This is a genomic window from Nostoc sp. CCY 9925 (assembly GCF_963920935.1).
GTDB lineage: Bacteria > Cyanobacteriota > Cyanobacteriia > Cyanobacteriales > Nostocaceae > Nostoc.
Genome location: NZ_CAWUDO010000019.1, coordinates 57672 through 105595, shown reverse-complemented (window position 1 = coordinate 105595; position 47924 = coordinate 57672). Strand labels below are relative to the sequence as shown.

At 40.9% G+C, this 47924-nt stretch carries 47 protein-coding genes, 1 tRNA gene, 1 pseudogene and 1 other annotated feature (1 of these 50 only partly in view); of the genes and pseudogenes, 22 read left to right on the top strand and 27 right to left on the bottom strand.

Translation table 11 applies throughout. The annotated features are described in order from the left end of the window. Positions 1–36: 36 nt before the first annotated feature. Positions 37–561: a diguanylate cyclase domain-containing protein gene (locus ACM0OY_RS12975; protein ID WP_414569257.1), complete on the bottom strand. Its 525-nt coding sequence runs from the start codon at positions 559–561 to the stop codon at positions 37–39. Between the two features lie 228 nt (positions 562–789). Next, positions 790–960 (bottom strand): hypothetical protein, encoded by a 171-nt coding sequence (locus ACM0OY_RS12970; protein ID WP_414569256.1) that lies wholly within the window; start codon positions 958–960, stop codon positions 790–792. Between the two features lie 12 nt (positions 961–972). Between ACM0OY_RS12970 and ACM0OY_RS12965 the strand changes: the two genes are divergently transcribed. The 3 genes from ACM0OY_RS12965 to ACM0OY_RS12955 all read left to right on the top strand — a co-directional run bounded on the left by ACM0OY_RS12965 (position 973) and on the right by ACM0OY_RS12955 (position 3945). After that, positions 973–2958, top strand: coding sequence for an amylo-alpha-1,6-glucosidase (locus ACM0OY_RS12965; protein ID WP_414569255.1), 1986 nt, complete (start codon positions 973–975; stop codon positions 2956–2958). A gap of 364 nt (positions 2959–3322) precedes the next feature. Continuing rightward, positions 3323–3616: a type II toxin-antitoxin system RelE/ParE family toxin gene (locus ACM0OY_RS12960; RefSeq protein WP_414569254.1), complete on the top strand. Its 294-nt coding sequence runs from the start codon at positions 3323–3325 to the stop codon at positions 3614–3616. A gap of 14 nt (positions 3617–3630) precedes the next feature. Next, on the top strand, positions 3631–3945 hold the full coding sequence (locus ACM0OY_RS12955) for a HigA family addiction module antitoxin (protein ID WP_414569253.1): 315 nt from the start codon (positions 3631–3633) through the stop codon (positions 3943–3945). 72 nt (positions 3946–4017) lie between these two features. Here the strand turns inward: ACM0OY_RS12955 and ACM0OY_RS12950 are convergent, their stop codons facing one another. Next, entirely contained in the window at positions 4018–4950 is a 933-nt protein-coding gene (locus tag ACM0OY_RS12950; protein ID WP_414569252.1) for a hypothetical protein, read from the bottom strand. Between the two features lie 185 nt (positions 4951–5135). On the opposite strand from ACM0OY_RS12950, the gene ACM0OY_RS12945 reads away from it, so the two are divergent. Then, positions 5136–5471 (top strand): hypothetical protein, encoded by a 336-nt coding sequence (locus tag ACM0OY_RS12945; protein ID WP_414569251.1) that lies wholly within the window; start codon positions 5136–5138, stop codon positions 5469–5471. Positions 5472–5604: 133 nt separating this feature from the next. On the opposite strand, the gene ACM0OY_RS12940 is transcribed toward ACM0OY_RS12945, so the two are convergent. The 10 genes and pseudogenes from ACM0OY_RS12940 to rplS form a co-directional block, all read right to left on the bottom strand. After that, positions 5605–5940 carry a XisI protein gene (locus ACM0OY_RS12940; RefSeq protein WP_414569250.1) on the bottom strand — a complete coding sequence of 112 codons (336 nt, stop codon included), beginning with the start codon at positions 5938–5940 and terminating at the stop codon, positions 5605–5607. Continuing rightward, a pseudogene (locus ACM0OY_RS12935) lies at positions 5928–6327 on the bottom strand (XisH family protein). The gene ACM0OY_RS12940 and the pseudogene ACM0OY_RS12935 overlap by 13 nt, the downstream one beginning before the upstream one ends. Before the next feature lie 146 nt (positions 6328–6473). Next, positions 6474–6866, bottom strand: coding sequence for a 50S ribosomal protein L7/L12 (rplL, locus tag ACM0OY_RS12930; protein ID WP_414569249.1), 393 nt, complete (start codon positions 6864–6866; stop codon positions 6474–6476). 65 nt (positions 6867–6931) lie between these two features. Beyond that, positions 6932–7483, bottom strand: a complete 552-nt coding sequence (rplJ, locus tag ACM0OY_RS12925) for a 50S ribosomal protein L10 (RefSeq protein ID WP_414569248.1) — start codon at positions 7481–7483, stop codon at positions 6932–6934. 62 nt (positions 7484–7545) lie between these two features. Next, positions 7546–7713 (bottom strand) — a sequence feature (ribosomal protein L10 leader region). 99 nt (positions 7714–7812) lie between these two features. After that, entirely contained in the window at positions 7813–8529 is a 717-nt protein-coding gene (rplA, locus tag ACM0OY_RS12920) for a 50S ribosomal protein L1 (RefSeq protein WP_414569247.1), read from the bottom strand. Positions 8530–8672: 143 nt separating this feature from the next. Continuing rightward, positions 8673–9098, bottom strand: a complete 426-nt coding sequence (gene rplK / locus ACM0OY_RS12915) for a 50S ribosomal protein L11 (RefSeq protein WP_073640554.1) — start codon at positions 9096–9098, stop codon at positions 8673–8675. Positions 9099–9104: 6 nt separating this feature from the next. Beyond that, a complete protein-coding gene (nusG, locus tag ACM0OY_RS12910) occupies positions 9105–9746 on the bottom strand; it encodes a transcription termination/antitermination protein NusG (protein ID WP_414569246.1) in 642 nt (213 codons plus the stop codon). Continuing rightward, the gene (secE, locus tag ACM0OY_RS12905; protein WP_069071556.1) at positions 9746–9967 is read right to left on the bottom strand and encodes a preprotein translocase subunit SecE; all 222 of its coding nucleotides are present in this window, start codon (positions 9965–9967) and stop codon (positions 9746–9748) included. Before secE ends, nusG begins: the two co-directional genes overlap by 1 nt. Positions 9968–10254: 287 nt before the next feature. Then, positions 10255–10327 (bottom strand) — tRNA-Trp (locus tag ACM0OY_RS12900). Positions 10328–10481: 154 nt separating this feature from the next. After that, positions 10482–10844 carry a 50S ribosomal protein L19 gene (gene rplS, locus ACM0OY_RS12895; RefSeq protein WP_414569245.1) on the bottom strand — a complete coding sequence of 121 codons (363 nt, stop codon included), beginning with the start codon at positions 10842–10844 and terminating at the stop codon, positions 10482–10484. 151 nt (positions 10845–10995) lie between these two features. On the opposite strand from rplS, the gene ACM0OY_RS12890 reads away from it, so the two are divergent. Then, entirely contained in the window at positions 10996–11940 is a 945-nt protein-coding gene (locus ACM0OY_RS12890) for a glycosyltransferase family 2 protein (protein WP_414569244.1), read from the top strand. Positions 11941–12279: 339 nt separating this feature from the next. After that, positions 12280–13332: a glycosyltransferase family 4 protein gene (locus ACM0OY_RS12885; RefSeq protein WP_414569243.1), complete on the top strand. Its 1053-nt coding sequence runs from the start codon at positions 12280–12282 to the stop codon at positions 13330–13332. Here ACM0OY_RS12885 and ACM0OY_RS12880 read toward each other — a convergent pair. The 3 genes from ACM0OY_RS12880 to ACM0OY_RS12870 form a co-directional block, all read right to left on the bottom strand. Beyond that, positions 13329–13991 (bottom strand): hypothetical protein, encoded by a 663-nt coding sequence (locus ACM0OY_RS12880; RefSeq protein WP_414569242.1) that lies wholly within the window; start codon positions 13989–13991, stop codon positions 13329–13331. The genes ACM0OY_RS12885 and ACM0OY_RS12880 overlap by 4 nt on opposite strands. A 494-nt stretch (positions 13992–14485) precedes the next feature. Further along, a complete protein-coding gene (locus tag ACM0OY_RS12875; protein WP_414569241.1) occupies positions 14486–17758 on the bottom strand; it encodes an efflux RND transporter permease subunit in 3273 nt (1090 codons plus the stop codon). 75 nt (positions 17759–17833) lie between these two features. Beyond that, positions 17834–19327 carry an efflux RND transporter periplasmic adaptor subunit gene (locus ACM0OY_RS12870; protein WP_414569240.1) on the bottom strand — a complete coding sequence of 498 codons (1494 nt, stop codon included), beginning with the start codon at positions 19325–19327 and terminating at the stop codon, positions 17834–17836. 943 nt (positions 19328–20270) lie between these two features. Between ACM0OY_RS12870 and ACM0OY_RS12865 the strand changes: the two genes are divergently transcribed. After that, on the top strand, positions 20271–20579 hold the full coding sequence (locus ACM0OY_RS12865; RefSeq protein WP_414569239.1) for an RNA recognition motif domain-containing protein: 309 nt from the start codon (positions 20271–20273) through the stop codon (positions 20577–20579). Positions 20580–20599: 20 nt separating this feature from the next. Here the strand turns inward: ACM0OY_RS12865 and ACM0OY_RS12860 are convergent, their stop codons facing one another. Beyond that, complete coding sequence (locus tag ACM0OY_RS12860) at positions 20600–20797, bottom strand: hypothetical protein (protein WP_414569238.1); 198 nt, start codon at positions 20795–20797, stop codon at positions 20600–20602. Positions 20798–20931: 134 nt separating this feature from the next. Between ACM0OY_RS12860 and ACM0OY_RS12855 the strand changes: the two genes are divergently transcribed. Beyond that, positions 20932–21579, top strand: coding sequence for a TetR/AcrR family transcriptional regulator (locus ACM0OY_RS12855; protein ID WP_414569237.1), 648 nt, complete (start codon positions 20932–20934; stop codon positions 21577–21579). A 6-nt stretch (positions 21580–21585) separates the two neighbouring features. Here the strand turns inward: ACM0OY_RS12855 and ACM0OY_RS12850 are convergent, their stop codons facing one another. Both ACM0OY_RS12850 and ACM0OY_RS12845 read right to left on the bottom strand, forming a co-directional pair. Further along, positions 21586–21801, bottom strand: coding sequence for a DUF2839 domain-containing protein (locus tag ACM0OY_RS12850; protein ID WP_414569236.1), 216 nt, complete (start codon positions 21799–21801; stop codon positions 21586–21588). Positions 21802–22022: 221 nt separating this feature from the next. Continuing rightward, a complete protein-coding gene (locus tag ACM0OY_RS12845) occupies positions 22023–23588 on the bottom strand; it encodes a helicase C-terminal domain-containing protein (RefSeq protein ID WP_414569235.1) in 1566 nt (521 codons plus the stop codon). A 368-nt stretch (positions 23589–23956) separates the two neighbouring features. On the opposite strand from ACM0OY_RS12845, the gene ACM0OY_RS12840 reads away from it, so the two are divergent. Further along, positions 23957–24925: a M48 family metallopeptidase gene (locus ACM0OY_RS12840; RefSeq protein WP_414569259.1), complete on the top strand. Its 969-nt coding sequence runs from the start codon at positions 23957–23959 to the stop codon at positions 24923–24925. Positions 24926–25117: 192 nt separating this feature from the next. Next, positions 25118–25543, top strand: a complete 426-nt coding sequence (locus ACM0OY_RS12835; protein WP_414569234.1) for a hypothetical protein — start codon at positions 25118–25120, stop codon at positions 25541–25543. 40 nt (positions 25544–25583) lie between these two features. Here ACM0OY_RS12835 and ACM0OY_RS12830 read toward each other — a convergent pair whose 3' ends face one another. After that, the gene (locus ACM0OY_RS12830; RefSeq protein WP_414569233.1) at positions 25584–25724 is read right to left on the bottom strand and encodes a hypothetical protein; all 141 of its coding nucleotides are present in this window, start codon (positions 25722–25724) and stop codon (positions 25584–25586) included. A 2-nt stretch (positions 25725–25726) separates the two neighbouring features. Further along, positions 25727–26137, bottom strand: a complete 411-nt coding sequence (locus ACM0OY_RS12825) for a Uma2 family endonuclease (protein WP_414569232.1) — start codon at positions 26135–26137, stop codon at positions 25727–25729. 107 nt (positions 26138–26244) lie between these two features. Between ACM0OY_RS12825 and lysS the strand changes: the two genes are divergently transcribed. From lysS to ACM0OY_RS12790, 7 genes are all read left to right on the top strand, one after another. Continuing rightward, positions 26245–27930, top strand: a complete 1686-nt coding sequence (gene lysS / locus ACM0OY_RS12820; RefSeq protein ID WP_414569231.1) for a lysine--tRNA ligase — start codon at positions 26245–26247, stop codon at positions 27928–27930. A 173-nt stretch (positions 27931–28103) separates the two neighbouring features. Continuing rightward, on the top strand, positions 28104–28517 hold the full coding sequence (locus tag ACM0OY_RS12815) for a type II toxin-antitoxin system RelE/ParE family toxin (RefSeq protein WP_414569230.1): 414 nt from the start codon (positions 28104–28106) through the stop codon (positions 28515–28517). Continuing rightward, the gene (locus ACM0OY_RS12810; protein WP_414569229.1) at positions 28501–29211 is read left to right on the top strand and encodes a helix-turn-helix domain-containing protein; all 711 of its coding nucleotides are present in this window, start codon (positions 28501–28503) and stop codon (positions 29209–29211) included. Before ACM0OY_RS12815 ends, ACM0OY_RS12810 begins: the two co-directional genes overlap by 17 nt. A gap of 135 nt (positions 29212–29346) precedes the next feature. After that, positions 29347–30042: a hypothetical protein gene (locus ACM0OY_RS12805; RefSeq protein WP_414569228.1), complete on the top strand. Its 696-nt coding sequence runs from the start codon at positions 29347–29349 to the stop codon at positions 30040–30042. 64 nt (positions 30043–30106) lie between these two features. Further along, positions 30107–30577, top strand: a complete 471-nt coding sequence (locus ACM0OY_RS12800) for a hypothetical protein (RefSeq protein WP_414569227.1) — start codon at positions 30107–30109, stop codon at positions 30575–30577. Between the two features lie 69 nt (positions 30578–30646). Beyond that, positions 30647–31042: a hypothetical protein gene (locus tag ACM0OY_RS12795; RefSeq protein ID WP_414569226.1), complete on the top strand. Its 396-nt coding sequence runs from the start codon at positions 30647–30649 to the stop codon at positions 31040–31042. A 5-nt stretch (positions 31043–31047) separates the two neighbouring features. Beyond that, entirely contained in the window at positions 31048–33426 is a 2379-nt protein-coding gene (locus tag ACM0OY_RS12790) for a CHAT domain-containing protein (RefSeq protein WP_414569225.1), read from the top strand. A gap of 27 nt (positions 33427–33453) precedes the next feature. Here ACM0OY_RS12790 and ACM0OY_RS12785 read toward each other — a convergent pair whose 3' ends face one another. Beyond that, complete coding sequence (locus ACM0OY_RS12785; RefSeq protein ID WP_414569258.1) at positions 33454–33909, bottom strand: DUF29 domain-containing protein; 456 nt, start codon at positions 33907–33909, stop codon at positions 33454–33456. 117 nt (positions 33910–34026) lie between these two features. Next, a complete protein-coding gene (locus tag ACM0OY_RS12780; protein WP_414569224.1) occupies positions 34027–34623 on the bottom strand; it encodes a glyoxalase-like domain protein in 597 nt (198 codons plus the stop codon). 197 nt (positions 34624–34820) lie between these two features. On the opposite strand from ACM0OY_RS12780, the gene ACM0OY_RS12775 reads away from it, so the two are divergent. Together ACM0OY_RS12775 and ACM0OY_RS12770 are read left to right on the top strand one after the other, a co-directional pair. Continuing rightward, positions 34821–35444 carry a sigma-70 family RNA polymerase sigma factor gene (locus tag ACM0OY_RS12775; protein WP_414569223.1) on the top strand — a complete coding sequence of 208 codons (624 nt, stop codon included), beginning with the start codon at positions 34821–34823 and terminating at the stop codon, positions 35442–35444. 102 nt (positions 35445–35546) lie between these two features. Beyond that, entirely contained in the window at positions 35547–36626 is a 1080-nt protein-coding gene (locus tag ACM0OY_RS12770; protein WP_414569222.1) for a tetratricopeptide repeat protein, read from the top strand. Between the two features lie 179 nt (positions 36627–36805). Here ACM0OY_RS12770 and ACM0OY_RS12765 read toward each other — a convergent pair whose 3' ends face one another. Together ACM0OY_RS12765 and ACM0OY_RS12760 are read right to left on the bottom strand one after the other, a co-directional pair. Continuing rightward, complete coding sequence (locus ACM0OY_RS12765) at positions 36806–37534, bottom strand: hypothetical protein (protein WP_414569221.1); 729 nt, start codon at positions 37532–37534, stop codon at positions 36806–36808. Between the two features lie 559 nt (positions 37535–38093). Next, positions 38094–39578, bottom strand: a complete 1485-nt coding sequence (locus tag ACM0OY_RS12760) for a sensor histidine kinase (RefSeq protein ID WP_414569220.1) — start codon at positions 39576–39578, stop codon at positions 38094–38096. A 382-nt stretch (positions 39579–39960) separates the two neighbouring features. On the opposite strand from ACM0OY_RS12760, the gene ACM0OY_RS12755 reads away from it, so the two are divergent. Next, the gene (locus ACM0OY_RS12755; RefSeq protein WP_414569219.1) at positions 39961–42846 is read left to right on the top strand and encodes a hypothetical protein; all 2886 of its coding nucleotides are present in this window, start codon (positions 39961–39963) and stop codon (positions 42844–42846) included. Between the two features lie 348 nt (positions 42847–43194). Here ACM0OY_RS12755 and ACM0OY_RS12750 read toward each other — a convergent pair whose 3' ends face one another. Both ACM0OY_RS12750 and ACM0OY_RS12745 read right to left on the bottom strand, forming a co-directional pair. Next, positions 43195–43638 (bottom strand): hypothetical protein, encoded by a 444-nt coding sequence (locus ACM0OY_RS12750; protein WP_414569218.1) that lies wholly within the window; start codon positions 43636–43638, stop codon positions 43195–43197. Between the two features lie 640 nt (positions 43639–44278). Next, a complete protein-coding gene (locus tag ACM0OY_RS12745) occupies positions 44279–44689 on the bottom strand; it encodes a hypothetical protein (protein ID WP_414569217.1) in 411 nt (136 codons plus the stop codon). 620 nt (positions 44690–45309) lie between these two features. Between ACM0OY_RS12745 and ppk1 the strand changes: the two genes are divergently transcribed. Further along, the gene (gene ppk1, locus ACM0OY_RS12740) at positions 45310–47490 is read left to right on the top strand and encodes a polyphosphate kinase 1 (protein ID WP_414569216.1); all 2181 of its coding nucleotides are present in this window, start codon (positions 45310–45312) and stop codon (positions 47488–47490) included. A 283-nt stretch (positions 47491–47773) separates the two neighbouring features. Then, on the top strand, positions 47774–47924 hold the beginning of the coding sequence (locus ACM0OY_RS12735) for a response regulator transcription factor (protein WP_414569215.1). It continues 269 nt past the right edge of the window; only the first 151 of its 420 coding nucleotides appear in the window; the start codon lies at positions 47774–47776; the stop codon falls past the right edge of the window.

Genomic DNA, 47924 nt, shown 5'->3' with positions numbered 1-47924 from the left:
TGAGTATTTTAACTGATTGACAAAATACGCTTTATCTTAACCTATCACCAATGGGCCATGACTATCGTTAATAAACTTGAAACCGTCAATATCCATGTAAATTAAACATACAGATTCTCCATCTTCCTTGGATGTCAAAAGCTCGATGGCATAATCATTAAACCTGCGAAAATTAGCAGTCCCCGTTAACTTATCAAGATTAAATGAATGCTTTTGCTTGCTATGCCACACACTCCGCTGCAAACGCAGACTTATTTGCCAATCAATTGCATCACGTTTACAGGTTTCATCTCCTGCTTCTAACCAACAAAGAGCAGTAGATTCTTGCTCAATAGTATCTATCAAAACTACTGTCGGTAAACGAATAGTATTGTATATATAGTTAACTTCCTCCAGATTCTCAAAAGTCTTGACATCAAGTACAACAACGTCAAAATCTTTCTCAAATAAAGCTGAACTATCAACTCGAATCCACTCAAAATTGAGGGATAAATTTTTTGGTTGGGGGAAATCACTTGGACTGCACCAAGCAACTCGTGTCGCTTTCACTTGTTCATTCATTAATTCCAACTTTACCAAGCAATAATTGTGGGATAACTATCTGAAATACTAATTATGTTTTTATCAGTAACTTAAAGTTTAACAACCAAATTCAGCGATGACTATTACCTGTTATGGCAACGCTATCAGTTGTTTCTGTCATAAAATTGGGCGTTGCTGATTTCATATATGAAAACAATTGTGCATAATATCAAAAGACATTGCATTGCAACGTCTCTACATGTAGATTCATATTTGTTCTTCTGCCGACTGTTTAGCATACCTCGGCTTCTCTACGAGACGCACTCGCGTTCGCTCGGCACAAGTAGTCCAAACACTGCCTTCTTCAATAATTCTTAATGTCCATCTCACCACACTATATGATTGATAATTGATAATCCAAATATCGATCGCCAGCAAGAGTGTTGAGTTATGTGTATTGAATTTGGGCGGGAAATCTGCGGTAATCTCGATATAGCAGAGTCACGGGAATGGTTAGTTACTAACGGCATTGGTGGTTACGCCTCTGGAACGGTGGCAGGTTTATTGACCCGCCGCTATCACGGTTTACTAGTAGCAGCCTTGCAACCGCCTCTGGGTCGCACCTTACTGTTGGCAAAGCTAGATGAAACAGTGTTGTATGGCGATCGCTTTTATTCTCTAAACAGCAATCGTTGGGCAGATGGTAGCGTCAGTCCCCATGGTTATCAACATATTGAAAATTTTTCTTTGGAAGGAACAGTTCCCCTCTGGCGTTTTGCTGTTGCTGATGCTTTGTTAGAAAAACGCATCTGGATGCAACAAGCAGCAAATACAACTTATGTTCAATATACTCTGCGTCGCGCCACTCAACCGCTGAAGTTGACGCTTAAGGCGATCGTCAACTACCGCGATTATCACAGCGACACCCATAATTACAATAATTGGCAGATGTCTATCGAACAAGTGGAACAGGGAATTTGCATAACTGCTTATCCTGATGCCGTACCAATATATCTGCTAACTGACCATGCCAGCGCCTCCCCTGTCCACAATTGGTACTATAACTTTGACTTAGCAATTGAACGCTATCGGGGATTAAGCGATAAAGAAGACCACCTCCACGCCGCCACCTTTGAAGTTACACTCAATTTAGGAGAATCCCTGACGTTTGTTGCCAGCACTCACAAGCAAGCAGAGTTGAACGGTGAAGCAGCACTCAAACACCGTCACACCTTAGAACAGAAATTAATCGGACTCTGGAAAGCTAACCGACCTCTGAATGCTGCCGATTTTCCTGCTTGGGTAAATCATTTAGTTTTGGCTGCTGACCAGTTTATTGTTGACCGTTCAGTGGCAGAAGACCCTTATGGCAAAACTATCATCGCTGGTTATCCCTGGTTTAGTGACTGGGGACGCGATACTATGATTAGCCTACCAGGTTTGACCCTCGCCACCGGCCGCCCAGAGGTGGCACGGTCAATTCTTCGCACCTTTGCTAGGCACGTAGACCAGGGAATGTTGCCCAATCGTTTCCCTGACGCGGGTGAAACACCAGAATACAACACAGTGGATGCAACTCTCTGGTATTTTGAAGCCATTCGAGCTTATTACAACGCCACTGAAGATAATGATTTGTTGATGGAACTATTCCCCGTATTGGCAGACATCATCAACTGGCACTGTCGCGGCACACGCTACAACATCCGCCTCGATGCCACTGATGGTTTACTGTATGCAGGAGACCAAGGTGTGCAACTCACTTGGATGGATGCGAAAGTGGGAGATTGGGTAGTAACGCCTCGCATTGGTAAACCAATTGAAGTCAATGCTCTGTGGTATAATGCTTTGCGGACAATGGCTAAATTTGCCCGTCTAATTGGCAAGCCCCACCAAGAGTATGAAGCGATCGCAGACCGCGCCCAAATCAGATTTTCTCGCTTTTGGAATCAAGAAACAGGCTATTGCTACGATGTCCTCGATACTCCCGATGGAGACGACGCATCTGGGCGTCCTAACCAGATTTTTGCCGTTTCCTTACCCGAAAGTCCGCTGACACCAGCCCAACAAAAAGCAGTAGTAGACATTTGTGGGCAGATGCTACTAACTTCACATGGATTGCGATCGCTTGCCCCCAATCATCCCCAATACCAAGTAAAATACGGAGGTAACCAGTATCAACGTGACAGCGGTTACCACCAAGGAACCGTCTGGGGTTGGTTGTTGGGGCCATTTGTTCTAGCACACTTGCGCGTCTACAAAAATGCTAAGCAGGCGCGTCAATTTCTCCAACCAATGGCTAATCATCTCACAGCACACGGCATTGGCAGTCTCAGCGAAATTTTTGATGGCGATCCCCCCATGACTCCACGCGGATGTATTGCCCAAGCGTGGACAGTTGCAGAGGTGTTGCGTGCTTGGCAGGCAACGCAGAGTTGATAGGGTGAATCAAGTATAAAAAATCGCTTTTTATTTGATTTTCACAAGAAAGAATAAAGGCGTCAGTCGTCAAAATTCAGCTGGGTATCTTGATTCTGAATTCTGACTTCTGAATTCTGGCTTTTCAATTCTGACTTCTGTTTTAAACAAGCCATTCTGCTTGAAAAATTTGGTTAGCAGTTAACGACAATTCTGGAAAAGTTCAGTGGTTGTGTGACGGTTGCGTACATCACCCTCGCTCCATTGCTGACGGGTACTTTAGTCAATGCTATCAAGGCGATGGCAATTGGTGAGTGTAGTGCGATCGCTTAAAATTTATGGTTTCTCTTCTGATAGCATGATAGCTGTGTCATCATGTTAATTTATGATACTATCGTTTAAAGATAAAGCAACTGAAGATATTTTTGATGGTAATGACACCAAGGAAGCCCGAAAACAGTGTCCTATAAATTGTTGGGAAGTTGCACAGAGAAAATTAGATCAACTCAATGCAGCATTCTCCTTAAATGATATGAAAGTTCCTCCAGGTAATAGGTTAGAAGCTTTAAAAGGCGAACGTAAGGGTCAACATAGTATTCGCATTAATGACCAATATCGGATTTGCTTCACATGGACATCTGAAGGTCCCTCAGAAGTTGAAATAGTAGACTACCATTAGGAGATTACCAAGAGATGAGAGTTCCAAAAAATAGACCCCCCTCACATCCCGGTGAAGTATTACTCAAAGATTTTCTAGAACCAATGGGAATATCACAAAGAGAACTTGCAGATGCAATTCATGTTCCTTATCAGCGAATTAATGAGGTTGTAAATCAAAAGCGGGGTATTACGCCTAGTACAGCATTACGGTTAGCAAAATTTTTTGGGAATAGTTCAGAGTTTTGGTTAAACCTCCAACAGAATTGGGAACTCTACTATGTTCTGAAGGAAGAAGAAGAGGAACTAAAAACTATTGCACAATTCAACAGTTCTGAAGCAACGGCTTGAGGTAGGTAATGAAGGGCGATGGTAATTAGTGAGTTTAGGGCGATCGTATCCGTGTAATGATATTTGCTTTAATCATCCCATAGGTCTTGGATGGACACACCTTTTTAAAAGTTTTTGTGTCTTTCCTAACAAATTATATGCAATGATGTCTGATGTGATATCACCATCGAGATTATCGTAGAAATAAGAAGAATGAGCATCTTCTGCTCCAACAACCATTGCCATATCTGATTGACCCATATTTCTTAATGTTTTTTCCATCCCGTTTGCATACTGCCACACATACTGATCGCAGAATAATAAATCTGAGCTAATTTCATCTTCTATAGCAGCTTTGAGAGGATAGGCAATTAAGTCGGAAGAATGAATTATATTTACCCATCTTAGCTTCTGCAATCCAGCAGTTTCTTCTTTATTATAATTTTTAAAATAATAATTGATAACCGAGAAATCAATATCTAGCATTTGCTTAAGGAATAAAAGAGGAGAACCCAGTGTCGTAATACTAGGTAAATTTAAGAGATTTAGTTTCTCACGGAAAATAAAAGCTGGATCATCATTGTCCAAAGTATCTGAGAAAATGAGATCCCAAAGAATAAAACTACCCAGAGAATGAGCAATCAAGTGAATCTCTTGTTGATTTGAGTGGTCATTTAGGAACTGACTCAGTTGTTCACCGATAGTTTTACGTATCGCTTTACCGCGATCGGGATTTTGATAAATTAAAAAATCACCTAAAAAATTACTGATTATCTCATTTCTTCGTTTTTTGTATCTGTAAATATCATCATACCAACCTTTATATTCTTTATGGTGTTCACAAACTCTAGAAAAATCTTTTTCAATACATCCAATGGTTTTATGTTTCTTATTGTTGAATAAATTTCCCCAGAAACTTGAGTAAAAGTTTGCAGGGGTTGCTAGTTTTTTGTGAATTTTTTTGATGAGTACGTCAGCATATCTAGAATTATGAGTATTGACACCGTGAATAAAGAATACAAGCATACTGCTGAATAATTACAGTTATAACTGCTATAAATTGTACTGTTATAATATTTCCCCACAACCAACCTCAAATCACTGCGCTACAGAACAATTGTTATTTGATGTTGAGCCGTACAAATTTCAGGGAATACTAAACTTGAAAACCCAATGAGTCTGTTATATCAGTATTTACCAGAGAATATAGTATGGATGAATTCGTAAGGAAAGCGGCTGGAATAGGTTTGCCTGTAATTATACTTCTAATTACAATGGCTACTACAGGTCTTACTGGTGCTGCTGCTATTACAGCAGCTTTAGCAATGTTGGGTCCAGGAGGTATGATTGGTGGTATCGTTCTGCTTGGAATAATAGGCTTAGCAGCTGATATGTTATCTAGGTTTGGCCTAGAGACCTTGTTGATAGCCATCTATAGACAGCGCTTACAAAATGGGGAAACTTGCAGCAATATCTGCCAAGAAATTAACTGGCTACCTATCTCTGGAGATTTAAGGCGCAGGCTTAGAGAAGAATTTGGGTGCTAATTGCTTAAGTAAGCGATACTTATTACTGAGTATCCCCCCACCTGCTAATTAACAAGAGATTATGGAAATGCAATGTCCACGACGGGCTACGCCTACGCACTTTATTAAAGCTAATTATGCTGACATTTCCACGTTAACCCACAGCATATTCCGTAAACTGCCGCATAAATGGTGACTGAAATCCTAAAACAATATCTTCCTTTGGAACTCCAGCATTCACCAAATCAGCTGCAATATCATCTTCCGTACCATTCCATTGCAGCCAAATTTTACCGCCTTTAATATCAATGTGGAGTATACAACTGTGTACCCAATCCTGACCTTCCCAGCCTAAATAAACGATTTGATAATGGTCGCGATCGCTGTCAAAAATTGTCTCAACTTCAATATTACCGTAAGCAGGTTTTTGCTTACCATACTCTGCAAGCATCTCTTGTACAATCTGACGATATCGTACTATTTTTCCCATTCAACAATCACCTCACTTTCAACATCGTAAACAATAATTTTGACTCTATTTTCTTCTACAATTTCATGGAAAAAATCAAGTTGAAAAAATGTTTTATAAGTCATTAAAGGTACTGCTAAATATAAAATCCGTTTTGGATATCGTCGCCTTAATGCACCTCTGTAATTGATAAAATTCTGAAATTGTAGAAGATTTTTCTAGAAAACTCTTGACTTCAACAGCAATTTTTTCATTTTCTCGTTCTGCTGCAATCAGTTTTTGTGCTGGTAAATCAATCGACATTTTTACACCACCCACATGAAACAACAGCGGGTCATGAGTTATCTGCCAACCGTCCTTTTGTAAAGCTATTTTCACAACTTCATGAAAGACATCTTTAGCAGACATGGGCATCAATTATAATATTTCCCACTTCTAAGATATCGTGTTGCTGCATTTTCAGCGGAAGCTCAGATTAAACTTAAGCAACCCCAAAAAAAAGAAGCCTGACTAACTCAGGCTTCTTGATCTAAAAACAAGTAATTTAATTGTGACTACTTAATAGTCACTTGACCGCCAGCTTCTTCGATGCGCTTCTTAGCATCTTCAGCAGCATCCTTAGCAATACCTTCCTTAACTGGTTTGGGTGCAGCTTCCACCAAGTCTTTAGCTTCTTTCAGACCCAGACCAGTCAATTCCCGTACAATCTTCAGCACGGCAATCTTCTTATCAGCTGGAACTGATTCGAGAACCACGTCAAACTCGGTTTTTTCAACTGCTTCCTCAGCAGGAGCAGCAGCACCGCCAGGAGCCATCATCATCATGCCGCCAACAGGTGCAGCAGCACTCACGCCGAAAGCTTCTTCAATTTGCTTAACTAACTCAGCAGCTTCCAACAAACTTAAGCCTTTAAGTTTTTCCAAAATTTCATCGGTTGCAGTTGACATTGATATAACTCCTGTAATTTTTGATTATTTATTAGTCATTGGTCATTATTCATGAACCACTAACTTTATTCGGCAGTAGTTTCGGTGCTATCACCTTTTTCTGCGTCGGCCACAGCCTGCAAAGCACGAGCCAGTGAACCAGGAACTTCGTTGATACCCACAGCAATCTTGGTAGCCAAAGCATTAATCGCCCCAGCGATTTGACCCATGAGTTGTTCCTTAGATGGCAAGTCACCTAAAGCCTTGACATCTGTTTCTTTGAGTAGGCGACCTTCCATCACACCGCCGCGAAGTTCTGTCTTCTTGGTGGCTTTCTGGAAGTCTTGGTAAGCCTTAATTGCAGATGAAAAATCTTCTTTGACTAGCAAAAAAGCTGAAGAACCTTTGAGCAGTTCTGATAATGGCTGCCATTTTTCCTGGTCTTGAATGGCAATGCCCATCAGGGTATTTTTAGTTACCTTACAAACAGTGCCACTGGGACGCAGCCGCCGCCGTAAGTCGGTAATTTCAGCAACCGTTAGCCCCTGATATTCTATTACCAGTGCCAGAGTTGACTCACTCAAAGTTTCTTTGAGGTCAGCTACGATCTCTTGTTTATTTTCTAGCGTTCTACCCATTCCAATCTCACCTCCTCAAAACAATCAGCGATTACCCTACTTATGCCTTTTTTCTCAACTAAATCCAAAACAACAAACCCCAGCTGACATAGCCGGGGTTAAGTAGTAAGACTCCTGATGCCATAGTTATCACACCTTTATCGGTGGTAATTCTGGCAATTAGAGTTTTAACCTCGGCAGGATATTAAGCTATTAGCACCTGCTGTCTCCGGCTTTGCCTATTCAATTAGGTACTGGTGATTGAGGATTGGGTACTGGGTATTAGGTTTTAGTTATTGGGTACTAGGAAAACTCTTCCCCAGTCCCTAGTCCCTAGTCCCCAGTCTCTACTATGCTGCTTCGCTTAGTTTCAAATCTCGTAGGGCGCTGATATCAACTTTAATCGATGGTCCCATAGTAGCAGCTACATAAAATGTCCGCCAATAGCGACCTTTAGCTCCTGAAGGACGGTTACGGTCAATTGTTTCTTGCAACGCCTTCAGGTTGACTAACAAATCTTCAGGCGAGAAGGTTGCCTTACCAAACATAACATGGACAATGCCAGTTCTATCGGCTCGGAATTCTAATTTACCAGCTTTGAATTCAGCGATCGCACTTGCAATGTCAAATGTCACCGTTCCACCCTTGGGAGATGGCATCAAACCACGAGGCCCAAGCAATTTACCTAACTTCGCCACCTGTGGCATGACATCAGGTGTGGCAATCAGCTTGTCAAAGTCCATCATGCCTTTTTGAATATCGTCAATTAGTTCTTCCGAACCTGCGATATCAGCACCAGCGTTTGTTGCTTCTGTTACTTTTTCGCCTCTAGCAATCACCGCCACTCGCACAATTTGTCCTGTACCTTTGGGCAGTGCTACCGTTGTCCGCAACTGTTGGTCTGTATACTTTGGGTCAATTCCTAGCCGGATATGCGCTTCCGCGGCTTCGGGAAATTTAGCTGTTGCTGTGTCTTTTAAAAGGGCTAAAGCTTCTAGGGGTTCATAGTCCCTATCTTCTACTTTGTCGTGTAGCGCCTGCAAGCGACGCGATAGTTTTTTTGTCATTTTTTTCTCCTGGGGTAATTCCGAAGCTTTGCCTCTCCCCCGATACAATTTTGGATTTTGGATTTTAGATTTTGGATTTTATCCTTTGTCTTTTGTCTGTTTATTCATTAAATAGCTAATGACTAATGACCAATGACTAATGACTAATCCGTTACCGTTACGCCCATATTTTTAGCAGTTCCTTCCACAATCTTCATCGCCGCTTCTATATCGTTGGCGTTGAGGTCAGGAAGTTTGGTTTGGGCTATTTCTTGCAATTGCGCTCTGGTGATTTTACCAACTTTCTTTTTGTTGGGTTCATTCGAGCCTCTTTCGATTTTCGCGGCCTTGCGAATTAGTACTGACGCTGGTGGCGTCTTGAGTACAAATGTAAAACTCCGGTCTTCAAAAACCGAAATTTCTACGGGTATCACCATTCCAGCTTGGTCTGCTGTTTTGGCGTTGTACTCTTTGCAGAACATCATGATGTTGACGCCGTGTTGACCCAAGGCGGGGCCTACTGGCGGTGCTGGGTTGGCTTTTCCAGCATTTAAGGCCAGTTTAATGACCGCCACTACTTTCTTCGCCATTTGTGTTTAGCTCTGTTTCTCTACCTGATTAAATTCCAATTCTACTGGTGTATCTCTACCAAATATCGAGAGCAACGCTTTAAGCTTACTCCGCTCTGGAGAGACTTCAATCACCTCGCCTTCAAAGTCTTTAAATGGACCAGAAAGCACGATTATCTTATCACCAGTAGCCATGTCAATTTTAACGACCGGCTCTTGTTCGCTGGTCTGTTTGAAGATGCGTTCTACTTCTGAAGCACTCAGTGGTATGGGGTTGACGTGACCGCGACCCTTACTACTGCCACGTTTTTGTTCTGAACCAACAAAATTAATCACGTGGGATGTGTTTCGTACTACCTGCCAAGTATCATCATCCATCTTCATCCGCACCAGCACATAGCCTGGAAAAACTTTCTCTTCTGTATGCTGGCGACTACCATCTTTGCGGATTTTGACCGCTGGTGTGTGGGGAATTTCCACCTGGATAATCTTATCAGCGACATCAAAAGTTTGAATGCGCTGCTCTAAATTCGTCTTTACACGCTTTTCACAGCCTGAGGCAACTTGCACTGCATACCAGCGTGCTTCTTTTGACGCTGTTTCTGCTGTTTCTGCTGTTTCCTCTGACTGCAACATTGAGTTGCGTGGTTCATCTGTTGCAAAACTCATTAGAACACCTGTTTTGCTGCCCAAGCAAACAATCCATCGACCAAGTATATCAAAGATGCCGAAAGTGCCACCATTAACAATACGGCGGCGGATTCGCTCACAATTTGTTTGCGACTAGGCCAAACTACTTTTTCAAGTTCTTCTTTGGTTCCTTGTATGAAGTTGCCGAAGCTAAACCCGTTTGTGGTTTCTGGCAATTCCGCTTCATTTTTTTTAGCCACGGCCCTTTATCCCCCGTTTGTTACTCAATTTTGGATTTTAGATTTACCCAATTGAGGGCAAGGACGCTCAACTTGAGATTTTAGTTTGTCCATTTTATTTAGATTTCTTATCAATCTAAAATCTAAAATCTAAAATTCAGTCGTCCTGGTTTGCAACTTCGACTTTATTTCAATGTAACTGAAAGCAAAACAGCTACCAATGCAATAGCTATGCCCGAAAATATTATCGCTAACCGCTTTTTTAGCAGCTTGCGTAATTATTTCGGGCTTTGTTTTTTGCTCTTGAGCGCGCCCTGGAGGACTTGAACCCCCGACATCAGGTTTTGGAGACCTGCGTTCTACCAACTGAACTAAGAGCGCACAAGCTGTTTTTTATTCAGTCATTGCGCTGAACTAAACTTTAGTTTAACGCAAGATGAGATTTTTATCATACATCAATTTCATGGAGAAAACAAGTCAGCGGCAGATGCCGCTTGAGGCTTGAGATTTCTCCCATACTTTATTAAGAGGAAAACTACAAAGGACGGTCAAAGCGTTGCTTGATCCGGGTTGCTTTACCGACGCGATCGCGCAGATAATACAATTTAGCACGGCGTACTTTACCGCGACGCATGACTTTGATGCTGTCAATTCGGGGAGAATGCACCAGAAAGACTCTCTCAACGCCCACGCCTTGAAAAACTTTGCGGACTGTAATAGTTTCGTTGATGCCACCATTGCGCTTGGCAATGACTACTCCTTCGTAGGGTTGTACGCGGTATTTCTCGCCTTCTTTAATTTTCACTCCTACTTTTACTGTATCGCCCACATATATATCGGGCAGATTTGATTTTAAGTGTTCCGCTTCAATGGAGCGGATAATCTCTTGAGCGTTCATAGTCTTTCAGTCTGCTTAAAAAACTCACGATCATCAATCATAAATCGATAATCCTATTTCAGTCTACCTGTTGGAGATTGATAATTTCACTGATACAACTGCCTAGAAAGGGAAGCTATATTGCAAAATGCTGTACCACAGGTATGAATTTATGAAATTTAGCGTCGTCATTACTACTTATAATCGCTTGGATTTGCTCAAAAGAGCAATTGATTCGGCTTGTACGCAAACAATTGAGTGTGAGGTGGTTGTTGCTGATGATTGTTCTGATGATGACACCCAAACCTATGTCCAAAGCTTAGGCGATAAGGTTGTTTATCATCGTAATGAAGTTAACCAAGGTCATGCGGCGACAGTAAATGCTGGAGTTGCCAAAGCTACTGGCGACTGGATTAAGTTTCTCGATGATGATGATTATCTAGCTGCCAATTGTATAGAAGAAATAACCTCTGCGATCGCACTTCGTCCCGATGCTGTAATCTGCTCTTGTGTGGCGGCTCAGGTAGATGCCAATGAGGTTGAACTTTCTCGCACTCCCCAGGTTGGACCTGGTTTAGCTTTTTATATTCCCCAAGCTGATATTCACTACGGTATGCTCTTAGAGCTTGTACCCTTTGGCACACCTGCACAAGTAGCTTGTCGGCGCGATGCTTTTCTGAAAACTGGTGGTTGGGATTCTACACTCGATGCTAACTGCGATGATATCGATTCGTGGATTCGGATTGCTCAATTTGGTGATGCTATTTTCTTAAATCATTGTCTTGCTTACCGAACTATCTGGCCTGGTGCCTATAACCAAAAGTTTTCTTTATCTCGGCGGTTGGCGACAAATATCTTAATGAAGGAAAAAATTTACGCTTTAGTGGATGAACAACATCGCCTCAAGATTCCCCGTTTTCAGGATATCAAAAATTACCTAAAACTACATTGGAGTTTAGTAGCACTCAAGCAAAAAAATATTAAAAGTTTTCTTTCAATGTTTGAACCGTCTGCAATTTCTCCTCAGTCTTGGAAGTTTTTGGTAAGTGCGGCTTTATCACGTCGAACTCAAGGAAACAATTCTCAAGTTCGCAAATTTGTGTTGATTGAATCCTGATATAGGATAATTCAGGAGTTAAACAATTTTCTGTCAATGCGTAAGTTCTAAGTTTGACTAAATACTTATAAAACTTACGCAACTGGCACAGCGCGATAATTTTTGAAAACGGTATCACCCAGAGTTTACCTAATTCTTATCTTCTTTTATCCCGATTTATTAAGCGGTTACTGAATAAGTCTTTAAAGCTAAGTAGCTGAAGACATGAACTATTGGTCAGTAGTAACTTGTGAATTTTACACACTACTGGCTAATTTTGAGTTGTCGTTGAAAACTCAATAATTACGTTTATTTATACTCAGTTACTTGTCTTTATTTTTTATACATATCTCAAGCCTGATGCGAATTATACATATTTTGAATCATGTTCAAGAAATAGGTAACGGTATTGTAAATGTGGCTGTTGATTTGGCTTGCTTACAGGCAAAATCTGGTCATGAAGTAGCGGTTATTTCTGCTGGTGGTGAATACGAGGTATTACTAAACAAGTTTGGTGTTAAACATTACGAACTAGACCAAACTCGCAAACCAATAAGTATGATTAAAGCAGCTATTGGTTACCGATCGCTAGCAGCAGCATTCCAACCCGATATCGTTCATGCACACATGATGACGGGAGTCTTACTAGCACGCATTTTTCAAAATCGTTATGCTTTAGTTTCCACAGTACACAATGAATTTCAGCGTGCTAGCCTACTTATGGGTTTAGCTGACAGGGTAATTGCGGTCAGTCAAGCCGTGCGAGATTCTATGGCAAGACGTGGTATTCCAGAAAACAAATTGCGCGTGGTGTGCAATGGCACACTGGGCAGCCCCCGCACTCAAGAAATAGGGGATTATCAACATTTAGCCTTACAACGTCCGGCGATCGCCACTGTAGCCGGAATGTATCAACGCAAGGGAATTGCTGAGTTAATCGCTGCTTTTGAACAAATTGCCTCAGATTTTCCCCAAGTGCATCTTTATTTGGTAGGCAATGGCCCTGATAAAGAGCTATTTGAGACACAGGCACAAGCAACTTCTGTGGCAGAACGCATTCATTTTGAAGGCTTCCAACCAGAACCCCAACGCTACCTCAAATCTTGTGACATATTTGTGCTGGCTTCTCACCGCGATCCTTGTCCCCTGGTGCTTTCAGAAGCCAGGGAAGTTGGAGTTGCCATCGTTGGTACTCAAGTAGATGGAATTCCCGAAGCTTTGGATAATGGTCAAGCAGGTCTTATAGTACCAGCAAAAGATAGTCATGCTTTGGCTAGTGCCTTAGTGCAATTACTGAGTAATGCTGATATGCTGCAAGAATGGAAACAACGGGCAAATCAAAACCTAGAACGGCTGAGTGTTGCCCGTGTCCATCAGGAAACGTTAGCAGTATATCGTGAGTTAAAGCATTAACAGTGTTGCGATCGCTTGAGTTTTAAAGCTACGCCCAAAGCGCCAAACACTAATATACCCAAAACACTAGTTGGTTCGGGAATGGCGGTGTAATAAGAGGCCACTCTAATGGGCCCATCTTTATCCACTTGGTCTTCTGGTATCGCTGGAATGATACCCTCACCTGGGGTTAAATTGGGCTGGGTAGCAAATCGATTGAAAAATATGGTTCCGTCTGGAATTACACCACCACTGTAAGTAAGAATGTTGTCCTTGACAGTAACGTTTGCAAAGATATCCTTGAGTTCAGAATCGCTAGAGAAACCAATTTTGCCATCTCCATCAACGTCTCCCCACTGTACCGGCTCATTATCAAATGCTGGAGTGGAATCCGGATTAGTATAGAACAGCGTTTTTAAGTCAAAGACGAAGCTCCCTATATCATTACCAGTAGCATTAAGCAAGTTATTCGCTCGATCTGGAACACCATATTCTATTATTAGTCCTGGTGTAATTTCTTCATTCAGGGTTCTTGGGGGTCTGGTTTGGAATATTTCTTCATTTACAGTCGTCACGATAGGTTCTACGAAGATGACACCTCTTGCTGGTGTCAAAGGCAAAAAACTAATTCCTGCTGCTCCTAGAACAGACAAGGCTATTTTGGTTGCTATTTTAGCCATTTTACGTCCTCTTTATATTGATTGAGAGAATGCTATGTATACCAGGTGAGTTAAATCAATTAAGATTCATGCTTTAACTGCTATCTACTTGCTACTTAAATAACGGTTAATCTGCGTTTGTTTACTTATTTGATATCTACCCATAGGTTGATTTATAAAGCAATATAATAATTGCTTTATCACTATTACTAGTAATTTCACGTAATCTTTATAAAAATCTAAGTTAGAGCTTAAGTGTTTACACTTGATAACCAATCCAGAATCTTAGAGATTTGTCAATAAGTAATAATGCTCAAGGAACTTTATCTCCGCGTCCCTGCGTCTGGCTGTCTCCGTGTCCGTCCTAATTATAAGTATTCATCCGAACCTGATATTAGAAGATATGTAAAATTTGATGTGCCAACGAAAAAATATCGTTAGCACATCAGATTTATTTAAATTTCAGTGTGTAGCCGTTGAAAAATTTAACTTTATCTGGAAAGTGTGATGCCATCTTAATCCTTATCAGTGATGGAAATAAGTTTTTTCTTAAATCCACGTAACATGGTTAACACTGGCTTTGCCAAATTTCCACCCAGCAAATCGTGGAGTAAGACATAAAAACACGGGATGATAAACAACGTCAGCATTGTTGCGATCGCCATCCCAAAGAAAACTACAATCCCTAAAGGCTGTAAAAACTCAGAACCTTCGCCAATGCCTAATGCCAAGGGAAACAGTCCCAAAATGGTAGTGACTGTAGTCATCATAATGGGGCGCAAGCGTTGAGGGGCAGCTTTGATAATGGCAATTTGGCGAGTACAACCAACTTCTTCCCGAATTTGGTTTGCCAGTTCTACCATTAAAATCCCTGCGTTCACCACAATTCCGACCAGCAGCACCACACCAACAATTACAGTTGCGCCAATGGCAGTTTGGGTAATGTAAAGTCCAAAAATTCCCCCAGCTAAGGCTAGTGGTACAGTGAACATAATTACCAATGGGTCAATTAGGGAATTGTATTGCACTGCCATAACTACAAAGATTAAGAACGTCGCTAACGCTCCCAAAGTTTTTAAAGCATCCTGAAGTTGCTGATTAGTTTCTTGAGCAGAACTAGGCACAATTGAAACACCATCAGGTAAGTCTACATCCTGAAGTATTTCATTAACTTCTACTATGGCTTCACCCAGACTAGCTCCCTCGCTGAGATTGCCTGCCACAATAAAAGCTTGGCGCTGATTAATCCGTTGCACTTCACCAGGCGCTTGACCTTCTTGAATGTTCGCAACATCTGAAAGGCGGATTAGTTGATTATTTTCTGTAAATAGCGGTAATTGCTCTAGCTGGGAAGGACGCTGAATGGCTTCTTTATTTAGCTGTACCCGCACATCAACTAAACGATTACCACGTTGAATTTGCGTGGGAACTGAACCTTCAATAGCTGTCTGGACTGTTGCACCAATTTCTTGAGCGCTCAATCCTAAAGCCGAAACCCTTTCCCAGTCCGGGCGAATTTGGATTTCCGGTTGTCGGGGGTCGGCATCTGGTCGGAATGTCGCTAATTTTGCCCTTTCCTGCAATGCTTCCAGTACTTGGGCGCCTGCTTGCGTTAAGCTATCTTCATTCTCGCCTTGCAAAATCACATCAATTTCTGAGCCTTGCACTGGAGAATTACTCAAGATTAAACCCCGCACCTGACCAGGATTGAGGCGTAACAGAATTCCTGCCAAGTTGAGTTTGTTAAATTCCTGAGTTACTTTTTTGACGAAGGCTTCGACATCTGTACCTGGTTTTAGATTGATGGTGCTACTAGCACGTAAGGGATTTTCTGTAGTATTGCTGCCAAATAAATTACCACCAACAGTTGTGAAAGTAGACTCGGTTTCTGGTTGTTTGAGCAAAATGTCATCGACAATTTGCATAACTTTCTCAGAAGTTACTAAAGGTGTACCGGGAGGAAACTGCGCTCTCAAGTTAGCTTGTCCGGTACTGATGCGGGGTAAAATTTCTTGGGGAATTTGACCAAACATCAAGAAGCTACTGCCACCTAAAATTAGTAAAGCAGCAGTTACTACCAGGAGCCGATAGCGTAAAACCTTGGTTAAAAAGTTACTATATCCCCGCGTCGCATCTTCAAATCGATGATTAAACTGTCTCAGCAGCCAAAATTCACTGATCCCACTAGACCAGGAAATTCCTAAAAGTCGAGAAGACAGCATCGGCACTACTGTAATCGCAACTACGAGGGAGGCTGCGACTGCAAAGCTAATTGTCAGAATCAGTTCATTAAATAGCAGTGCAATAAAGCCGCCAATTAAGAGGAATGGTACTACAGAAACTAAGTTGGCACCTGTGGCAGCAACTAAAGCAGATTCAACTTCTTGGGAAGCATTAATGGCAGTGTCAATAAAGAATTTTGAATTTCTCCTCTGTCCCTCTGCCTCCATTTCTTTCTGATTGGGAGTCATGCCTGCTTTTTCGGAGATGTTCTCTAAGATCACAACCGATGTGTCAATTGCTTGACCGACTCCTAATGTCAGACCTGCCAAACTAAAAACATTCAAAGTTAAGCCAAATATTTTCATCAAAGCCATCGCCGCCAGAGTACACAGCGGAATCGTCAAACTGATAATTAATGTTTGCCTAAACGATCCCAAAAATAATAACACTGCTGCTGCTGCTAACAATGCCCCAGAAATCCCCGAAAAGATGACATCATTTAAAGAATTGCGGATGAAGACAGATTCATCTGTGGTGGGACTCAAGGTCATGTCTGCTGGAATTAAACCCGATTGCCGTAATTGTTCAATTCGCCGCTTAACAGCATTGACAACGGTAATTGTGTTGGCCTCAGGCTGCTTTTGGATTGAAACTTTTACAGCAGGTTGACGATTGAGGTAAACAAATACTCGCTGTTCTTCTGTGTCGTCAATTACCTCCGCAAAGTCTCGCAAGTAGACGCGGCGGGAAGGTGTAGGGGAGGCAGAGGAGGCAGGGGAAGCAGGGGAGGAAACTTCTAGAGAGAGGTTTTCAATTTCACTAGCATTTTGGAAGCGTCCTACAGTCCGAGTCAATGGCTCGGAATTTTGCCCCAGAATCCGACCACCAGAGGTATCTTGGTTACGGGCTGTTAATTCATCTAATACATCATTTAAGCCCACACCTAAAGCTTGCAATCGGTTTAAGTCAACAAGCACTCGTACTTCTTCTTCAGCACCACCAGATACATCGATTGACGCGACTCCCGGTACAACACTGAGTTCACGCGTTAACTCTTCATCACCAAATACGCGTAAATCTTTACCTGGTAACGAAGCAGATGTCAGTGCCAATTCATAAACCGGTAATTGGGAGGGATCGACTTTAAATAAGCGCGGCTCCTCTATCGTATCTGGCAGTTGTCCTCGACCCCGGTTAAAAGCAGCAGTCGCATCGTTTAGGGCTTGGTCAATATCGCCTCCTGGCTGGAAGTATAAATCCAGGTTCACCTGTCCTTCGCGGGTGCGGGAAAAAACTTGCACTACGTTCTCGGTTGCCCTTAAAGTTTCTTCTAAGGGCCTGGTGATTTCATCTACTGCGACTTCTGGGGAAATACCGGGGGCTTCTAGCCGAACGCCAATTCGTGGATAGGTAATTGCGGGTAAGAGATCGACTTGGATGGTTGTGAGAAAAAACACTCCAATGACAATTACTGCCACGGTGAGCATGAGTGTACCAATGTGTTGGCGGATAGCGATCGTACTCAGACTAAATCCGCTATTGCCATTATTATTTGCTTGTTGCATGATACTAAGTGCTAAGTCCTGAGTGCTGACTAGTAAGTACTTTTTTCATTGGTATGGTAATTATTGCTCACCCTACTATTGTTTTTCTGAAAGAATTGAGAGACTTACGGTGTCACCTTCTTTTAAGGGCTTACCACTACGAACAACATAGCGCTCCCCCGCTTGCAAGCCAGACAGAATTTCTACTTTGCCATCAGCCCTTTTCCCTAAGGTGACGGCACGCGCCGCTACTTTTGTCCTACCTTCTACATCACTGAGGACAAATAGGGTTCCAGCTTGATTTTGTGTGCCTGCTCTTGTGTTGGTTTGCTGTTCTGCTCTCTTATTCGTCTGCTCCCCTGCTTGTTTCTGAATAGCTGTTTGCGGCACCACTACTCGCTGTGTTGCCTGGGTTTCAAAATTGACTCGCGCCAGCAGTCCACTGCCAATTTTCCCACCACTGTTGGGAATTACTACTTCTACAGGTATCAAGCGAGATGTGGCATCGGCAGCTGGGGAGATCCGCGTTACTCTCCCAATTGATGTTTCATTGGGGAAAGCATCTAAGCGGACTTTTACAGATTGTCCAACCTGAATTTGTGCTAGTTCTAATTCGGAAACTTGCACGACAACCTTCACACGGTTAAAGTCGCCAATTTTTAAGACTTCACTACCTGCTTGCAAAAGATTGCCTGGTTCTGTGACCTTTTCTGTAACTACGCCAGTAATGGGGGATGTCAGCCTAGCGTAAGATCTGCGTTCTTTGGTTTCGGCAACCAACGCCTGTTGGGCTAACACTCTGCCTTGAGCAGCAGCGACAGCTTGCTGTTCTGTACGGACTTGTTCTTGAGCCGCCCGCAATGCCTGAGTGGCTGTTTGTGCCTGGGTACGCGCTTGTTCAGCAGCTTGTTGAGCGATCGCTCCGGCTTGGAATAGTTTCTGCTGCCGTTGCGAATCTGCCTGAGCTTGCACTACTTCTAGCCTCGCCCGTTCCACGTCAGCACGGGCATTACTTACTTGAGTATTTGCCCTGACTACTTCTGATTTCAGGGCTGCTAGTTCGGCTTCTGCTTGCTTGAATGCCGTTAGTAGCAGAGCATCATCTAATTGTCCGACGTTTTGCCCTTGGGTAACTGTATCGCCCACATCTAGATTCAAAGCCAACAGTCGTGCTTCAACCTGCGATCGCAGTGACACAATGCGAAAGGGTGTTGTATTACCTGTGTATTCTGGTTGTGTTTGTAGTAAGTCTGTTCGCGCGATCGCCACATCTACAGGTTTTGCACCACCACCTTGTGCCCCTCCGGCAGGAGTCTGAGATTGTGCCTCGGCTGATTCTTTGGGCAACGACCCACAGCTCGCTGTCAGTAGTCCTATTCCCACCAAACAGGGTATTAATATACTTTTCAAAGTAGTGGAGGCAAAAAAATAATTTTCCCCTTTCCCACCCTTTGCACAACTGCTTTTTGCCAGAAGTTTACTCTCGACATCTGCGTTGGCACAGCCGGCCGCTGCGATCGCTACCTCAGTTTTTACCACTGAATCTAACTCAACATTAATTAGCTGGGTATTGGTTACAGAATCTGTCATTTTCACCTGTTTGTGCGGCTTAATTTATGTCCAAAATCATCTAGTTTTCTCCAATGGGGAGCTTTTGGGATTAAACAGCCGTGTTTTCCCAAGTAATTCTGAGAGATATTTTTAATAAAAAACGGCGAGAATGAATAAGTTGTCTAACAGAAAGTTTCTGTATTCAGAAAATCACTGTTTTCCCATAAAATTCCCAAAATTCTCACCGCTCTACTTCTTATGCAGAGGTAGACAATCTTCTTGCAGCTAATCAATTATAAACTTAGTATAAATATTTTTCAGTTTTCTTTAATCTACCCATAGGAGAAAACTGGCTTTAACCGAAGACATGAAACTCTTTTTTGCCATGTTTAAAAATGGGCAGTATTAAATGACTTCCTTATTTTTAGATAATAGCTTAATTATACGTAAAATACTAGTATTTTACGTATTTTGTCAAGCGCATTAAGAAAAGTAAATTTTGTTGGGTATTGGGAGTGTTGAGCAAAACTGGAGACGCTTCCTTTGCAAGGCAAGGTGTGAGGAGTATTCGCCGCTGTTCCACTGCTCCCTTGCTCAGTGAGGCGTTCCTGCTTGGCTGACTTCATGTCCCTCTGCCCCCTTAGGAGCATCCAAAAATTAAATTACTCAATTCCTGTATCCAATACGACTGATTTCTTCTCCCCCTGCTCCCCAAAGCGATTGATTATTTTTTATTTGGAAGCCCCTTATCTCCCCCACTCTCGACTCCCACACGGTTACAGAGCTGGTTAACATAAATTTTTATAAAAATTTTTCAACCTTTTCCCCGGAAGGTTGACTATTGTGCCATCATGGGGAGTGAAATGAGAATTAATTCGGCGACAGTGTTTGTTTTTAGTATTGACAGGCTTTTTCCTCTTGGTATTACAGACTTCTCTCCGAAATCTAAATCTCTACATACTTATGATTTTGGAGATATTTCATGTCAATTTACGTAGGTAACCTCTCTTATGAAGTTACACAAGAAGCGCTGAGTGCTGTTTTTGCAGAATATGGTTCTGTAAAGCGCGTTCAGCTACCTACTGACCGTGAAACAGGCCGCTTACGCGGCTTTGGTTTTGTGGAAATGAGTTCAGATGCTGAAGAAGCAGCTGCCATTGAAGCTCTTGACGGTGCTGAATGGCTGGGTCGTGACCTGAAAGTAAATAAAGCCAAGCCGAGAGAGGACAGAGGTGGTTCTTACGGTGGTGGTAACCGTGGCGGTGGTGGTTACAACCGTAACCGTTACTAAACTAATTAGACGCCAGTAAGTTAATTTAATCTGGAAAAAAGCTCAGGCATCAATGCTTGAGCTTTTTGTATGGAAAATTTAGCAGTTGCCAGGTAGGTTAGGGACTTCCAACTAAAAAAATAATCAATCGTTTTAACAAGCAGGGGAAGCAGGGGGAGAAGAAATTGGATAATGACGTTGGATGCAGCAATTGAGTAATTTAATTCTTGGATATCCATTAGGACATCAACCAAGGTAAAACCTTGCCATAAAAAGATTTTCAAGCCTGTCGGCTGTTGCCTATTGCCTGTTCGCTGCTATAAGTCTTTTACCGAACATGATATGACAAGTCTGTTGCTCAATTAGAAATCTCGTGGCACGTCAAGCAAAAGGTAAAAAGTCATTAAATACGAGGCAGGTTAGAGATGCTAAGGCCACTCAAGCTGTGATTTTAGCAGCAGCCCAAGAAGAGTTTGCCAAGCATGGCCTAACCGCCGCCAGAACAGAAGCAATTGCCGCAAAAACAGGTGTGGCAAAGTCAATGATTTATTACTACTTTAAAGACAAAGAAGGATTATATCAGGCGGTCTTAGAGCGATCGCACTCAGACCTTTTGCAAACCAGTCAACAATTAGATTTGGACGATCTTTCTCCTGAAGTTGCCTTAGAAACATTTCTGGTTGCATTGCTCAATTGTGTATCGCGCAATCCCAATTTACCGTTGATTATGTTTCACGAAGCAGTGCAAAATCAAGGGCTATATTACAGACACAGTAGTTCTTTGAGTATTGACAAAATACTGGTCAAAATTTTAGAGCGAGGAGTCGCCACAGGTAAGTTTCGCAAACTCGATCCCTTGCAGTCAGCGATTAATATTATGGGAACTTGTTTGTTTTACTTTATTGGCATGGGCAATACTCAACATTTTCCTCAAAATATGGGATCGTTGAGTGCAGCAATGTTAGAACAACACTCTCAAGAGGCGATCGCACTAATTTTAGCCGGTGTTAAAAACACTTAATAATTGTCAAGCAACTACTTGCCACCAACCAAAAGCAGGGCCAATAAAACGAATGGTTAGCCATGCTGCAACCATAACACCAATGCCTATCCAAGCACCGCGAGTAGTCCAAGTGACAAATGATTCCGCTTGACTTTTTGAGATGGGAACCCAAGACAAGATGCGAGTTTCTTGTCCGTATGTTTCCCCAAGTGCGGTTTTACGACGTTTTGCTTCACCCATAATCAGCAATTGAAATCAACTGAGGTTTTAACTTTATCTTGCCAGGAATTGTGGTTATAGACAATTGGGGATTGGGGACTGGTGACTGGGGGAGCAGAGAGACAAAGACGAAAAGGGGCAAGGGAGGCAGGGGGAGCATAAAATAACTTTTAATTCCTAACTCCTAACTCCTCACTAAGCACTCACCGCTCCCCAGTTCCCACTCGCCAGTCCCCAACCCCCTAAGCCGAATTTTCCTCATCTGTATTAGAAAACAGACTGGGATCGAGATAGTTAATGCGTGCTAGAGGACTCAAGGCGGCGAGAATTTGAGCGCCGTAGCTGCGGTTAACTACACGACTATCAAGTAAAGCGACAATACCTTGACTTTCTCGCACTGGAGCGATCGCTCTTTGTAATTCATTCAAGGCGGTTGGCAATAAGTATAAACGGAACCAATCTTGATGCGATCGCTTATAACGAGCTACTCTACCAGCTACCAGGGGATTTTCTAAAGATGGTAGCGGCAAAGTCGCAATAATTAACAGTTGGGGTGCAGGCAAGACTCGCTGATGTTCTCGCCAAAATTCCCAACCGCTCACCAAAATACCATTTTCATCTAAACAAGTTTTTTCTACCTGCACCCGCGAACCAAATTCTGAAGCCAAAATTGTCCCGACTTGCGACTTAAGTGGGACATCGCCCACCAAAATCGCGGTTAATCCTGGGGCTGTAGCACTCAGACAAACCAGGGTGCGGACTTTGTGAATAAACGCCGCTTGAAATTCTGGTGTATTGGGTAAGGGTAACTTATAGGGTACATACAATTGAATTGCTTCGGCTTGACTCTCGGAAGAAAATTTCAGGCAAGTTACATCCTCCAAACCCAAACGCTGACGGAAAAGGGGAGCCTCAGTTTCCGGTTCTATAGCACTGCCAATTAAAACTACTGGTTGTCGCTGCCAAATGGGGGAGAGTATTTCCCCTAATTCCATTGGGGCGTAATGTAAAGAAAATAAACCTTGGCGACGGGCAATAGTCGCCCAGAAAAGCGCAGGGGAGGCAGGGGAGGCAGGGGAGGCAAGATTTTCATTGAGGAGTTGAAATTCTTGCCAGAAATGTTTCCAATTATCTGGGAGATTACTGAGGTCTAAAGTATAATAGAGACGATTTAAGATGTCTATTTCTAGCTCAGAAATCAGATAGCACTCATAGGGATTAGCAGGATGCTGAAAAAGTTCGTGTGTCAGTTGTATCCGTGCTTCGCGAATTGCTTCAGCTTGGTTTGGGCAAGCTAGCCTGAGTTGCTCCCAATCATGTGGTTGAATCTCTTGGGTGAGCTGATGACGAACCCAATCTTCGAGATCGTCTACACCATCAAGAATTGTAGGAATACCTGGGGGAAAGCGATCGCCATCAGCTAACTGTCCTTTTAACCAAGCTTCTGGGGAAGTCAACAGTAACCCTTGGAACTGGGCATCAGGCCATGCGTCACCTGTCCTAATCGGTTTGTTGGCTGGTAGCCACTGCTGTAGGCGGGGAATTTCCACCCGCAAGAGAAGTTGTTGCACTGCTTCTTGAGCAACAATAATTACAGGGCCATGCCACATCAGGGCTGATGCTACGAAACTGGTACGATATCGTCCTTGATAGCCACAAACCGCCCCTACTTGAATTAGGGCGCTACGTTCAAGGCGCAAGGCGCGTGCTACCAACCGTGCCATCGTCAAATGATGGGGCCAGGAAGGGAACCCCGCCTGCGATCGCAAAAAGTTATGTAGTGACAAATGAACTTCTGCCTCAATCACACGCTTTTAATCCCATAACAAAGTGACTTTTACGAATCAAGCCCCATTTCTATTATGTTGTCCTTTGTCATTTATCATTTGTCATTTGTCCTCTGTTAGAAAGTTGAGGCAGTCGGTTGGCAGGGTTCCCTTGCTTAAAGGAACTACCGTTGAGCCACTGTGTTCGACAGTTCTTTGGGCTTGTTCACCCTTGGCGTTACCGTAGGATAGCAAGTGGCATCTGAAATATAAGGAAGCCTTAGCTTTTAACTTTGGGCTGTGTCATTTGTTCTTTGTCTAAAAACCAATGACTAATGACTAATGACCAATGACCAATGACCAATGACTAATGACTAATGACTAATGACCCAATCACCAATTACCTAATTATGCCAACCTACACAGGAATTTCCAGCGAAGCCTTCAGGCATCCCTTGGATAGCCAAGCCGAGCAAGCTTTACGTAACTTACCGGGATTTGATTTTTTGGCCCGTAAATTTGTGGAATTTTTCGCTGAACGCCCTCAGTTAGTTTATTTAATGGGCAACACCATCCAAGTCGGGCCGCGCCAATATTCCACCATCTACCAGATTTTTCGGGAATGCGTGCGAGATTTGGACATTTATCCAGAACCCGCACTGTTTGTTGAGCAAAATTCCCAAGCTAATAGCTACGCACTTGGACAAGAGCATCCTTACATAGTCATAAATACAGGGATATTGGACTTACTAAACGAAGTCGAAATTAGGGCGGTGCTAGCCCATGAACTGGGGCACATTAAATGTGGTCATACTATTTTAATCCAAATGGCGATATGGGCGAAGAGTGTAGCTTCTCGGGTTGGTGAATTAACCTTTGGCATTGGTGATTTCGTTAGTCAAGGTTTGTTGCTTGCTTTTTATGAATGGCGACGTAAAGCCGAGCTATCCTCAGATCGCGCCGCTTTATTAGTAATGGATGACTTAAATCCTGTGATGACTACGATGATGAAAATCACAGGCGGTAGTATCAAATATGCTAACGAATGCAGTTTACAAGAATTTATTAAGCAGTCTGAAAATTATCAAGCACTTGATGAAGATGGACTCAACCAAGTGTATAAATTCTTAATGTACACTGGCTTTCAAGGTGCAATGATGACTCATCCTTTTCCTGTAGAACGTTTGCATTACTTACAACAGTGGGCAGTATCAGAAGAATATCAGCAAATTCGCCGAGGAAACTACCAGCGATCGCCCGCCTCCGGAGCTGTAAATGTCCCCGCAGATTCTTCCGAAAATGAAAAAGAAGCTTTGCGCCGTAAAATTGAAGAATTACAACGCGAAATTAACAGAATGAAAAGGCCTGATAATACGTAAGAGGGATTGGGGATTGGGGACTAGGGACTGGGGAAATGATGGAGTTCGGGAAGCAGGGAAGGCTAGGGAGACAAGGAGATGAATTGCGCTAAGTTTTTCCCCTTGTCTGCTTCCTATACGCAATGCCCAGTCCCCAATCACCAGTCCCCAATCCGTATCTGAGCATTAAATTATGTATAGGCATTTTTCAATATGGCAATTCACTTGACAAAACGGCTTTTTGTGTTAATTAATATCTTTGCCTTTATTATCTTTATGCCGGGAATTGCCTTAGCTGCACCCGTTCAACTCAATACTAGTTCTAGTATTATTGTTGCTCATATTAAAGCTGCCAGCGGTTCTACCTTATTTTCAGATACTAATCTGACTCCCCAACAAAGCCAACAACTCCAGGCTGTGCGTCAGAGAAGAAACAAGGAAATTCAGGCAGTGTTAAACTCATCGCAGCGTGCCCAACTTGCTCACAACCTCCGCGCTGGTAACAAGATCAATGAAGCTCTAAAAACACTGAATTTACAACCAGAACAGCAAGAATTAGTGGAGGCAATACTGAAATTTACTAACTTAAAAATGAAGGCTGTTTTATCTCGGCATTCGCTACAAGTAGGTCAGAAATAAAGGGTTGACTTGCAAAGTAAAATTTTTGCGATCGCCACATTTATGGAAACAGTTGACTAATCTGAACTTCAATTTCTGGAAATACAATCAGGGATAACGTTGTATCCTCCTGCAAAATAAATTGTTGATTGTAGCTTTCCAAGCCTGGTTCGCGAAAAACATAAACCTGACGCTGATTCACATCTAAAATCCAGTAGTCAATACTGCTTTAGCATACAAAGGCGCTTTTTGTTTACTATCTGTCTCTAATGTTGTATCCGCCACCTCAATGAGTAAAAATATTTCATTCGGCGCAGGATGATGATTAATGTACTTTCGCGCATCAATTTGGACAACAGCAATGTCTGGTTCAGGTTCCGAATATTGACTTAATTGAATAGGATCTTGGACGCGAACTAGGGCAACTTCTGCTAACAGGTGCTTGAGATAATCAGATGCACATAGGGTTGTGGCTGCGTGTAGGGGATTTTTGGCACTCATGGGGATAACTTGCCCTTCTATGAGTTCTACCCGTTCATAGGCCGTGATAATACCCGTCTCAAGCATCCGGTGATATTCATCTACATTCCATAAGCGGACTCTAGTTTGTGCCATTGTATTTGGTTTGGCGATGCCTACGCCTGCGCTCTCAAAGACAAATATCTCTTACTGCCAACTTTTGCAGCATCTATAATTAATCTTGCCCTATTTAGTTCGTTACCATGTCGGAAGAAGATCTCCGTGCCGCGAGGCTGGAAAAAGTAGACCAGCTAAAGCAGTTAGGCACTAATCCTTACGCCTATCGTTGGGAATCCACCCATCACGCAGCGCAGTTGCAAGAACAATTTGCTGATTTAGCCAGTGGTGAGGAAGTTGATTTAGAAGTTGCGATCGCCGGACGGATTATGGCGCGTCGCGTTTTTGGTAAATTGGCTTTCTTCACCTTGCAGGATGAAACTGGCACAATTCAGCTTTATTTAGAGAAAAATTGCATCCAAGAAGGCATGGCAGATATTGATGCCGATGCGTTCAATCACTTGAAACAACTCACAGATGCAGGTGACATCCTGGGAGCCAAAGGTACTATCAAACGGACTGAAAAGGGCGAGTTATCTGTCTACGTCAAACAATACACCATCCTGACAAAATCTCTGTTGCCCCTACCCGACAAGTGGCATGGATTGACGGATGTTGCCAAGCGCTACCGTCAGCGCTACGTTGACTTGATTGTTAACCCGGAAGTGCGGCAAACTTTCCGCCGTCGTGCTCAAATCACTGCTGGGATTCGTCGCTATTTAGAAGAACGAGATTTTCTGGAAATTGAAACGCCTGTTTTGCAAAGTGAAGCTGGGGGTGCAGATGCACGTCCATTTATCACTTACCACAACACTTTAGAAATGGAGTTGTATCTGCGAATTGCCACAGAACTCCATCTGAAGCGATTAATTGTGGGTGGGTTTGAAAAGGTGTTTGAACTAGGTCGAATTTTTCGCAATGAGGGAATTTCGACTCGACACAATCCCGAATTTACAACTATTGAAATCTACCAAGCCTACGCCGACTACAACGATATGATGGCGCTAACAGAAGAGATTATTACCACTGTTGCCCAAGAGGTACTCGGCACGCTGCAAATTACCTACCAAGGGGAACCTATAGATTTAACACCACCTTGGCGACGAGTCACAATGCACGATTTAGTTAAAGAGGTTACAGGGTTAGATTTCAATTCTTTCCAAACTTTGGAAGAAGCAAAAATAGCAAGTAAAAATGCTGGAATTCCTGATGTAGATGAAGCTCAATCAATTGGTAAGTTACTAAATTTGGCTTTTGAAGAGAAGGTAGAAGCCAATTTAATTCAACCTACCTTTGTAATTGATTATCCTGTAGAAATTTCGCCCCTAGCAAAACCCCACCGTTCTGTGCCTGGGTTGGTGGAAAGATTTGAGTTATTTATAGTAGGGCGAGAAACTGGCAATAGCTTCTCAGAACTTACTGATGCGATCGATCAAAGAGAACGTTTAGAAGCGCAAGCTGCTAGAAAAGCCGCTGGAGATTTAGAGGCGCAAGGTGTAGACGAAGACTTTTTGACAGCTTTGGAATATGGTATGCCGCCTACTGGTGGTTTAGGAATTGGAATCGATCGCTTAGTAATGTTACTAACTGATTCTCCCAGTATTAGAGATGTAATTGCCTTTCCCCTACTCAAGCCTGAAGGCAGCGTTATTAAGCAATTTAGCCACGATGAAAAAACTCAAACACTAACTATTGAATTTGATAGCGGAAGTGTTTACGAGTATTTCAAAGTACCTCCCAGTATCAAGGAAGGCTTAGATAATGCACCATCCAAAGGTCAATATTTTAACAAGTTTATTAAGGGGAAATTTAAGTTTGAACAACTGAGTTGAGACAGTAACTACCATCCAACAGTAGGGTGCGTTATGGCTTTAGCCTAACGCACCATTTTTATGGCTCATTGTTTTCTTACCTAAGTTGCACTTACTCATTGTATATGATATTCCTTTAAAAGAATAATTTAATTGACATTCTTTATAAAGAATATTATGCTGTGAGGTAACAAGTGACTTGGACTTGGGAACTTTATCAAGATGTCAATGGGGAAATCCCCAAAGACTTGCTTGCTTTTTTCATCAGGATGATTCCGGAACAGGAACAACCAGAAAATCCACCAAAACCATTACTGAGTGCTTCCGAAACCAGGCGTCTGCAAGTTAATCTTGGCTACCTGTGTAACAAAGGACTCGCATCACTTACCAGCGACATCTTTGAGAAGTTGGAAGATGACCTGTATGAGTTACGTATGACCAAGAGCGAACATAATCCACGGTTTATTTTAACGGCTGCTACTCCTCAGCGATTCGTGGTGTTGCACGCCTTTATGAAAAAATATGACGACGCTATCAAAGATAGAGACAAAGAACCTGCAAGAGTAAGATTACGTGAATTGCAGCAGAGGAATGATGAAAAAGCCTAATTTTCAAGCTTGGTTGCAGCAAAAGGTAAGCGATGACCCAGAGGTGGTTTTGGCGGGTAAGTTAGAGTACCTGCGCCTTTATCTTACCGATGCTATGCGGGAAATACGTAATAAAGCAGGGTTGACTCAGGCACAGCTAGCAGAAAAGCTGGGAGTGAAGCAAGCAGCGGTGTCTAAATTGGAGTCGGCGTTAAAAGAGCATGAGTTGGAATCAGTGTTGCACTATTTACACGCTTTGGGTGCAGATTTGCTGGTAGCCGTCAAACAAGGGGATGATTTATATCAAGCCAGCGATAACGAAGGTGTATTGCTAGTAGATGTACCAGATGTAGTTTTCCAAAAGGCATTGGCGGCAAACATGAGCGTGCGAGAATATGTACGTGTAGCCGTTGAGAAGTTTTCTACTGAAGATGATGGACTGAGAACAGCTTTGGTAAAATTGCTAGAAAGTGACGATGCAGTAGCAGTGAAAGTGAGAGAACGTTTAGGTTCAAGGACAATTCAAGAAGTTGCGGCTGAGTTGGAAAAATGTTTAAGTCTATCTGAAGAAGAAGATAAGCTTTTTTCTGTGAAAAATCTTTTGGCTGGTAATTTGACAGGTGGAGAAAGTAATCGCGGAAATAGTGATGAAATTGATGAAATTGAGTTGTTGGATTTAGCTGAAGAATTGCTGGAGAGATTGGCAGATATTTAGGCTGGCACAGACTATAGTCTAGCTTGGTGGTATATCTCCAATCTCAAGACGGGGAATTTTACACCCATCACTTAGACTGATAAAATAATCTTAAAAATTCCAGCGACTAACTCCAGTTTTGAGGTCGATCGTTATTTGCAAGCCCAAGAAATTAAACAACAATTAAGATTACTCATACAGGAAGCATCTGCTATAGATCCTGATTTAGCGAAAAGGTTAGAAGAGATAAATCGCTGGGTGAAAGATATCAAACCGGGTTCTTTGACTGCTAAAAAATTTGTCATCCTGTTTTTGCAACAAATACTTCAAGATGCTGAAGTTTGGCTGAGACTTAAATCATTACCTTCTTCAGAAGAGCAGCAATCAGCTTTAACAGTGCTGAATCCAACTTTAAAATATTGGTACGGGTACTTATTTCCTAAATGGTTGAGTGAAAACGACCCTAAATTTTATATCTGGAGACGGAAACTGATGGCGGGAGAGTTCTATCAGGATGATGCCAAATTAATTAACTATATTGCTAATAATATTAAAAATTGTGGCGGGACAATTGTACAACGCTATATTGCAGACCTGTCTATGGCAACTGATATAATTGTTAGCAGTACGCAAGAGAGTCCACTATGTATTCAACTTACTAGCGTCTCAGAGGAGTTTTCTCAAGATAAGTTTGATGAATGGGAAAATACCCTAATTTTTTGGGCAATAGATAGAGGATTATTTTTAAGTTACAATCCCGGTACAACTGATTTTGTGAATCAGATAGTCAACATATTATTATCTAACAGCGATAATCTCAGTATAGGTAGTTATTTAAAATTTAATTTATAGTTTTCGGTCACTTTCATTTACTGGATTTATATAGCTACGTTATTACTTAACAAAGTGAGTCCTTATGGTTCAGGAAAAACAATCTGACCGTCAACAGAGACTAGACAACTTTTTACAAGCTGTAGAAGCTGCTCAAAAAGTGCAGGATGACATCATGAAGTATGGGCTTGAAGCCGCCCATTTATATTGTGATGATGTTGATGGAGATTGGCTAGAAACATGGGGACAAGACGAAGATGACCCGCAAAGTTTTGTAGAATTAGTGACTAATTTCCTGCAAAGTGATGACTTGGTAGCGGTGAGGGTAAGAAAGGAGCTAAAAGATAAATCCCTCCAAGAGATTGCTGTTAAGTTGGAAAGATGTTTGAGTTTATCTGAAGAAAATGATCGTATTTTTGCTGTCAAAAATGTATTAGCGTGTAGTGTGGGCGTTACAGAAAGTAATCGCGAAACTAGTGATGAAATTGAGTTGTTAGATCTAGCTGAGGTATTGCTGAATAAGTTGGCAGATATTCGTAACTTATATTACTCCTAATCAACTTGTTTATAGATATCAAGCAAGACATATATAACGAATCTAACAAATTAGCTAAATACTAAATTAATGATGGAAGAAGAATTAGTAGATTTCTTGCTCAAAATAGTTATACAAATGTCAGAGAGTGATTCTGATACCAAGGTAATTTATCCTTTCTTGCAAGAGAATTTAGATAAACTTAGTTTAAATTTTGCTGAATTGTTGCGTCATTGGACTAAAAATTACTTTGCTGGAGAAAGCTCATACAAGGCGGCTCAAGCAGTAGCAGGTGTTATTGGTAATTTTGGTGTATTAATTGCACAATTTCCACATGGAAACTTAGCTGACAATTTAGATATTGCAATTGCCTGTTGCGAGGTTATTGAAATCATTTTTAATTTTGATAATTTTCCTAAGTTTTGGGCTACATCTAAAATGAATTTGGAAGTGCTTATGGAAAGCGTATCTATGGCGATCAAATAGAGAATTTGGAAAAAGCATTATTAGCTTATCAGGATGCTTTAAAAGTTTACTCTTATGAAGAATTTCCTCTACAGTGGGCAGAAATTCAAAATAATAGGGTTTCTTTTTATATAAAAAAAGCTAGAATTACAAAAATTAAATTTGATTATTGTGAAATATTAGAAAATAATATAATAAAGATTTGTAATTTAGTATCAGATATATTTGAACAAAATAAATCAATTGAAAAATGGACTATTGTAAAAAATACTCTTGCATCTGCTTACTGCGATCTACTGAATAATAATCATTCAGAAAAATGGGATTTAGCAATAAATATTTATAATGAAGTATTAGAAGTAATAAATCAAAATAGTTTTTTTAAAGAGTGGGCATATACTCAAATGAATCTGGGTATTGCATATAATAAAAGAGTTCAGGGAGATCCACAAAAAAATTTGCAATTGGCAGTTAAATCTTGCTATGATTCTTTAAAATTTTATACCCGTGAAAATAATCCATTTGTCTATGCCATACTTCAGAATAACTTGGGTAATGCTTACCGCGACCAAGGTTTAACCACTCTAGCAATAACCCATTATAGATTAGCCCTAGAAATTCGTACACCTGAAATGTATCCTGCTGAAGCAGTTATAACTGCTCACAATCTTGGAAACACTGCTTTTAAATCAGGACTTTGGAAAGAAGCTATTGATGGCTATATTATTGCTATTCAAGCAGTAGAGATTAGCCGTATTTGGGTCAAGTCTGAATCTCGTCGTCAAGAAATCCTCAAAGAAGCCATTGATGTTTATCAAAACATGGTGCAAGCTTGCATCAATGCTGGGCAAATAGAAAAAGCCTTTGAATATTCAGAACGATCGCGCTCCAAACTTCTTGTAGACTTAATGGCAAGCTACAACCTCTTTGAAGGCGAAGAAATCCCCCCAAAAGTTCAAGAATTATTGCAGCAATACGAAGAACTGCAACGGCAAATTGAGCAAGAACGCCAACGGCATAAATCGGAAAATAATCGCAGTGAAACACGTGCTGCGTTTCAAGCTTATAATCAAGCGATCGCCACTTTAGAAAGACAAAAACAACAAGTTTGGGAAAATATCAAACGCGAAGATCCTGTATTAGCTGGAGAAATTCAAGTTAACCCCCTCAGCTTGTCAGAAATTCAAAATCTAATTGACCAACCCAATACAGCTATTCTCAGTTTCTACACTACTAACAACGACATCCATATTTTTGTCGTGCAGCAAAACCAAATTACTCTTCACACCTGCACAGGACAAGGATTAGATACGTTGCAACGCTGGATTGAGCAAAATTGGTTATTGCCTTATAGAGATGAACGCAAAAAATGGGAAACTCAAATTAACAGTGTTCTCCACGAATTAGCTGAACGCCTACAAATATCTGAACTCATATCTCAACATCTTCAAGAAATAGAAGAATTAATTTTAGTACCTCACCTGTTACTCCATCAAATTCCGTTCGCTGCTTTACCTACAGGAGAATACCACGAATATTTAGGAGATAAATTTCTGATTCGTTACAGCCCAAGTTGCCAAATTTTAGAATTCTGTCAACAACGTGGCACTGTAGATAAAATGTCTCTAAAATATGGCACTGTGGAGGATGCAGAAGATAACCTTCCCTGTGCCAGATTTGAAGGGGAAAAACTCGCTCAAATATACAATATTCCACAAGAAAATAGATTAATCGGTAGTAGCCAAGCCACCACTAAGAACTATCGACAATTAGCGCAACAAGTTCAAATACTTCATTCCTGCCACCATGCAGAATCTCGCCTCGATAATCCTTTAGAATCACAATTAAAATTAGCACATGATAGCAGTATCACCTTGGGGCAATTGATGACTCCAAGCTGGCGTTTACCTAAACTTGTAGAAGTATTTTTGTCTTGCTGCGAAACTAATTTGGGTACTCCTTCCTTAACTGATGATATTCTTACTCTTTCCACAGGATTTTTGTGTGCTGGTGCTAGAAGTGTAGTTAGCACTTTGTGGTCAGTTAATGATTTAGCCACAGCATTATTTTCGATTTTTTACTACCAGCAGCGACAAGAAGGTAAAAATCGTCCTCAAGCATTGCAGCAAGCCCAAATAAAACTGCGCGAACTTAATAAAGAGGCACTGCTAAGTAGAGAGGATATAGAAGAATTTTATAGTCAAGTTATCAAAAGGTCGAAAGAAGCGAAAACTAATAGAAACCAGTATTCCAAAGATTCAGCCAACTATTTAGAGTGGGACTGTGAATATAAAAATTACCGTAAAGTGTTGAGTCAAATTTATGACATCAAAAATTCGCCTGAAGAGTTTCCTTTTTCACATCCTCGTTACTGGGCTGCTTTTATTTGTCACGGTTTAAGGTGACAAATCAGTATTGAAATAATTACTCGCTTACTCATCAACCTGATTTGAATTTGGTAAAAATTCAGGATTTAAGGTTTCATCTAAAGTGTAGGGGCAGATTTCTGGAAAAACATTTTCATCTAACTCAGTTTCTCGAATCGCCAAGGCCAAACCTAGTTCATAAACACTGAAGAAAACTCCATCAAGATAGGGTTTCAAACTAGGGCTATCTTGGAAAAGCAGCTTAATTTGAACGCGTTGCTCTCGAATTGTACCCAACCAGCTATTGCTACGTTTTTCTGGTTTAAATTTCCATTTGAGCAAATGTCCTAGTAATACTCCCAACCGATTTCGCAATTCTTGTCGTTCTTTTCTACCCAAAGTTTCAATTTCTTCAATCAAGTTAAGCGTATCTAATTGTTCCCATTGTTGAGTTTTGAGCAAGCTAACCTGCTCTTGCGTCCAAGCATAGAAATCTGTTTCATATAGGTGAGATGTGTACATTTTTTCCAATTTATTTACACCCATATTAAAATGGTGCGTTGCGCTGCGCGACAACACACCCTACTCTTTCTAAGATACAACTAATTACATTCTGAATTCTGAATTCTGAATTCTGAACTAATTCGCTACTTCAGCCAGTTCAATCACCCGCCCTTCATAGTCCTTGACCAAAAAATTTAGGGGCTTTTGGTTACGAATCTTGAATTTCAAACCGCGCACTTCGACTCGCATTAAAATCATTTCCAGACATTCATGGTCAAAGCAAACGTGACGTTGCTGATTTTTGCTACCTAAACTTGCACCAGTAATAACGTGTAGCTGGGTATTTTTCTTCAATTGATACCACAGCCCTTCGCTGGCATTATTCATCGTTTTACTTGAGAAACTCGGCCCGGTAGACATATACAGCGGATCGATTCCAGTTGCACCTATAGTTTGTTCGTAGTTGTAGTAGTAGTGCAAAGGCACTTCAGCTGCTGGCAAATCTAGCAGCCCTTCATACAACTGTCGGGCAATCTCCAAATCTGACACCATCACAGTATGTACTTTTGGCGCACTGGTGAGGAACATCCACATGGCACCAGCGTAAGCCGCCAACAGCATTACCATGATGCCTTGAGTAGAGAAGATGCTATCCAAAGGCAGGGAGGGCAAAAAGGAGGCTAAAGTAAGGGGACTCAAGAGGAACGATATCACGCTAACTGCTATAACCATGAACAAATAAGGATTCTATAAGTGAGAGGCTTTTATGATTGTCAATCAAGACTAAAATTAAGTCCTTGTTTTTAGTTTATCAATATTTAACTAGTCTGAGTCTGAGGCTCAAATTGAGCAACACCAAGATATTATGCGATTAACTACAAGAGTGCAATTGCCAAAATTATTTTTAACAACTATCAATCGCAAGGCTGATGCAAATTCCTTCTTTTCCTGAAGCTAATCACCCCCTGGTTAAGTCGCTGTTTCATCACAGTGACGATGAATTACTGACTCTGTTTCAGCAGTATCCCGATGCTGGCAAGTATTTTACAGTGATTTTTTGCCGCTATAGCCCCATAGTGTATACCTTAATTCGGCATTCGGCGCGATCGCCTGTGCAAGCTGATTATCTGTTTGCCCTTACCTGGCGACATATCTACTACGAACTCGGTGGACTAAATTTAACTCGTCCGCAATCGAGCGAAGAAACGTTAACCATGCAAAATTGGTTAATTAACATGACTGCTTTCTGTATTAACGAGATTAGAGTACCACCCACAGAAGCAATTCACTATTCTCTTGAGGCAACTTCGCCGCCGCTATGGTGCTATGTAGAACAAGCATTAGATCAATTACCTCCGATTCTGCGCTTAATCGTGTTGATGTCTCAAACTTTCCATTGGAGTGACACTAGAATTGCTGCTTATTTGCAAGCAGAAGGAGAAGCGATCGCTCCTAACGAAGTAGCCAATTTTCTCCAGGAAGGCTATCGTATGCTAGAGGACAAATTACCCACAGATATTCGTGCTATCTATCTTGGTGAAGATTTTGCCTAAGTTTAGCTTACGTATAAATACGAGTATTTGTTGTCTTCAATTTAAAATTAAAACTTCACTTTAGACCTTCTACTTAAACCCACAACTCGATGGGTAAGTTTTATGAGACAACAGCTTGTATTCCCAAGGCACAAGGTAGACTTAGTTGATGTAACTGGGATTTTTCGTCGCCAGATACTTTTGCATAGCTTTTTACTATTTACTTTTCTGCTGACTCCTATAGCTGCGGGTGCGGTTGATATTACTGAACAACTCCACCGTCCTTTAAATAGTTCCGTTGGACGACAATCAAGAGATGAAGCAGACAGTTTGCTGCGTATCGGCGAACAACAATATGCCTCAGGATATGCCAACAAAACAATTGCCTCTTGCTTGCAGGCACTAGAACTATATCATTCAATTGGCGACCTGAAAGCCCAAGGTTTGACTTATAATTTGCTTGCTAAGGCTTATATCCAGTTAGGTAGTTTCAAAGAAGCCGAAGATGCTTTACGGCGAGGATTAGCGATCGCTCGTGATACTAAAGACTTTCAATCTCAAATTTTTGTGCTGAATAATATTGCGACATTTTTACTCCAAAAAGGAGAATTTGTGGCTGCTGGCAAAACTGCCCAAGAGGCACTTACAATTGCTCAGAATGTGAAAAATATTGAAGGTCAAGGACTATCTCTGAGTAATTTGGGATTAGTAACAGCGAGGTTGGGAGATTACAACAAGGCAATTAAATTATATGAAAATTCCTTAATTTTTCGGCGTCAAAGTGGTGATGCTATCGGTGAGGCAAACACTTTAAATAATTTAGGTGAGGCTTATCTAGCATCGGGAAATTATCAAGATACCATTGGTAGTTATGGTGCAGCAATGCGGCTTGCTAAAATTAACCGCGATCGCACTAATGAATTACGGGCAATTGATGGTTTAGTTACAGCTCACAGTGCCGTAGGACGCCACGAACGCGCTTTTGACTTATTAGAGGAGCGTTTAATACTCGCCAAAGAATTACAAAATGTGCGAGAAGAATTAAAATCTTTTGAATCCTACGCTCAATTATACGAGCAGTTAGGTAATTACCCAACTGCTCGTAATTTTTACGAAAGAGCGATTATACTGGCGCGAAGATTGGAAGATAGCAAACAAGAAGTGCTATTGCTGGATAAGCTGACAAAAATGCTCAAGAAGTAAGCTAATCGTCATTCATTTTTCCAGAGTGATTCGCTTGTAGTAAGCGGCTCCAGCCCTGGTTTTATGCAACTTAAATGCTCATTAGCTTAGAAATACGACACCGGAAATCTTTTGAAGGAAACACGCAGCAGGGTAGCATACGTATGCTACCCTGCTAAATTTAGAACACCTTGCTTTTATTAATTGAAGAACACTGAACCGTTTTGCTCAATTCTCATAGCACTTCTGCCTTGGGTTGCATCGGTGGCTTCGTTAAATGTAACTTCTAAGCTTCCTGGTTCTGATGAAGCTTGTGGAGTTACCGTCAATTGTCCGCCATCTTCTCGTTGGAATGTCACTGATACTGGTACTGTTACACCTTGGAGTGTGACACCAGATTTACCCGGTAGCGATCGCGGTGCGGTATCGCCGATAACTTGGTAAGTTACATTAGTCGCAGTGTCATTCACTAACCTGATATTAACTCTGCTATTTGTGAGTGCGATTCTAGCGCTAGGGGCTTGTCGTGGTTCTACTGGTACTGTAGCACCTGGTTCTGGTGACACAGGAGCTACTTCTCCCTGAACTGGCGGAACTGTGCGTGGTTGTATGACACCTGGTTGTGATGGTACTGGAGGTTCTTCACCACCCACACCTAATCTTGCTTGATCTGGTGATGGAGTCGCAGGGACGGGAAGAAGTCCTTGGGCTGCTAGTCTTTGAGTTAGGGCATTGGGAGGACATCCTTGGGGTACCACAACGCGAGAGTTATGTGGTTCTTCGTAGAAAATACTAGGACAAGGGTTAACTCGGGGAGTAGATTGTTGTGCAACTGCTTGAGGAACTGCTGGCAGTATAATCAGCAATCCTCCGCAAATAGCACCTAAAAATTCAGCAGATTTGCGAAAAATTGGAAAATTATTAACCATTGTTAACTCCTAGAAAGACTTAGGTTGGCTGATTTGGAAAAATTTTAAATGTAAGAATTTAGGACTTAGAATTCAGAAATTGTCACGGATTTTAGTAAGATAAGTATATTAATTTGGTATGTAATCCTAGTTCTTTAACAACTCCGACTTTTGAATTTTGAGTTCTAAATTCTTGAATAACTTTTTCATTTTGATAATTATTTACGTGTTTTACATCTAACTCTAGACTTGAAAATCATATATTTTTGGACATAAAATTTACTTCTGAAGGCTGAAAAGCTCAACCATTCAAAAACTGTAGACACTTTGATTATTTTTAGTTTAGACATTTTCATATTAGTTAATTTGTCTTGTTTTCCAGATGCTGATAGTAAAAAAGCTAAATATTTACATCTGCCACAAGAAACAATATGGGACTGATATTTGATTGCGTGACAAAACTCACCGTCAACTCAAAAACGCTGATTCCTACTCCGTACAGACGCGATTAATCGCGTCTGTACCACTCCCCGCATAACAAATAAATTAAAAAATCAAAGCAAATTATTGAATTGAGAATTTAAGACTCAAGAGTTATTGGTAAAGTCACAGTGAAGGTGGTGCCAATGCCTTGGGTACTTTCAACTTGAATATGACCCTGGTGATATTCGACAATAGCAGCAGCGATCGCTAATCCCAATCCTGAACCAGTAACGCTGGCTGTAGCTGTATTCCCAGTGCTATGAGTGCGTGCCGGGTCTACCCGATAAAAGCGGTCAAATAAGTGCGGTAGCGCCTCTGGTGGAATTCCAACTCCGGTATCACTGACTATAACTTGCAACTGACCACTGGTGTAACGTCGCCCAGAAACGCGATTTATTCCCTCTATCCGCGCCAATTCTACTTTTACCTGTCCATCTGCTGGTGTGTAATGCAAGGCATTCGCAATCAAATTTGTGAACAGTCGCACCAGTTGATCCCAATTACCCACAAGGGTAAACCAATTTTCTAGTAATTTGGGGCTAGTTTCCGAGACGGGAGGATCAACTAAGTCTAGAGTCAAGGCAATTTGTTTTTCAGGAAATAGCAGTTGTTGTTCTTCAAGGACTTCCATCAACAAAGCGTCCAGCGGACAAGGCGCAAAGGCATCTTTGCTAATACCACTATCTTGTCTTGCTAAAAAGAGTAAATCGTTGACTAACCTACCCAAACGCTGAGTTAAGCGTTCCACCATCTTTAACTGTTGTTGATATTGCACAGAAGTAGTAGTTTCTGTATCTGCTAACTCCAAGTCAGCAAGGGCGACTTGCACATTGGTTTGAATCAAAGTGATGGGACTTCTCAGTTCATGAGAAGCATCAGCAGTAAATTGCTTGAGGCGTTGATAAGACTCACCGACTGGTTCCATAGCTTTACCCGAAAGAAACCAGCCACTTGCTCCCACAGAAACCACCATTAACCCAATACCCAATGCCAAATCAAAAATTAATTGGCGACTGGGCTTAGTAACTTCAAACCAAGGATGGCTAACACGCAGATATCCTAATACTTGCCGCCCCACTTCCACCCGTTGTGTGACTTGCCGCAATAAGAGTGGGGAGTGGGTAGAGACGCGATTAACCGTGTCTGTACGGAATTTATCATCTCCGTCTTTTTGTTTCTCTCCCTTGACTACACGGACGGTTTCACCGGTGCGGTTGGCATGAATGGGAATATTTAAAGGTTCGGATAGCGTTGACCAAACTAATTCACCATTTGGACTAAACCATTCTAGGTCGATGTGGTCATCTTCTACGCTGTCAGCATTCTCAGGAAAACTCGCCTCTACATTCATCAGAAATTTATCAGCGCTGGAATTGACTGGCTCAACTATGAGTCTAGATGCACATGGGTTTGTTGTTAAACATCGCTCTACTATTTCCACTACATGGCTAAGAGTATCGTCAATTCGCTCAATCAGTGTACTGCGGACGTATAAATAAACGCCGCTAGCAAACAGTAGTAGTAATACGGCAGTTACAGCAGTGTACCAAATTGCTAGACGGCGGCGAGTAGCCTGAAACATATTTTTGACTCCATTTTTTTGACTGAATATCCTCACATTACGTATTTATACGGCTAAAGAATAGCTGAATTTTTGACTTTTGGTGATTTTGCTGAGGTTGAATTTTTACTCAAGAATTACACTCTTGTTGCGGTAAATCTGCTTAATCTTATTTTATTCTTTACACGAAAGATAAAAAATTGATTTTCTTTGACTGTTTATATTGAGATTTACTGAAACTGCTGTTAAATGCATCCAAATAAACCAATAAAAAAATTAAATTTTAAATATTTAATAATGATTTATCTCAGATATTAGCAACTTTCAGATAACTTGAATTTCCAGAAATTTTATTGTGATTACCTTGAAAATTTCAATTCAGACAATTATCAATATCTCCCTAATGAGATTCAAAGTCAATGCAAAAATCATTGGAATTTGTTTGTTGTATTCAACAATTTCATTTGAGATTGTATTAATTCAAGTATCTGCGATCGCTCTAGATATAAATAGTAAAAATAATATTGGTTTCATCACCAGTAATCAGTCTAATAAAATAGATAATTCTCAAAGAAAAGCAATTTTAATACAGGCTTTAAAAGATACTAAATCTAATTTAGACAAGCCAAAACAGTTACGCAAATTCACCATAGCTGACGTTATCCCAATTGAAGAATATAAAGACAACCCCCCCAAACCACCTGCAGAAGAGGAAGAAAAACCTCAGCCAGATACAGTTAAACCATCAAATCCAAATGAAGCAAAACCACGCACACTCCAGCAACGAATACTAATAGAAAAACTACGTCGAACAAAAAAAGAACAACAAGTAATCCAAAATAAAATAATTATTGATGCTCTGACTGCAAGTGCTAACAGGTATCCTTGGATTACTAATCCAACAGATAATCTGACTTTTAAACCTCAATTATTTAAGCCAAATAAAGACGAAAATTATATAGATACAGATTTAAGTATCAGATTTTCCGAAGATAATCAGATTATTGAAAAATTTACCTATGGAAAATTTCCTGAATCTGACCAGTTTTACTGGGTTCTCGATAACAATAGATTAGTAATTGAAACCAAAGGTACACAAGCCGGTATTCTTTACCAAGGTAGATCTTCAGAAAATTACAGTACCCAAAATATGACATCAACCCAAGCATTTTGGGGTTTACAATCTCTGAATACTTTACCGATCAATTTTGACGAATTAATCGGTGAAGTTGGAGTTGATAATTTTTCTATAGTTTCTATAGCAGGGCAACTAATTAATCCTGAAGGAGTTCCTGCTGGTAGAGTAATAATTAATAGCGGAGTTAATCCTGAAGATCCTAATGTCACAATTTTAAGAAATCCTACCCCAAATATTGGTAGTGGTTCGACTTTAAGTAATCAAGGTGGCGAAGCTTTATTTGATTTATTAGATGCTACTAATACCCCTCGAATTTTGCAAGCCTTTCCGACTACTAATTTAAAGCCTCTATTAGATGGAGGAAATGTTAGACTTCAACTAGGCGAAATTATTCCTAATTCTGCTCTAGAAGCAGCTGGCATTTTTTGGGGCGATATCTTAACAGGTGAAGGTTTTGGTTTTACTGCTCCTGTTTCTTCATTACCAGGCGTTAAGATTGCCCAGCGAGGTAGATTTGATAATCCTGATTTATTAAATATAGCAGTCAATCCTTACCTAACACAAACTGAAAGAGACTTAAGTTATTTAAATTCTTTATTTTGGGTATCTTTCGGCAAAAGAGACCCGGAATTTGAAGTTGTATCCCAGGCACCACAAAGAACTTCTGATTGGCACAGGTTATACGCTAGCTATCCTCATAACCGCACCATTATTCAATATGACCCGGAAAAAATTAGTGCAAGTTATTCTAATGTTTTTGCTAGTCCGGGATTCTCGATTACAGCTAATTTTAGTGACTTTAATATTGATGGGATACAAACAGTTAATTCTACTTTAGGGCTGGCATTAGGTGGAATTTTTAAATTTATTAAAATAGATAATATTAACGAAAGTTTAAAAGAAGCGCGGGAAAGATTTAAAAACGGAGAAAGCTTTGCTGAATTAAATACAAAGTCTACACCAGATCAAAGAAGACAAATTAATAACAGGCTTAATCGTACTTTAGCTTATTCTAATGCAGCCAGTAACCTGGAACAAGTATCAGGGAATATGACAATTGAGAGTAAAATTACTCCCAAAAATTCTAGTATTTTGACACTGAGAACAGGAAATCACAAACGCGCCGTCCAATTTTTAGGAAGAAAGATTGAACTTTTAGATCCAGGTGATACATTTTTTTCAACCCTTAGGCTTTCTAATGAAAGATTTGGCCCTTTGACTTTCATAGGAAATCAAATTCCTTTGAATAATACAGATATTAATCCCATTAACGAATCTAGTGCTGTTGAAGTTATTCTAACTAATCCCCAAGGCAGACAATTTGTACAAAAATTTAGTTCGGCAGATAATACTATAGTGCCACTTCCAGTCCGGACATTTGATTTGGCATTCGATTATTTTGAACTTACCAGAGTTGACCTCATAGGTGTAAGTTTTGACGGTTTTAATGGTTATCTTTCTTTACCTTCAGTCGAATTATTAGCTGCTGGTTCCAGTGGTGACTTAAACTATAGCGCTAGCTTAGGAACTTGGTTTAATGTAGATGCTCAATCAGCACCAGGAGTTTCTAATAATAATTTAGGGTTACCAGAACCATCTATAGGTATATATGTTAGTGCTTTGGTTAACCAGATTAAAACTCATGTCCAGTTAGATTCAAATAAAAAACCAGTAGCTATCAATACTCACGTACCGTCATTACAAATTAACTGGAATAGTGCATCGAACGCTAATAATCCTTTATCCACTGTCTTAAGTTATTACTTTAATCGTCAACAAAAATATTTAAGCTTTTCTTTAGCGCCTGCGATCGCTTATATTCAAGAAAATAGCAATGGTGAATTGTTAGGCTTGTTTAGTGGTGAACTCAGTACTAGTACGGGTTTGAATATTAATACAAATCTAGAATTCGGTCAAAACTTTTTCTATGAATTAAAGGGTTTACAAAGACTCGGCACAAATTTCTCTCTTGGCGCTTATATTAAAAATTATGCCACGAGAAATGTAGGCTTAAATAGCCGAGTTTCTGGCATAAATTACGGATTAATTTTTAGACACCAGTTTCCAGATAATAATGTTTTTTTAGAATCTCTAATTGGTACGGGCGAAAATGGGTTTGATATGCAAATTAAAGGTGGTTATAGATTTTAGGTAAGATGCCGAAGGTGTATTCAATTTAACGCGAAACGGGCGGTTAGAAACCGCGTCTACACAAACAAAACCCACCTCCGTGGGTTTCAAACCCTTAATTTTCTGTTAGTCCGCGGAGGCCGACTTTGCCTGTGTAGCCGCGAATTCTATTCGCAGGGGCTTAATACTGGATCTAGATTTTTTAATTGCGAATTACGTAAGCGTTGCGTTAGCCACTTTGTGATCTAGAATTTTGATCAAAGAAACTGTTGACGGTGCGTTGCGCTTCGCGACAACGCACCCTACATTTAAACTTCTTAATATAGCTATGAAATATTAGCGCTGACTTACTTAATATAGTCTTTTGTACTATTCCAAAGCCCCTAAACCGTTAGTGCCGTTGGTTGTCTCAATAAGAGATGTTGTATCAGAAATTGATGTTAAATTATTGACTGTTTCTATATTTTGATTCACAAGTGAATTATTATTGTTTGTTATTACTTCTGTTGCTGTTCCTACCGTGAGAGATAATGAAGTTATTCTTTCATTAATTGTTCCAATATTTGTAAAAGTAGGCGTGATTGTTAGAGTCGTACTTGTGCCAGGATTTAAAACATTATTACTAACAGGCAAGAACAGTTCACCACTAACACTTTGATAAGCGCCAGAAGGCGAAACTATAGAAACAGCACCACGCGCTACAGCTTCTTGTGCATATACTGGCGCTGCAATAAAATTAGCTAAACTGATAAAGCCCAGCAAATAAATGCTTTTTTTGCACGTTACAGATAGTTGGCAAAACACGCTATACATGTGTGATTTATTCCTCATGCTCTTTTAAATTGGCATGAGAAATATAGCGGTAACTTCCCAAAAGATTTGATTGCTAGGCTACTAAAATTTGGTATAAGGATTAACACTTAGTCAAGAAAGGCAAAAGGCAAAGGGCAAAAGGCAAGATTAATTATTGCCTTATTGTCTTGTCCCTATTGCCTTTTAGCTATTCATTATTGCCTATTGCCTCTTGCCTTTTGCCTTATTAAGAAGATTTTATGAAGTATCTATTTAAACAAAGATTAAAAGCCCGATTTCTTAAAGAAACCGGGTTTATATGGTAATATTGTGAATAAGTTTGGAAATACCACCCCTAAACTACATTTAAGGGGTTGTATTTTTTCTTAAATCTGTTACATCTCCCTTTTTACCTTGTCCCGCATCAAAACTATGAATATAGGTAAAGGAGAGTGAGTCAAGGAATTGATTTGCGTATTACCAAATATTTCAATGCAAATGCCTAGCGTAGGGATGCACAATGATTTTATCTCTACTGCTGGCAATGCTTCCTCAAAGGAAACCCAAAAAGATATTGAAAACTAGCCCAGGGTGTGAAAACATCTAGATTAAGAGCCGATGGATTTTCACACTATAGTGATTTTCTGAGCTAACAATCAAACTACTCTAAACCGCCAGAACTAGCTGCTCTAACCAAGGTTGCAATGTCTACAACATCAGTAAAAGCACCGGCAGTAATCGCTGCTGCGATCGCTGCTTCGATTGTGGTGCCGCCAGTTACCACAGATTCTTCAATTGCACCTGGGTCTACTGTCAGATCTGTGATGGCTTCATCATTTCCGCCTAGAGTACCTTCGTATGTAGGTGTAACTGTTAATGGGCCAGGGAATTGCATACCACTAGGAGCAACTATTTCACCACTGACGCTGATAGAAGAACCTGAAGGTCTAACTATTGTAACTGCACCACGAGCAGCAGCTTGATCTGCTTTTGCAGGTGCCGCAAAGAAATTACTAACACCAACCAAACCTAATACGCAAACACTGCCTTTGATAATTGTAGATAGTTTCATGATTCACAAGCTCCTTGTGTATTCATCTTTGCGTTTTCAATATAACTATTGCTCTCCATAAACAATTCAGTGATAACACTGAATTTATTCAAAAAATTGGTGGTCATAAATTAAAAAAATTAATAGAAAAATTGTGAGTGTAGATCTCAATACCACCAACAAAATCTTAATCAGGCAAGAGATACAGTAAATCTTCTGTCTCATTGATGCCTGTATAGCAGTTGTGGTAATGCTTACTAAAGTTCGTATTTTGAAAAACTACATCCCAAAAGTGACAAAGGTATGACTTGAGACTGACTTTAATACCAAAATTCTCTGTAAACTGCGCTTAATAATTACTCAGAAATTTTCCAAATTAGCCATGTCATATCTTTGCTAAATCTTGAGTGCATCTTCATGGGTAATATGCCGTGGGCAACGATTTGAATTCTCAGGCATAACGTTGTAGGGGTGCACAGCTATGCGCCCTTACGAAATACAAATATTCCACATAATTAAAAGCACCTATAAAATGCAGCTATGACTAACTGTTGTCTGGGCGTAACGCTCAAGCACTATTTAACTTACTATGTTTATTGTCCCCAAGTTAAATGGCTGCACCTGCCTGCCTTTAAGTCATTATGGCAAAGTCTAAAAAAAGCACTAATCCCATCAATCTTAACGATTCACAATATTATCTTAACCGAGAGTTAAGCTGGTTAGAGTTTAATGGCAGGGTTTTACATGAAGCGTGTGACGATCGCACCCCACTTCTCGAACGCCTCAAGTTTTTGGGAATATTCAACTCTAATTTAGATGAGTTTTTTATGGTGCGCGTTGCCGCTTTAAAGCAACAAGTAGAAGCGAAAGTTACCCTGTTAACTCCCGATGGTCGGACGCCACAACAACAGCTAGATGATATTCGGTCTACCTTGATTCCCCAAGTGAAGAAAGAGCATCAACATTTTGAGCAAGTACTTCGCCCTCTGTTAGCAACTCATGGCATCCATATCTTGGATTACATAGATTTAAATCAGACACAGCGGAATCATCTCGACAGCTATTTCGAAGAACAAGTTTTTCCCGTTTTGACTCCCCTGGCTGTTGACCCCAGTCATCCGTTTCCTTTTATTTCTAATCTCAGTCTGAATTTGGCAGTTGTGGTCAAAAATCCAGACACCGATGAAGAATTCTTTGCCAGAGTCAAAGTACCTAACGTTCTGCCGCGATTTTTACCTATACCTCGTGAGTTAGCAACCCCAGATAATGAAAAACTGATTCACTGGGTTGGGGTACCTTTAGAACAAGCGATCGCTCATAATTTGGAATCCCTATTTCCAGGGATGAATATTCAAGAATATCATCCATTTCGCATTACCCGTGATGCGGATTTGGTATTAGAAGAAGATGAAGCAGATGATTTGTTATTAGCGATCGAACAAGAATTGCGAAAACGGCGGCTGGGTGGAAGTCCAGTCAGGCTAGAAATTCAATCCCAAACACCTGAACCAGTGCGATCGCGATTATTGCAAGATTTAGAATTAACAGACAGTGATGTTTACGAAGTAGATGGCCTTTTAGGACTGCGGGATTTGATGTCTTTCATGTCCTTGCCACTACCAGAACTCAAAGATCCACCACGTCAATCTGTTGTACCGTCGCGCCTCCAACGTCTTAGAGAACCCAGTTTAGACCCAGATGCATTGGAAACAGACGAAGGAAAAGACTTTTTTGCGGTAATTCGTGAAAAAGATTTGTTAGTACATCATCCATATCAATCTTTTTCCGCCTCGGTGGTGCGGTTTATTACTTACGCCGCCTACGACCCTAATGTCCTAGCCATCAAAATGACTCTCTATCGGACTTCTGGCGACTCACCCATCGTTAACGCTTTAATCGCCGCTGCCGAAAATGGCAAGCAGGTATCTGTGCTGGTGGAATTAAAAGCGCGGTTTGATGAAGAGAATAATATTTACTGGGCAAGACGACTAGAAAGAGTTGGAGTTCATGTTGTCTATGGTTTAGTGGGGCTGAAAACCCACAGTAAAACCGTGATGGTAGTCCGGCGAGAAAAAGACCGGATGCGTCGCTACGTACATATTGGGACTGGTAACTATAACCCAAAAACTGCACGTTTGTATACAGATTTGGGATTGTTTAGTTGCCGTGAAGAATTGGGTGCCGACATCACAGATTTATTTAATTTCTTGACAGGCTACTCTCGGCAAAAGTCTTATCGAGAGGTGTTGGTTGCACCTGTGAATATGCGCGATCGCTTTTTGGCATTAATTCGCCGCGAAATCGAAAATGTTCAAAATGGCTTTTCTGGGCGCATTGTTGCCAAAATGAATTCTTTAGTCGATCCCGAAATTATCGCCACTTTATATGAAGCTTCCCGCGCCGGAGTGCAAATTGATTTAATTGTTAGGGGCGTTTGCTGTTTGCGTCCAGGACTCAAAGACATTAGTGAAAATATTCATATAATCAGCATTGTCGGTCGCTTTTTAGAACACTCTCGAATTTATTATTTTCATAACAACACACAGGAAGAAATTTATATTGGCAGTGCTGACTGGATGCGCCGCAACTTAGACCGACGAGTGGAAGTAATTACCCCAATCAAAGACCCAGATATTGCTAAAGATTTGCAAGAAATCCTGGGAATTATGCTCGCAGATAATCGCCAAGCTTGGGACTTACAAGCCGATGGCACCTACATTCAACGCCGTCCCTATGATGATTCTCCAGAAGCTAATTCCCAAAAAACTCTGATCAATATGGCCTTACGTCTAACTGGTGTAGCCTCAAACCTGATTGATTAAAAAGATAAATTCCCTATATCTTGACCGAAAATCAAAGGGCACAAGCCCCCAGGTTCTAGCTATTTGGAATCCCTGTCAAGCAAGAATCCCCCAGCTTCTAGCTGTGGGGAGTGTCAAAGCTAGATCGACTTAGTTTTTTTATAAAATTTTAATTTTTTGATAAGTTATCTAAGTTATTTGTCATAGGTTTATAGAAGTTATTCAACCATAGGATAGAGTAAGTACTGGCACTTATTCCCATAAACTAGAGGGGTTATTGTAAATAATTTTGTCTTTTCCCTCGATGTTAATGTTATCCTGTGAGTTTTCTACCTTGCGCGTTCTAGTAGTTGATGACCACGAACTTACTCGTTTAACCTTACAATTGGCTTTTTCTTGCCAGGAAAATATCCAAGTAGTAGGCTTAGCCACTAATGGTCAAGAAGCTATAGAAA

Bases quoted from the DNA above. Each gene is read 5' to 3' on its own strand.
- ACM0OY_RS12975 (WP_414569257.1), bottom strand. From the start codon at position 561: ATGAATGAACAAGTGAAAGCGACACGAGTTGCTTGGTGCAGTCCAAGT.
- ACM0OY_RS12965 (WP_414569255.1), top strand. From the start codon at position 973: ATGTGTATTGAATTTGGGCGGGAAATCTGCGGTAATCTCGATATAGCA.
- ACM0OY_RS12960 (WP_414569254.1), top strand. From the start codon at position 3,323: ATGATACTATCGTTTAAAGATAAAGCAACTGAAGATATTTTTGATGGT.
- ACM0OY_RS12955 (WP_414569253.1), top strand. From the start codon at position 3,631: ATGAGAGTTCCAAAAAATAGACCCCCCTCACATCCCGGTGAAGTATTA.
- ACM0OY_RS12950 (WP_414569252.1), bottom strand. From the start codon at position 4,950: ATGCTTGTATTCTTTATTCACGGTGTCAATACTCATAATTCTAGATAT.
- ACM0OY_RS12945 (WP_414569251.1), top strand. From the start codon at position 5,136: ATGGATGAATTCGTAAGGAAAGCGGCTGGAATAGGTTTGCCTGTAATT.
- ACM0OY_RS12940 (WP_414569250.1), bottom strand. From the start codon at position 5,940: ATGGGAAAAATAGTACGATATCGTCAGATTGTACAAGAGATGCTTGCA.
- rplL (WP_414569249.1), bottom strand. From the start codon at position 6,866: ATGTCAACTGCAACCGATGAAATTTTGGAAAAACTTAAAGGCTTAAGT.
- rplJ (WP_414569248.1), bottom strand. From the start codon at position 7,483: ATGGGTAGAACGCTAGAAAATAAACAAGAGATCGTAGCTGACCTCAAA.
- rplA (WP_414569247.1), bottom strand. From the start codon at position 8,529: ATGACAAAAAAACTATCGCGTCGCTTGCAGGCGCTACACGACAAAGTA.
- rplK (WP_073640554.1), bottom strand. From the start codon at position 9,098: ATGGCGAAGAAAGTAGTGGCGGTCATTAAACTGGCCTTAAATGCTGGA.
- nusG (WP_414569246.1), bottom strand. From the start codon at position 9,746: ATGAGTTTTGCAACAGATGAACCACGCAACTCAATGTTGCAGTCAGAG.
- rplS (WP_414569245.1), bottom strand. From the start codon at position 10,844: ATGAACGCTCAAGAGATTATCCGCTCCATTGAAGCGGAACACTTAAAA.
- ACM0OY_RS12890 (WP_414569244.1), top strand. From the start codon at position 10,996: ATGAAATTTAGCGTCGTCATTACTACTTATAATCGCTTGGATTTGCTC.
- ACM0OY_RS12885 (WP_414569243.1), top strand. From the start codon at position 12,280: ATGCGAATTATACATATTTTGAATCATGTTCAAGAAATAGGTAACGGT.
- ACM0OY_RS12880 (WP_414569242.1), bottom strand. From the start codon at position 13,991: ATGGCTAAAATAGCAACCAAAATAGCCTTGTCTGTTCTAGGAGCAGCA.
- ACM0OY_RS12875 (WP_414569241.1), bottom strand. From the start codon at position 17,758: ATGCAACAAGCAAATAATAATGGCAATAGCGGATTTAGTCTGAGTACG.
- ACM0OY_RS12870 (WP_414569240.1), bottom strand. From the start codon at position 19,327: ATGACAGATTCTGTAACCAATACCCAGCTAATTAATGTTGAGTTAGAT.
- ACM0OY_RS12865 (WP_414569239.1), top strand. From the start codon at position 20,271: ATGTCAATTTACGTAGGTAACCTCTCTTATGAAGTTACACAAGAAGCG.
- ACM0OY_RS12860 (WP_414569238.1), bottom strand. From the start codon at position 20,797: ATGGATATCCAAGAATTAAATTACTCAATTGCTGCATCCAACGTCATT.
- ACM0OY_RS12850 (WP_414569236.1), bottom strand. From the start codon at position 21,801: ATGGGTGAAGCAAAACGTCGTAAAACCGCACTTGGGGAAACATACGGA.
- ACM0OY_RS12840 (WP_414569259.1), top strand. From the start codon at position 23,957: ATGCCAACCTACACAGGAATTTCCAGCGAAGCCTTCAGGCATCCCTTG.
- ACM0OY_RS12835 (WP_414569234.1), top strand. From the start codon at position 25,118: ATGGCAATTCACTTGACAAAACGGCTTTTTGTGTTAATTAATATCTTT.
- ACM0OY_RS12825 (WP_414569232.1), bottom strand. From the start codon at position 26,137: ATGGCACAAACTAGAGTCCGCTTATGGAATGTAGATGAATATCACCGG.
- lysS (WP_414569231.1), top strand. From the start codon at position 26,245: ATGTCGGAAGAAGATCTCCGTGCCGCGAGGCTGGAAAAAGTAGACCAG.
- ACM0OY_RS12810 (WP_414569229.1), top strand. From the start codon at position 28,501: ATGATGAAAAAGCCTAATTTTCAAGCTTGGTTGCAGCAAAAGGTAAGC.
- ACM0OY_RS12800 (WP_414569227.1), top strand. From the start codon at position 30,107: ATGGTTCAGGAAAAACAATCTGACCGTCAACAGAGACTAGACAACTTT.
- ACM0OY_RS12795 (WP_414569226.1), top strand. From the start codon at position 30,647: ATGATGGAAGAAGAATTAGTAGATTTCTTGCTCAAAATAGTTATACAA.
- ACM0OY_RS12785 (WP_414569258.1), bottom strand. From the start codon at position 33,909: ATGTACACATCTCACCTATATGAAACAGATTTCTATGCTTGGACGCAA.
- ACM0OY_RS12780 (WP_414569224.1), bottom strand. From the start codon at position 34,623: ATGGTTATAGCAGTTAGCGTGATATCGTTCCTCTTGAGTCCCCTTACT.
- ACM0OY_RS12775 (WP_414569223.1), top strand. From the start codon at position 34,821: ATGCAAATTCCTTCTTTTCCTGAAGCTAATCACCCCCTGGTTAAGTCG.
- ACM0OY_RS12770 (WP_414569222.1), top strand. From the start codon at position 35,547: ATGAGACAACAGCTTGTATTCCCAAGGCACAAGGTAGACTTAGTTGAT.
- ACM0OY_RS12765 (WP_414569221.1), bottom strand. From the start codon at position 37,534: ATGGTTAATAATTTTCCAATTTTTCGCAAATCTGCTGAATTTTTAGGT.
- ACM0OY_RS12760 (WP_414569220.1), bottom strand. From the start codon at position 39,578: ATGTTTCAGGCTACTCGCCGCCGTCTAGCAATTTGGTACACTGCTGTA.
- ACM0OY_RS12755 (WP_414569219.1), top strand. From the start codon at position 39,961: ATGAGATTCAAAGTCAATGCAAAAATCATTGGAATTTGTTTGTTGTAT.
- ACM0OY_RS12750 (WP_414569218.1), bottom strand. From the start codon at position 43,638: ATGTATAGCGTGTTTTGCCAACTATCTGTAACGTGCAAAAAAAGCATT.
- ACM0OY_RS12745 (WP_414569217.1), bottom strand. From the start codon at position 44,689: ATGAAACTATCTACAATTATCAAAGGCAGTGTTTGCGTATTAGGTTTG.
- ppk1 (WP_414569216.1), top strand. From the start codon at position 45,310: ATGGCAAAGTCTAAAAAAAGCACTAATCCCATCAATCTTAACGATTCA.